The following is a 57,671-nucleotide window of genomic DNA, read 5'->3' as shown; positions in this document are numbered from 1 at the left end:
TGTGAGGGTGGTGTCGTCTTCCCGCTCAGCACAGTCCACTAGGTAGACGTTGTCGAACTCCAGGCCCTTACTGGCATGCATCGTCATCAAGCGCACAACGCCAGGACCGGGCTCCCGCTTCTTTTGGTCGAGCAGCGCGCGCAGCCGAGCGGACATCTTTCCCTCTAGACGATTGAGTGCAGCTGTCACGTACTCCAACCCTTCGCGCAGCCGCTTCACCTTTTTGCTGTCGTCCTTGTTCTCCAGCGTCTGCACCCAGATCGCATACTCTCCAGCCGATTCACCGATGAGCGCCACCAGCTGGCCCTGGGCCAGTCGCCTGCGCCATCGAGCGCACTGCGTAGCCACCTGCTTGAGCACCTTCAGAACATCCGGTGACGTAGTTTCCAGCGAGGGTAGGCTGCCCTGTGCGAAGCCGCCTGGGTCCTCCCTCAGTGCATACAACAGCTCATTGATCGTAGCGTTGGGAACCGACATGAAGCCGAGCGCTAGACTCAGCCCATCCAAAGCACCCTCGACCAAAAAGCGCATCAGCGCGAGATAGCTCGCGATATCGTCGCGGTCCCAAAGTGACGTGCCAGGCCTGTGATGCGGGATACCCTCAGAGGTCAGCGCTACTTCCACTTCGTTGAGCGACCTATTGCGCCTGGCGATCACCGCGCAGTCATAGGGTGCGACCAAGCGTTCCAGGATGTCTTTTGCAACCCACTCGCACTCTGCCTCCAGCGTCCCGAAGGACATCACGCCCGTACTTCCGCCTGTGCCCTTCACGGCAATCTGTTGCTTGTCCACCCGGTCCGGATTGTTGAAGGCGATCAACCGCGTCGCTGCCTCGACAATCTCTGCATGCGAGCGGAAGTTCTCGGAGAGTCGAACGATCTGCGCTCCGCATTCCTCCACGAACCTCTTCATACCTTTGTAGCCCGTTGCCGCCCGCCAGTCATAGATCGTCTGATCGTCGTCGCCAACCAAGGTGGTGCACACGCCCCGGCTACCATGGGATCGGGCCATCAACATCTGCAGCTCGTCACTGTCCTGGGCCTCATCCACCAGCAGGTCGGTGCACGGAAAGAGTTTGAATTGCCCGGTGGACACGCCGAGCGCGCATGTTCGCTTTACAGTTGCGAGGTCCACCATGGCACTCGCCTGTAGCCACTCGTAGTACAGCTGCACGAGAGCAAATGCGGGCTCCATCTCCCTTCGCATTCTTGCCACCAGTTCGTCGCGTTCCAGTGTGGCCTGGTAGGACTCGAACCAAGGCAGGATTTCGTCCGCGCTTCCCAGGCCATGCTCGAAGATCAGCTGTCGCAGCTTCGGACCCTGGGCCTTGGGGCTGAGCAGCTTGTGCTTCATCGCGCCCTGGTCCTTGAGGTGCCACAGTGCCAACGAGTCAAAGGTCCCCACGCGAACACGATTCTTCGGATAGTCCGCACCGGACGAGGTGAAGCGCTTGTGCAAGCGTTCACCGAGCACGCCTGCGGCTTCCACGGTGAACGTGCACATGATCAGCTGACGCGCGGGATCTTGGAGGATGCGCTCGGCCTTGGCGATCGAGGTCGACGTCTTACCCGAACCAGGGCCTGCGAAGATGATGAGGTTGTCGTCGCAGTCGATTGCGGCGACCTGGGAGGGTGTCAGCGACATAGAAAAAAGCCCGGCTGGGACCGGGCGCTGTGCTCAATGCAGATGGATGGCTTGTGGCTTAGGCACCGGCTGTGGCGGCGCTCTCCGGTACCGCTGCCAGTGACTCGGCCGCAGGCGCCGGAGCTGCAGCGCTCTTGCGTCCTTTGCCTGCGGCAACGCCTGTGGCGACCAGGCCATCAAGCACCGCCTGAGGTGCGCCGCCGAGTGCAAGAGTCTGGTCGGCGGCTTCCTCGGCGTCACTCGCAGCGCCTGCCTCGGCAACAGCACTTGCCTGCATCTCAAGCGCCTGCTGCAGCTCGGGGTCCGACCCTGTGCTATCAAGACGCTGCGCTTCCTTGCGCACGGCGATGCTCTCTGCCCGAACCATGGATCCGAAAGCCCGCACGGCCTTTCGGCAGGTCAGCTCGGCGTCTTTGCGCTGGTCTGCGGAGAGCACGCCGTTCAGCACCGCGCTGCCCGTGGTCTGGTACAGCTTGTCCAGCAACTGCAGGACTTCCAGGTACTGCAGGGCAGATGCGTGAATGATCGGCACGATCTTGTTCTGACAGTTCAGGTAGGCGCCGTCAGCCTTGTACCCGTTCTGGACCAGGAGCTGTTCCACCCGAGTCGTGTTGAGGGTCAGCAGCTTCTTGATGCCGGCGAGCTTCGTGGTGCACAGGTTCGCGAAATGATCGAGCACAGCTGGATTGAACGCTGGGCGACGTCGGTAGATGTACTCGGCAAACAAGCAGCGCGAGAGCACCTTGAAGTCATGCTTGTACTGCTGGCGAACCGCCGGGTTGAAGAACGATGCTGGCCGGAAGATCAGTGGGTCTTGAAAGCCCTGGGTGTAATCCCCACCGAATGTTTCGATGAAGGCCTGACGTTCCTCATCTTGGACTGTGTTGAGTTCTGAAGGATGTTGCGCTTTGTTTGCCACTGTTGGCTCCTACTGATGATCTGCGATCAATGTAGAAGCCGACCCTCGCGCGGAAGGGGGGCATTCGACCCGCCACGGGCAGTATCTCCCTAATTTTTTTAGCTGATCGGCAGGTTCTCCGCCCGTACCACTGTTCGCCCAAACAGCCGGGCCATGCCCTCGGTGTGCTGCCGCTGCACTATCGGCAATCCCATCGAGCTGGCCGCCCAGTTGTTGGACATGACGACCTTGGCGATGTAATGCCCTCGCGCCTCATCAAGCAGGTGCACGAACGGCAGGAACTCTTCGTAGCAAACGACCACCCGAAGGTCGATGTCCTTGTTCAGTCGCAGCGTGGCATCCCTTGTCCAGTCAGCAGAGAACGATCCAGCCCGCCAGGGCGCCCACATCGAGACAACCGCAGGCTGCCGCTGTGCCACCGATTGCATGGTCTGGTCGGCCCGAAACAGCGTGGCCACGTTGTAGCGCTCTCCCGCCTTGTTCTTGACCTCCATGCCGAGCACCAAGTGGATGCCGGCTTCACGTGCCGGGGCGAGGATCTCGCCGCGCAGGATCGGGGCGAAGGTATCGTCGTAGCGACCGAGAGTCGTCTCCGGGAAGACCAGAACAGACCCAGCGAAATCTGGATTGGCGGCAAGGCGGCGCACGATGGTCCCGACCTTTTCCAGGCGCGTCACCATTTCCTCATCGTTGGCCGGCGGCTTCCCGAACTTCGTGCCGATGGGGTGAAGCATGCCCACGCTGCGCATTGGAAGCTGAGGTACTGTGGCTCCCCAAAGCCACAGGGCCAGCGCACCGGCACCGATCATTGCCCATGCCACCTTCGGTTGCTTTGTGCGGATCACCGCGGCCGCGTAGCCCGTCAACATGGCCCCAAACACCAAACCGCCCCACCCCCACCCTTGGAGCACGAAGCCCCAAGCCACCAGCGGATGGCCAGGGGCGACCGCTGCGATTGGTGGCAGCAATGCGATCAGGAAGCCAAGGATGACCATCACCACAGTTCGGCCTTGCTCTTGGCTACGAGTCCAAAACAGCGTCCAGGGAACCGCGCATACGAGTCCGAGCAGCAGCCAGGACACAGTACCGGGCCAAACGCTGTCAAACCACGCCTCGGCATAGGCAGGCAACGCTCGCACGACCGCCAGGTGGTAGGCCACCCAGTAGAGATAGACGGCGAGCCTTGACCGAGCGAGGACTACCGCCACGGGCACCAGGATCGCCAATGCAGGCGCGCCCTTACCGCCCCATGCGAGCGTTCCCAGAAGTCCACCTACCAACGCCCATGCCAGCGGTGCGTATCGGCCGAGAGACGCCCACCTCTGTATCCAGGCGCTCGACACAGCTTCAGGCCGTTCCTCCGCATGCCCGACGGCAGAGCTGGAGGGCAGTTTCACTGGAGAGGTGGGGATCGTTTTCAAGGAGAGCTTTCAGGGCAAGGCTGCAAATGGCATAGGTGTCGGCATAGGTCACGGGCACTGAAAGTCCGAGCGCGCGTTGGGCCACGAGGATCTGAACGCCACCGGGCTGGCTTTTGACAAACAGCACCTTGTCGTGTTCAGAGCCGTGGGCTTTGACGTACCATTCGGGCACCCAGCCCATAACGGCCCCTAGGAACGCCGGCAATTCGGCAAGCCCCAGTTGCACGGCAACCTTGTCCTTCCAGCCATATGTCTTGTCCTCTCGGCGAAGCGCAGCCTCGATGGTCAAGGTCGCCTTTTCTCTGCCGGCGTCGTCGGGGCGCAAGCGGTCGAGTTCAAGGCACAGCGCTGCCTTTGCCCCATACACGTGGATGGTCTGGCGCTCCTTCGCTCGCTGTTCGGCGTCCTTCTTTGGTGCAGCCTTGGTCTTCATGATGGGAGCATTGGATTCGACGGGAGGATCCAAGGTGTCTGGCGAGGCAGGCGCGCCAAGCACTGGGACCAGGGGCGCAAGATCCTGGAACAACGCTGTATCCACCACGTCTCCCCGAGCAATCTTGGTGAGCGCAGAGACCCATTTGATGCTTGGGGAATCGTCGACCGCGCTTGCCACCTTGGCAAGGTGCCGCGAAACGGTGAGCTTCAGTTCTTCATTTGCCCGAGAGAGGAGGCTGCGGTATTGCTGCACCGACGCGGCGGGAATGCCGCGCTGCCGTAACACAATGCAGATGCGCTCCGCGTTGGCAGGTGTGGTCATTGCGTGGCAACGTTGGTTGTAATGGTGCTGTTCACCTGGGAGCCGACATAAGTCTCGAAGGACTGGCATTGGATTCGGCCATAGGTCTTGGCGGTAGGTCCGATTTTCACAATCCCATGGACAGTCAGCTGCAGATTGCCCCCCTGGACATCGTGCTCACCGGCCTGGCCAAAGAGAAAGGCATCGCCATGCACAGTGACTTCACCTCGAATGCTCGCGCCGTCCATCACCACGAGTGCGCCGTGGACTACAAGGGGCGACCCGTCGACGTGTCCCTGCACCAGCAGGCCGCCATTCCAGCTTAGATCACCACGCAACACCCCTCCAGCGGCAACTCGATTTGTGATGTTCGCACTCACGGTGTCGAGGGAAAGAAAATCATTCATCCTGTTTACTCCATGCGGATCACGTCACCGCCGGCCGTGATTCGACCGGCAGTGGGATCTATGGCCTGCAGTGTTTGGCCGTTTGGTAGCTTGTCACCCTTGAGGAAGCGACGTGGAAGTCGCGTGGAAGGGTCGGTGACCAGGACGCTCTGGCCGTCCGGTGCGATGTCTACGATCGTGACCTTCCCTGGCTTCTTCTGCGTCGTGGCTGGTAAAGCGGCCACCGCCGAGCGCTCAGAAACAGGCTCCGCAAAGCGCGCGCCAGTGCTGACCCCGCTGCCCACACCCTCTTGAACTACCGGCAGCGTGGCCAACTCCTCGCGCAGCGGAGCAGACCGCAACTGGGGCGCTGTAGCCTGAGCCTGCTGCACCTTGGGAATGGTCCTGGCGGGTGCCGATGCGGGCTGCGCCGCAGCCCCAGCAGCTGAGCGCTCTCCGACGTCGATAACTAGAGAAGCGGCAGGTTCAGTCGCTGGCTTGGAGTCTGCCTTGCCAACAGCGGCCGGCTCGGGCGACTTTGGCTTCGCCGGCGGCGGCGCCACCAACTCACCAACCGGCAGTGGCGCAGGCGGAAGTGGCGAGCGCAGTGAAGCAGGCACTGGCGCAGGCATCGTGCTGGGAGCGAGAGCTGCTGCGGCGGGTCGAGCTGGCGGCGCAACGGCAAGGCTCTGCGCGAAAGAAGGTAACGGACCCGTGGGGCCCTGCGAGGCTGCCACCGGTTGGCGCCCCGTACTTCCTTGCGCATCAGTGTGGCTCGCCGCCGTGGCTTGAGGTGCAGAGGCAGAATACTGCCGTTCGGTTGCTGACGCAGCGCTACGTGGCGCCTCAGCTTGAGCCACCACCTCAGCGGTGCCTTGGACAGAGTTGGCGATCGGGCCAGGGACAAAAGTGAGCACCTTCGATACACCGACTATCGACAGCGGCAGTAGCACTGCGCTGAGCACACTCGCCCCAACCACCCTCCGAAGGCCCCGCCCTTGGTCCCCGCGCGACAGACGGTCCGACTTCGCTGTCAGCGCCTGCAGCAGAGCACCTCGCAGAGTGCTCCGCGGCCGGCCAAATCGCAGCGCAATGGCCTGGCCGACGATGTCCCTGGTGATCGCGTCGTTGTCGATATTCATTGCTCTACTGAAGGCTTATGTGATTGGAGGCCATGGCAGTCTCCAAAGGGATAGAAAACATTGATCCGACACCGGCCTGGGCCTGTGTTGTCCTAATGGGAAGCACAGCAGGGCGTGGTGCACCTGCAGGAACCGAGAGGCACAATGCCGGCTCTGGACGCATATCCGCAGCGCTTGGCACGAACGTCGCCGCCCACGCGCGTTGCATGGCGCCGCCATAGCCGTCATTGCGATCGTCGGTGCTTTCACATACCTCGGCTCGCTCCGCGTCTGCGTCCAGATCAATGGTGGCGCAGCCGAAGCGACGGTAGCTCGACGCCCTGGTGCTCTTCTCCCAGATCCGCAGCTTGAGCGACAGGTGGCGCAGGCCACCAAATCTCGCCCTCAGCTCGGTCAGCTTGGCAGTCAAGGCGGCAAGAGTGTTCACGGCGTTGGACCTGAGTTCCAGCGGAACGCCTTGGACCAGCACCGGCATCCGCACACTGATCGAGCAGTTCAGGTTGTTGTCCAGCATCAACCGGCACAGCGATGGGCCCTTGCAGACGTGGGCATGACGTTGCCCGGTGCTTACGTTGACCGCGTTCGCAATCGCGCCGTCGCCGATGCACACAGGCATGTCCGGCACGCCCGGGCTCCAAGCCTCGTAGCGGGTGAACAGGTTGTGGTTGACCTGGTCGAACATCACCTTCACCGGGATCTCTCGCAACCGTGCGCCTGGCGGCGCCACCTTCTCGGCAACGGGGTGCTCAGCGTAGGCGGGCACCTCGCCATCGGTCATTTTCTGATGCGCATGGCCAGTGATAACGAAATGGCACTCACCGTCGTCCTCGGGTGTGACGATTTGCACTCGGCCTTCGGTGAATGGGCCAATCTTGTCAGCTGAAAGGTTCATGCATTAAATCTCCTTGAAACCATGAAAACACATTCCGGGCTTTCGTCAACCGTTGAATCCGGTGCTCGCCTTCATTGCCGAGCGCTCCGTGGACGCCGTCGCCGCAATAATCGACTCGACCCCGTCTGCGCCAAGCTGGCTGTACCTGAGGTGCTTCGTGAGCAGCAATCGCTGGTTGCTCTCATTGCACCGCACGGTCCACTCCAGAGTTACGTCATCAAAGCCGCTCGGGTGCACATCAAAATCCTCTGTCGTAAATCCTGCGTGTACCGCTGCGATCCATAGGAGCAATCCTTCCAAGACCCCGTCTGAGAATTTTGCCGGTGTCCCAGCCCAGTACGAATTCATGTCGACGGCACGGTCCGCAGATCGGAAAGCAATATCCCCGCGCAGCTTTTCTTTGAGAGCGTGTGCCCTAGCCCCTACGCCCGTTGGGAAGATTGGCAACTCATTCACGCGAGATACCGATCCCAACAGAAAGGCGAGCTCTGGAACGGCGCATCGATCTGGCTGTTCCCCTGCCTCTGTTTTGAACTGGGGGACGGCGAATGCAGACGGCCTCACCAGGACATCAAGTGCACCGCGTACCTCCCCTGCTGTCAGCCGCGCGATGACTTCGTAGGTTGGGGTGAAGTTGAAGTACCGGGCCTGGTTCATGAAACCGAACCAGTCGCTGATCCATTGGGCGACGAGTGTCGGGCCCTGGACCGGCGAGTTTGTTCCCTGGCGCGATGCGGGCTTGCCGCCCCTGCTGGTGATGATGGGGATCACCCACAGCGCCGAGTGTTCGCACGCGTCGACATTGCCCAAAGCGTGCGATGCGAACGGCGCCGTCTGCCTGATTTGGTGATAGACCTCTTCAGGCTGAGGACTTGTCCTTACCAGTTCCTCCAGCGTCACGTCGTCGGCGTGCGCTACGGCGCGCGACACGGCCAGGAGGTCCGAGAGTTCGGGCAGTTGGATTGCGTTGGTTGTTTCAATTCGTCGGCTGGGTGCAAAGGTCATTGCCCTAATCTAGCCCATGTCATCGCTCGGTCAACCCCGCAAAGGGACTGGACAGGGATGCAATGCAGGGTATTTTGAGTACATGCACAACGCCACCACCACTACCAAACGCCAGCTCTGCGAAAAGCGCACGCTGTCGAATGCCCAGTACCACGCGGACAAGGACGTGCTGTCATCCACGATGCTCAAGACGGCCTTGGTCAGCCCCGCTCACTACATCGCGAGCCTCACCGAGCTGAATACCTCCTCGCCCCAGAAACTGTTTGGAACCCTCATCCACGCCCTGGTGCTAGAGCCGGAGACCGTCAACCAGGTGGTGGCCCTATACCCCGGCCTGCTCGGCAAGGACACCGCTTCCAGGGAGTTCCGCAAGATCAATGAGAGCCGGCTGTGCCTGAGCCTGGCGGACTTCTTTGCAGCCAAGGCCATGGCGGACAAGGTGCGGGAAGCGCCATTCCGGGGTCGCCCCTTCTGGAAGTACATCGAGGAAGGGGAAGTGGAGGCCAGCTTCTATTTTGACGACCCGACCACGGGTATCGCCTGCCGCACACGCCTGGACCTACTGCACCCCGATTTCACGTTCGACCTTAAATCCACGCGGCATAGCACCCCAGCCCAGTTCCAGAAGGACGCGATTGCTTTGCATTACGACCTTTCGGTCTACATGTACACACTTTCCCGGGTGCTCTACGAGCAAACCCCCACTGCGAAGCCATTTGTCCTGGTGCCTGTGGATTCGGCGACCCCCCATGGCGTCCATTTCATGCCGTGCAGCAACGAGTTTCTCCGCAACGGTGAAAGGAAGTATGCAACCGCGCTTGCAACGATCAAAGCCTGCAGTGACGTCGACCACTGGCCATCCCTGGATGGAGAATATGAAATGGATATCCACCATTGGCAGACATTCACACCAGAGCTTGCAACCTGGCGCAAACCAGCTGCAGCGCTCAGCTAATATGGTTTAAGATGAAATACCGTAAAAACTTGGTTCTAACCGATGAGCAGCTATAAAACACTTCTGGAACAACGTGCGCGCCTTGATCAGCAAATTCAGGAAGCTAAAAAGAGGGAACAGTCGGACGCTATTTCGCAAGTACGTGCGCTGATTGCCGAGTTCGGGCTGACGTCCGAGGACGTTTTCCCGGTTCGTCGTAGAACCACCGCCGGTTCTTCGGTTGCGCCCAAATACAAGGACCCTGCGACAGGCGCGACCTGGACAGGCCGTGGCAAGCCGCCACTATGGATCAAGGATAAGGATCGGTCCCAGTTCGCAATGGCGGACTGAGGCCTGTAACCCCGTTGCGCTGCTGAATGCGGCGGACCGAAGGGCCCCTTGGGGCCCTTTTCCATTTTTGGGCCACCCATACCGTGAACGTTCGGGGTTAAACGGAGAAATGAAAACGCGCCATAGGGATGAACCTATGGCGCGTAGTGGGTGGGTACTGGGCTGATCAGTTTCGGGCGCTTCCTGGGCCTGTACGCTCGCCCATGGGCAAGATCCAGACCTTCGAGTCACCTGACTCCACCAGCATCACCACGTCGCCCGCAGCCAGGTTGGCTTGGGACTGCAATGGCTGCGTGACGGAGACCACCGTTTCGGGGCTGTCGACGGAAGCTTTGGTGGCCAGCTTGAGGTGCTGGACGCCGTTGCTCACGGATGCAACGCGAACGATGCCGACCTGAAGTGCGAGCTCGCCAGCTTGAACGGCAAATGCCGCGCAGCAGAGAGACAACGCAAAGGCAGAACGCTTGATGGACTTCATGAAAGACTCCTTTGGGTGTGAAGGCCGCCCGCTAGGGGCGAGCCATGGAAGAAATGCATGTCGATTCGCACTCGACTAGGCACCGCGGCCGGAGCCGGCGACGGCACAGTTCGCGCGGGCGACAACTCGCCTTTCCTGGCCCACAAGGGGACCGTAGAGGACGCGCGTGCATACGGTGACCTCGAACGAATGGCGATCAAAGCTGTGCGCGTCGCTCTTGCGAGCGCTGGCTTTTTGACTGCGCACATGGCGCTTGCTCGAAGTACGAGCCTTGCGCAGGGTGCGTTCGACCAGCGCCAGGTGTGACGCTGCTGCAGCCTCGGCACTGCAGCGGATCTCCTCGAGGCGCTCTTCGACCAGAGCGCGGTGGAGCTCGGCGCGCAGTGCTGCACGTTGCTGTTTGCGCTCAATGCGCTTGAAATGGCTGCGGGTCTTCGCCTTGACCAGCCCAGCGCGATCAAGGGTCTGGGTATGGACGAAATGCTTGACGAACTTCATGTTGGTGTGTCCTCTGAAGAGGCCACATCCCAGACGGGCATGTGGCCCGATGGGTGATGAAGGAGTGCAGAACTATTGAAGTTGCTGCTTTGGTGGGATCGTCATCAAGACGATGCTGCGGCGAGCCACAAGTGCGATCAGTGTAGGTAGAAAGGCGCTCACGTCAATTCCCTGTGGTGCTCGCCATCTGTGCGAGTGGCGATGGTCGGATGCCAAGCACGCGAGCTCAATGGACTGCATCGCCTGGGAAGGGAAATACCACTTCGAACAACGCAAGCGGAATCCTTCGGATCAACCGGACTCGTCGTTTCTCGCCCTTCGGGACTGCCAGCATCAGTCCTCGCTCCATGCACACCGCCCAAGCGTCCGGCGTCCCCGCTAATGCAGTCGAAGACCAATAGTAGGCCGCAACGAACAGATGAGGCACAACCGCCTGCAGAGCGCGAAGCTCCAGTGCGGACGGAACGTAGAAGTCGCTGTGGCCGTCGGCGGTCGCGCTGCGCGCCAGCCTCGGCAGCTGCAGCCCCGCATCTTCCATGACGGCCGTATTCGCGAGCCCATCGTCCCCAACCGCGTCGACAGGTTGCCAGAGGTCGCCATCGGACCACACCATGCCTTCCAACTCGCCGACCTCTCGGTCAGAAACCACCGTAACGTAGTCATCCGTACCGTCGCCGGCCGGGCCTTTGATCACAGCTCCAAAGAAGCCTCCCTCGCCTGGAAGCCGCGAGCCGAAGATGGGGAATTTGATGGTGCGCATTGGATTCATCGGTATGGTCGATACCGTTCCAAAGTACCCCGAGGCAATGAACTGTCAAGGGCATCTAGCTGCTCTGCAGCCAAAGAAAAAGCCCCCCGCTCTTCAGCGGGGGGCCACGGGGTGCGCACAGGGTTGCGCTGGTTCTTGCTCAGTAGAAGCGAATACGGCGGTCGCAGGCCGGCGCCTGAAGACGCGAGTCGGCAAATTCGCAATCGACAGCTTCGACAATCGCGCTTGGAGTAGATATCCCTTGCCCACCAAGCCACTCGGAGACGCCTGATCCATCTGGAAGGCCAGACTTCTTAAAGGAGGGCTGGTGTTCGCCATCGAGGTATACCCGAGCGAAGAAGTCAAAGCGATCGGCTTGAAAGCCGACTTCGACCGTAACGTCCCGGCTCCTGCTAGTTCTGCAGGTAAAAACGTGAAGGGTCATGTGAGACCTGTTGATTGGTTGATGATCCCGCTCAAACGCCATAGTGGCAGCGAACGAGGCGGCGACGCTCCAGGTAGGGGCGCCCTTGTGTGACGTTGACTGGCGTGCGGGCCACAAGGTTGCGAAGAGCTGCCGACCGGAAGACTGGCGAGTAGCGGTCAGGCCGCGCCAAGACAAACATCAGCTGCTCAGTACGACAGCCGTATAGCTGGCGCACGTAGCGCATGAACTGGCAATGGCGATTGCTAGGCACAGCTCACCTCCTCCTCAGAGGGCTCGAAGTCCGAGATGCACACTTCGTCGAGATAGGCCTTGTCGAGGACCGCAAACAGCGAGCTCGAATGGACAATCACTTCGCTGAGCGCGATAGCGCAAAGAGCGCTATGTCTCCAGGCCGGAATCGAAACGCCGTGTGCGCTCCCGAACCGAACTACAGCCCGGGTCCTTCCACCCGCGTAGTAGGGCTCAACCACGAAGGAGGCAAGCAGCTTCCCTCCGGCATCGAACACCTCCCCTGGGCGGACGTCGTACTCCATCTTGTCGACCTCCGCCAACGCCTCGGTCCTGGTGAGCAAGCGCACCCCTTTCGAGGAAAGCAGGTAGATCGCGCACCCGGCCGCGCTGTCGCGAAGGCCGCACTCGATGGCCGCCATCACATGCTCGTTCATCTTGCGATGCACCCCTAGCTGGCAAAGATCAGATCCATGGGGGCGGACGACCCAAAGGAAGCGCGACATGGGAGTCCAATCCCGCTGCAGTGCTTCTCGGTCCAGCTTGTAGAAGTCCGATTTGTACGCGAGCAGGTAGGGAAAGTTGGGCATCTCGACGATGGCAGCCATCATCGAGAAGATTTCTTGAAAGTTCATTCTCTAACTCCGAATGAGGGGCACCAGCATGGCGCCCCGTTGTGTTGAAGGGGACGCGAAAGCGCCGGTCAATATTCTTCTGGAAGAATGATCGTTGTCGAAGAACGATCGGCCTCGGTGATCACGTACACCTTCTTGCTATCTCCCACCTGGTAGCAGGAGAAGACACGATGACCATGCAGAACAGCTAGCCGATTGGCTTCCTGGTCGTGTTCATCGAGCTGGGCCCAATCACCAGATTGGTGACGCATCAAAAGCGCGAATGGGCTTTGTGCAAGCTTCGTGAACACTTCGTGCGCACCTGGTGTGATGCCGGCTGTGCCGAGAGGGAAGAGCGCTCGTGCGGCGCCAGCTGGGCCAGGTCGAGCGTGGTGCTGATGTGGATCCAATGGGACTCCTCATGAACTGGGAGTCCACCCGCGGGTAGAACACCCAGGGGTTGAATTGATGCGCGTGGAGCGCAGGGCCGTCAGGTAGACGGCGGTATCGACGGAGCGTCGAACTGGGCTGGATCCTAGCGCGATTGCTCGGCTTCTCCAAGCGCATGCGGTGCCGGTGGAGACCAAAAAAAAGGCCGCACCCTCATCGGGTGCGGCCAAATACTCTGTCGCGATTGCCCTCAGGCTTCGACAGCTTGCGTTTCCACTTCTTCCGTCGCCTCGGACAAGCCTGCAGTGCCCGCCTCGTCCTTGTCGAGGTCGAGCTCTGCACTGATGGCCACCTGCCGCGCTACCAGCTCCAGCAGCCGCTCTTGGCGATCGAATTCGCTGGACAGCTGGGCCTGCAGAGCAGTATTGCTCTCCTCCAGCGAGGTCACGGTCCGTTCGGCCAACTGCACGCTCTGCCCAACCTCCGCAATCATCGCCACGACGCTCCTTCCGTTGGCGACAACGTCGCTCACCAGGGGATCATCCAGCATCTTTTTGTCGCCGCTGTTGGGCAGCACAAGCTCAATGCTCTTGCTCGCCCGGTCGTATCGCCTCAAGTTCAACTCGAAGCCGCCGAGTGAGCCGATGCGCAGATCTCCCATCGACATTGACAGCTGCGAGGCCTTCAAGCACGCTGCGCCAATCCGCTCGACCAAGGTCACACGTTCCGACGCAGCGTCTGCGATGGAGCCCTTAGCCGGAACGAAGGCAATCCCTTCCGATTCGGCCCGGGCTGCCAGCTGCGCGTCTTGCCGCAGCTTTGGCATATTGCTCTTGAACCAATCGACCCTTGCCGCATTGTTTCGGACTTGGCTCTTGATGCGCCATTGGTCCTGGTTCCATATATCTCGGAGCACCGAGAGCCGCTGCACTTCTGCATCGATCGTTGCCTTCTCAAGTACCAGCGGGTTGCCGCTGGCGATGGCGGTTATCTCAGCACACGTGAGCGCGCTGACCGATACATCAGCTACCTCACGGAGCGTGGATTCTCCAGACATGATCTGCTCGATAAACCGGCTTTTAACGGTTAGCAGATTCCATCCGAAGGCGTCGAAACTACCCTCGGTTATGTAGCGGACCAACTCCACTTCAGCCCAGGTGTTTCCCACCCGAATGGCACGGCCATCTCGCTGCACAATGTCAGAGGGCCGCCATGGGACATCTATGTGATGGAGACCCACAAGCAAGTCCTGCACGTTTGTGCCAGTACCCAACTTGGACGTTGATCCCATGAGAACCCGGACGCTACCAGCGCGCACCTGTTTGAACAGAAGCTCCTTGGCCTTGTCTGTCTCATAGTCATGAACGAAGGCAATCTCATGCGCAGGCATGCCCGCGGCTATGAGATCTTCCCTCAGCTGGTTGTAGACGGAAAAGCCTACTTTTTTCGGCGTGCTCAGATCGCAGAACACAATCTGAGTTCCGCGCCTGTGCGCCGTCGCCTTGTGGATTCGCATCACCTCCCGCCGCACCATTGCGAGCTTGGAGTCATCACCCACTACGGCATCTGGGTAGATCAGCCTCATGTCGAGAGCGGCCATCCGCCCTTCGTGTGTGATCTTGAGCATGTTGTCCTCGTCCGGCTTCACGGATCGGGACCGCACCTTGTCCGCGCGCTTGACGAGGGACTCTGTGAACTCTTGCAGCAGCGGTGTTCGTGGACTCACCACCACCTTCGGCTTTCCGCCAGCCACCTTCGGTGTCGGCAGCTTCAGCATCTCCTCTGTCTGAATATCGGCGACCATGCGGAAGATGGACATCAACTCAGGGACGTTCAGGAATTTTGCGAAGCGTGAACTCAGGCGATAGCCTGATCCGTCCGGTGCCAGTTCCATACCGGTAACCGTCTCACCAAACGTGGCAGCCCAGGCATCGAACTCAGCTAGCCCGAGTTTCTCAAGCGTCTCCGGTTGGAGGTACTGTTGCATGGCGAAGAGCTCGCCGATCGAATTTGTGATGGTCGTGGCTGTGGCCATGCAGACGTTCTCCTGCCTCCGGCCCAACGTGCGTTCCAGCGCAAAAATCTTGACTGTCAGGTCGAGTGCTCTATTGGAGAAGTTCGTCGGCAGACCAGCGATGCGGGGCATCTTGCTGATCTTGACCGATGCCTTCCACATGTGGGCCTCGTCTATGTACATCGCGTCGATTCCGAGGTCATCGAAGTGCACCACTGAGTCCTTCTCCGGCGCGTCGATGGCCTTGGCCACTTTCGCCTCGATGGTCTTCAAGCGCTTCTCCATCTCCTTGATGGAGCGTTTGCTTTTGCTATCCGAAGCGAGCGTGAGTGCGAGTTGCGCCTTGCTGAGCATCTGATCGACAAATTCTTCCACAGTCTCCGGCCTGCAGGCAAGACGCTCAAAGGAACTCATCGTCATGATGACGGCATCCCAGTCTCCGCCCGCCACCCGGCTCGCAAACTGCCTCCGTCGGTCTCCCTTCAGATCGTCTTTGCTTGCTATCAGCACATTCGCCATCGGATAACAGCGCATGAACTCCGCAGCGTACTGCTCCAGCATGTTGTTCTGCACCACATGCAGAGGCTTCGCAGCCTTGCCCAGGCGCCGCATTTCCATGGACGCGGCGATCATGGTGAGGGTCTTACCAGCACCAACCATGTGGGCCAGCAGCGTATTGCCGCTGGTGATGATCCGCCATATGGCGTTGAGCTGATGAGGATATGGCTCGTACACATCGGACAGGCCTGGCAGCGTTAGATGGGAGCCATCCCACTTTCTCTGCACGATCTGATTGAACGTGTTGTTGTAGATTGAAGCGAGTTCAGTCGCCCTTTCGTCGTTCCTCCAGGCCCAGTTCCTGAAGTGCTCGCGGATCGCCTCGAACTTTTCACGCGCGGCCATGGTGGCTCTGCGGTCTGGTACTGACTTTCCGTTCACGGTGGTGGTCACCGTAGGAGGTTGCTGATTCAGCGCCGCCTCGACAAGAGTAGCGAAGCTTCGCTCTGGCGTGCCCCACTTCACTGCGCGTAGCGCCTGGCTCCCCAGGTAGTCCCGGCTGTGCCCGGCGTTCACGGACCACACGGCTCCCGTCGCTGTGTAGGTGACTTCGACGTCCTTCGCTTCCTTCAGCTCGAGCGTCTCGATGATGAAGTCTTTGATGACCTTCGTCGGTATCCATGGAGCTCCCAGACGTGCTTGGATCTCACCCGGCAGCAGTGGCTTCGGCAAGGACGCTTCCAGCGCCTTCATGTTGTTGATGAATGCTGAGCCGGCGGCCTCCGCCTCGATCAGCTTCTCACGGATGTTTCCGCACAGGTAGGCATCGGCTTCGACCCAACGTCCGTTGCTCGGGTCCTTGAATGCAAGACCTTGCTCTGCAAGCTGGCGCACTACGAAGTCCGTCGTCTTGCGCATCCGTTGCGCCATGTCTGTCAGCTCGATGCGGCCATGCTCAGCCAGGCTGAGCAGCATCGCATCCTTGACGTTGTCCGCGCGGGATGCCAGCTTTCGCTGATTGACCGTACGACGGCTGAAGATGTCTGCTTTCCTGGCTGTCTCAGTATCCGGGTCGTAGTGCTCCAGGCTGAGGACCAGCGGGCAATCGGGATCGTTCCGAAATGCGCGCACGTTCATCTTCTCAAACAGATAGCCGTGTCGTTGAACATAGCTGTCATACGCCGCATTCAGTGTTTGCTGAAGTGGCTTTAGACGATCATCGGTGGCGTTGTCCCTTTGGTAGTCAATGAGTGCACGCGCAGCGTCTCGCACCTGGATGAAGCCAAGCACTCGCTCGCGTACTTTTCCCGCATAGAGCGCGTCGACATCCAGCCAGGCCTCGCTGCCTTCACTGATGCACAGACGGCCACCATGCAACACGAATGCGCCGGGTTTGGCGTCGCATGTTGGAAGGACCTTGGTCACGGTAGCGGCCGCGCGCACAAGGTGCCCTCCTTCGCCACTTGCCTCGGTGTACACGTCACTCGGCAGCGTCGCCGCCAGATCGAGGAGATGTGCATGCAGCTGCTCGTCGGTGCCGTTGAACACAGGGTTCAAGTGCATCTTCTCGCCGCCGCCGTATTGCCCTGATTCCAGCTTCAGCTGGCCCAGGACCCGCGAGCGATTCTTGATGAACCAGGGGTTTAAATCGCGCCGCAGCTCGATGTTTGGATAGCCCGGCATCATCAGGCTTTGCCCGGGTATGAGCATCTCGACCGGTGCCTTTGTCGCAGCTGTAGCCCATTGGCTTGCAGCGTTGAATTTGGGCGTCGCGCGCTTGCGCAGCACGATGATGTCCGCCACCACTTCGGTACGCGCCTGGCGGCTGAAGGCCCCTCTCGGAAGCCTGATCGCTTCGATCAGTTCGGCATGGACATCCAGCCACTTGCGGACGGCCAGGTTGCCATCCATGGTGTGCGAGGAGGTGATGAAAACCACCAAACCACCCGGCCTGGCCAGGTCGATGGCCTTTCCAAACAGATAGTTATGAATCGTCCAATCGGCATAGTCCGACTTGGATGTATCCGGCACCTTTACGTTCATAAAAGGCACGTTCGAAATCACGAGCTCGGCCCGGCCCTTTGGAAGCCGTGCAGTCTCAATCCCGCAGATCTGGACACGCACACCGTGCGGCTCGTAGACTTGCCTGAGCACCGTCCCCGCAACAGAGTCAATCTCCACTGCAGCTATGTCGCTGCGCAACGCAATGTCGCGCGGCATGGCCGCCAGGATCAGGCCGGTACCTGCTGTGGGCTCCAGCACCCTGCCCCCTTTGAACCCGAGTTGCTTCACGATCGCCCAAAGCGCGCGTGAGATTCCGGGGTCCGTGTAGTGGGCGTTCGGTGTCGAAGCTCTCGCAGATGCCCATTCCTTTTCCGTCAGGATGGCTCGCAACTCATCGTGCAACTTGCCGAGGGACTTGCCTTCGTGGCCACCCGCGAAGACGCGCGCCAGACTACCCCACCCCGTGAAGCTGAGCATGAACTCAGCTTCTTGCGGCGTTGGTGGTCGTTGCTCGCGGTCCAGCTGCTTGGAAAGGCGCAGGATGTCGACGTTGCGCTGCAGCCGTTCGACTTCGCCAGATGGCGGCACGCCGGCGTCGGCGTTGAAGTGAGGCCATGTCTTGTTGGCCGCTATGTCCTGCTCCGGGGTATCGGACAGGGAGAGCGCCTCGATCGCAGATATTGCAACCGGGGCCTCAATGATTGTTGGTTGAATGATCTGGCTGGCCACCTTGCTGGCGGCCTGCGCGATCGGGTGTACCTGCACGCTCTTAGCCGGCCCGACACTGCCGAGCAGTTGATCGATGCCCGGGCTGGTGCTTGCAAGGTTGTCGGTTGGCTCGAAGCCAGGCAGGAAGAAGGTGTTGGTGTCCTTCACCGCCTTGCGCGTGTGAATACGCATCGGGTTTCTCCATTGAGCACAGAGAGACCCGTCCCCCTACAGGGATTGGTATCCCTGTGAAGGTTGATAGGCGCGCACATAGCGCGCAGTCAGACAGCGTTGCCGTCTAAATCTGGAGAAATGGTCCGAGAACCTTTCGCAAGCACCTTCGCAGCAAGGCGCTTGAGAAAGGCCCCATTTGGGGCCTCCAGTGCAGTAGCTGGTCGGCTTCTACACCGAGGACTGCGTGATCAGCCAGTCACCGGAGTGCCTGCTGCTTTCGTACACCGCGAAGCGGTAGAGCACCGGAACGCCGGCAGATGAATGACGGCCAACGACCCAGTGGCTGAAGTGGCCGCAGTGGTCCTGCGACATGTGTTGCCGGGCCGCGTAGAGAAGGTCCAGCAACCGGGCATGCTCAACAACGTTGAGCGGTGCGAGGTTGTCGACGTCGTCGCGGTGGCGCACCGCGAAGCTGAAGACGTCAACGTCGAGGTGGACTCGAAGGCCGTGAAGCACGTCCTTGCCTGGCTCCGTGACTTCGACCGAGGCCGAATGGTTGGTTTGGTTGAGGCTGTCGCGCACAAGGCGCATCAGCTCAGGGAAGTGTGAGGTTTCCGTGTGCTTTTCCATGGATGGATTGGGAATGGCGCCCGCCATGCGGCCAGGCGCAGTCGTAGGATCAGTTCCCTCGAAAGCCCTTGGGATCAGAGGCCGTCGGGGAAGAGGAGATTGCCAAGCGCTGCGGTCTTGCGTTCGGCGTTGCGCGGCTGCGAGGCAGGAGGTTTGGCTTGCGGCCTGGTCTTCGTGTTCACCTCGGCCTTCGTGGTCGCGCTGCGCCCTGAAGCCGGTCGCTTCGTGGATGCAGCCTTGGCCTTGCCTTGCTTCCTGGCACGCTCAAGGTCGATAGGCAGCGTGACCCGAATAGGGCTCTCGCTATACATGTCCATGCTCCTCCTCGAAGAATTTCGCCGACATGGTTGCCGGGACTGCTTCGGAGAAGCCGCGAACGGCGAAGGAATCTTCGTCGAGGGCAATCGTTTCGCCCGCGCATTCAAGCGGGGACGCGGTGAGCGCGCCGCCTGGCAGGTAGACCACATGAGGCGATCCGTTGAGAGAGACAATGATGTTCTCTCCTTTCGAATACGCCCGCTCGGCCGCATCGTTCAGGGCCTGGAAATTCATTTGACACCCGTGTCGAAATACGGGCACTCCGCCATGGGCAGGGTGCCCATGGGGGTTGGATTTGATCGCGTGGCCACGCAGGGTGCGGGCCCGGATCGCTTGGGGTTGACATAGGTCAACGCTGCAGAGTGCAGGTGCACTTTGATGGTGGGATTCTATCCACCGATAGAAGGCATGCAAGCGGGTGTGTCGCCGGCTTTGCGGCTTTGCTAGAACAGGTTCAAAGTGCCGCTGCTTTTGCTCCAGAGGGCGACTTCACATGGCTTTCCAGCGCGCTTGACGGTGGCGATGATACCGTCCATGCCGCGGCCTCCGCGTTCCTCGAAAATGATGAACTGGTGCGCTGCCGTGAGTAGTGCCTCAAGAGCGCCTGCTGACAGGCGCGCACCATCCACGCCCGTGTACTTGACTGGCATCCGGTGGGCCACCGCCCAGTCGTGCACAGCCCAGGACGCATGCCTGCCTTGCCAATGAAGCAGTTGCCACTGCCCGCCTGTTCGTTTGTGCAGGTTTTTGACCCTTTTGCTCACCTCTTCCGAGGGCACCGCGCTCGCGCCCAGGACCGCGACGTAGGCACCTGACATTTGGGCCATGTGCGCACCGGCTATGCTCTCGGCCACCACTTCCGAGAGGCCGAGGGCGCTGAGGTCCGACTTTAGCGTCGCAGTGCGTTCCATCCAGATGGGATGATCCGGATGTTGGTGTTGCAGCAAAGCCAGGCCCTGGAGGATGACCTTTGACCGGATGAGGGCCCAGTCGCTGCGCCAGTGGTCACGGTGGGCCTTGCTGAACTTCACCACCTCTTTCACGCTCGGCATCAGCATGGCTGCCTCTCGCAATTCGGGCAACCCGTCTCCAAACTTTGCACACTCTACGAAGTGGTGGAGTGAAGCGAAGTGAGGCCGGCAGTAGCCAAGCGCGCCAGGAGCTCTCGACGCCAGTCCCCAAAAGCTGAGATTCAACATTTCGTGCATGTCAGCATTGTTGCTGCGCGACTTGCGTGGCCAGGTCGGAGATGCGCCCGCTGCGGGACGCTTCTGTGCTCACCGGCACGTGGCCGCCTCCGCGCTCTGGGGAACTTGCCTGGATTGCGCTGGCGAGGCCAAAATAGAAAAAGCCCACACACCCCCGGGACTGGGGGTGGTGGGCTTTTTCTTTGTAACCCTTTCGGGTGACCTCCATCAGTGAAGGCGTTGCTTGGACTTATCGAGCACGCGGGCAATGACGCCCTTCGCGCTCGCGGACACACCGTCGGCAAGCACAACCGCTTCGAGAGCGGTGCGCTGGCCGGCGCGGACCAGGATCTTGGCGACGCTTTCCAGGTCCTCCAAGCTTTCATCGTTCACGCGACCAGGGTTGGCAGCGAGGTTGGTGCCAACTTGAAGAGGGAAGCGCGCAGCGTTATCAGCGAAAGTGGACATGTCATTTCTCCAGAATGAAAAAAGGACGGTCCACTGCCCGACGGGTGTGATCCCGTCCGGGTTGATGAAGGTCGTTAGACCAGGGTGAATCGGTCGAGTGACCGGGGGCTGAATCGTCAGCACGAACTGCTCAAGAGCAAGTGCCTCGTTTGTACCAGTCGTTTTCGAAATCCGCAAGCGGGTGAAGTGTTGGCCAAATCGCTTGGCGCGCAAGCCGAGCAAAACAGCCATCGAAGGAGAGTGATCCGCCTGGCTCAGCCTGGGCAGCCACGTACTCTTCTAGGCGCCTCGAACTGCGTGCCAGCGCCACCCGTCAATCTCGAAGCTGGTTGAGCACCGATTGCAGATCTCCCGCCAGCTCACGCCCAGTTTGATGCCGTGCTTTAGGATCCTTCGCCATCGCCTTTGCCAGTACGACGTGCAGCCCGTAAGGTGCGACGACGAACTCGCTGAGCGTGGGCGGCGCTTCATGCACGATCTTGTACACCAGGTCGCTCATCGAGTCGCCGTCAAACGGCACCCTGCCAACAAGCATTTCGAACAGCATGACACCCAGAGCGTAGAGATCTGCTCGGCCGTCGATTGGATGCCCCTGAATCTGCTCCGGCGCCATGTAGGCCGGCGTGCCCATCACCACCCCGGTCTTGGTCTTGCTGCTGTCCGTAATCCGGGCGATCCCGAAGTCCGTGATCTTCAGCAGGCCACTGGCTGAGTCGTACAGGACGTTCGCAGGCTTGATGTCACGATGGATGACCCCTTCCAGGTGCGCATGGTCCAGTGCCAGACTGAGTTCTACGGCGATTTGAATAGCCTGCCTCATCGGCAGACCGCCCTGCCTGTAGATCGCACTGTCGAGCGGCTGACCGCGCAGCAGTTCCATGGCGATGTAAGCCAGGTCCTGGTCCTCGCCCACGTCATGGATCGTCACAATGTTGGGATGATGCAGCCGGCCGGCCGTCCTCGCCTCGCGGAAGAACCGTTCCTTGGCATCTACCAACTCGTTTCCGTCGAACTCCATACCGAGCGCCATGGTCTTGATCGCCACGTCGCGGTTCAATCGTGGATCACGACCCAGGTATACGACACCCATGGCACCGCGGCCAAGTTCGCTGACGAGTTCATAGCGACCCAACGTCGGGTTCGTGAACCGCATCCCCTCTGCTGTGCTGACCATACTCCGCTGCGCAACGTTCCCGGCCACAAACAGGCTGTTCCCCAGCGCCGCGAGCCTCTTGGCCTCTGACCGCGAGTGCTCGTGTTCTGGGTCGACACCCAGGATGAATTCGTGAACTGCCTGGCCTTTGCTGAACTGCCGCTTTCGCTCGAAATCAAGCGCCAGTGATTGGAGGTTCGCGACGAGATCCTGGCCGTGATTGACACGGCGAAAGCGGTCAAACGCAGCATCAAGCTCACCTTTTCCCTGGTGAGAGAGAGCCATCATCCGGTTGGCTTCAGAGGCCTCGCTGTCGGAGCGCTGCTTCCCGGCCTCTGCGAGCACAAACCGCTTGCTCATGAGAGCGATGTGAACGAGCACCAGAGTGGCCACGGGAAGGCCCATGGGTACCCATATCCGAAGCGGTGAAGACATGCCACCGTAAACTCCCCCAATGATGAGCAGGACTCCCATGAAGGTGATGGTGATTGCGTGCTTGGCCGCAAGGCGGGGAAGCATTGCAACGACGTAAATGGCGCTGAGCACATAGGCCATTGCGGTCAGGGCCCAGGCCCAGCTGGGCTGGTACAGGGAGTGACCGAGCATGTAGCTGGAGATCTCCTGCGCCAAGTGATCCACCTGGTTGGGGAAAGCATCGTCCGCGGATGCGACCGCGCTTGCGGCAGCAGCCAGGCCGGATGCCGTTGCGCCGATCACGACGATGCGGCCGCGCATGGCGTCATCACCCACCTGGCCGGAGAGGATGTCGGCCACCGACACCGTGTCAAACGCAGGGCTTCCACGCTTGCTTGCGTACTTCATGGGCATTGCGATGGAATGCGCGTCGGTGGGGATGTGCATGTTGCCCACTGTGACGCCAGTCCCCTGTGAGGTGTCGATGGTGCGGATGTCTTGCCCGGCAGCGAATGCCACTGTTGCGAGAGCAAGCGAGGGCATTGCGGCACCCTGCTGGCTGATGAACAGCGGCGCTCGCCGGGTGCGGCCATCGCCGTCGCGCAAGCCCGCCAGGCTCCCAATGCCTGCGGTACTGTCCCTGAAGGGCTCGATAGGCAGCAGAACGCGCTGCGCCGCCACGCTGAAGCCAGGATGGGTGGACGTGAACCACTCCGGCGACGGCGTCCTGGATGGGGGCGCCGTTCCAGTTCCGCCGGTAGCCCACTGCGTGAGCGAAGCCAGCTGGACGTTGCCGGCCCTGCGGATGCTTCGAGCAAGCGCTGCGTCCACGTCGAGCTCAGCATTCGCCTTTCGAAGCAGCGAGCCCAGGATTTGCTTTTCAGCGAGGGGGGTCTGGGACTCGGCCAGCTCCACCTGACGACGGATCCACTTCAGTCCATGGCTTTCCTGGGGTTCCAGGAACAACCCCGTGTGGACAATGGTGCTGGCGCCGGCGGCCGATAGCGCGTCGATCAAGTTCGCGTGCACCTCCCTCGACCACGGATAGCGGCCGATTTTCTCGATGCTCCGGTTGTCGATCGCGGCGATCACGATCTGTTCTGTCGGCCGCTTCTGCATGCTCAGCAGTGCCTTGTCGTAGAACCAAGTCTCGAGTGAGCTGATCATGCCTGTGCCCAAGTGGACGAGCAGGAGTAGCAGCGCCAACACTGCGCCGACGAACCAGTCTTGGCGGAGCCGATGAGCAATCGAAGAATTCAAGGTAAGCACCGTTCTAGGGTCAAGGAAGGCGGGCTATCCGCGCCAGGCGCGTACGCGCCCGTCATCCCAATGGCAAAAGTTTTTCCCCGGATAAAAGCCCACGCCGCCTCCACCAAGCCAGAGGCCGAACTTCATCATCGACTCCAGCGAGACGCCAGGAATGCGACCGTCGTGCGCGCGCCCCTCGAGGTGCTTGGAGTTGCGTACAGCGCCCTCCGTCTTGTCGTTTGTCTCTTGAAAGCGAGCGCCGCTGGTGGTCTCTATCGGTCTTTGGATGCCGTGCCAGCTCAGCCAGGAGTTCGTGGCGTAGAGCATGTCCAACAGAACGATGCTCATGTACATCCCTTTCCCCGCTTGCCGATCCCGTAGCAACCAGCAGATCCTGCGATAGCCTTCCTCCACCAGCTGGCCATTCGCCCAATAGATGGTTCGCACTTCCTCACCGGTTGCTGGCCTGGTCAACCACACCCAGCGAGGTTGGTTCCAGAACTGGTTGCTCTGCTCTTGGTCTTGCGGCTGGGCGAATGCTTGGGGCGCGAAGGCGGCCGCCAGAAGGAAGGTGCGCCGAGTTGGCGCCCCACCCTCTCTGCACACCAGGCCGGACATTCAATTGCCAGTGGTGCCGGTCGCAGCGTGCGCGCGGTTCATCACGAGGACGTCGGCGGTCGGGGACTGGGGCGCTGCATGCTGCTGGGTGTGGTTCCCCTTGTAGGCCATGCTGCCGTTCACGCGGGCACCACGGTGCAGATCGATGTCGTTGGAGTACGAAATCTCGCCTTTGACGTAGGCTGTGCCTGCGATCTCCAGGGCCTTGCGTGCATGCAGCTTCCCTTCGAAGTCGCCCTCGATGTAGATGCAGTCGGCATCGATATCGCCCTTCGTGATCGACGAGCCGGCGCCGAGGTGTACTGCGCCACCTTTGGTGAAGTTGATGGCGCCCTCGAAGGTGCCCTCGATCTTCAGCCCTGCGTCGGGCTGGTCGGAAGTGAAGGTGCCAGCGAAGGCGACGCCTGCACCGATCACAGAGGTGATCTGGGCGAGGGTGTCGGAGGAAATGGTGCGTGCGTCGGTTGTAGTGCTGCTGGTGTTCATGGTTTCTCTTTCAGGGGTCGAACGATTTCGTTCAGGATGGGTGATTGGCAGGTTGAGGTGGAGAGGTTCAGCGGTGTACAAGGTCAACTTTGTTGTGCCCTCCCTTAACGATGTGCAGATCTGAGTACGTGATGGCACCACTGGTCGTTGCAGTGCGAGCAATGAAGACTGCAGTGGCGTCCACTACCGCATCGAGCTCACCGAAGACGTGAATGCGATCGACCTCCGCGGCCCCTTTGAGGGTTGCACCAGGGCAAACCACGAGAAGGCTTTGGTTGTCCTTGGGCTGGTGGACCTGCCCCTCGACATGGCCCGCAATGGTCAGGGTGCCGGCGGTTTGGCGGATGGTCCCGCTGAAGCGTGCGTCCTTGGCCAGCAACGTGTCGCCAGCTGCCCACAGGTCATGCTTTTCAACGGTAGGTACAGCACCCTGCACGGGGGGATGGAGCCACTGAGCTGCAGCTCGAACAGGCGCCAGGATGACTGCTGACTGTGGCTCTGTTTTGCCCTGAAGCCAGGTGAGCAGTGGTCGCATCAACTGCAGTCCCATCATCGGGCCCTCCTATCGATCTCAGGGAGGGCCGGCGGATGGGGATCGTTTCTCCGAGCCCAGATCCACAGCTTCGTGTTCCGTCGGGGCGCCTCCACGAGCAGGGTCTCCGTGCGTTTTAGCAGCTGGTGTGCGGGCATGCCCGTGCCGAAGATGTACATCTCGGTGAGCGTCTTTCCTGAATCCCGGAGTACGAACGTCGGAAGCTCATTGCTAGCCTGTGCGTAAGACAAGGGCCGGCTGAATTCTCGGCTTGTGTCTATTAGCTGGTCGGCTATGGAATCTTCGGCGTTGCAGTTGGACGGGATCAGACGGCTGGTCGTGCGCATCAGCACGCAGTCGGCGGCGACGATGGATCTGTCGCGCAACGCCTCAACCCTGACGAGCGCTACAACAGCCGCTCCTGGCTCCGGGTGTGTGGCTGCGGCCCAGCCGCGGCGAGACATACGTGTGAGGTTGTCCGACAGTGCCCGCCCCAACAGGATGGCAGGCCCGTGCTGCTTCAGGCGCAGCACGTGGCCAGCTGCGGTAGGCGCAATCTCTTTGACCAGGCCTAGGATGAAACCTGAAGCAACTGGCTCCCCTCCCCTCGGCTGTTCCCAGAGTGGCCGTGCGAACTTCGCCCAGAGCGCTTCGATCTCGCCCCTGCGTTCCTTCGAGAACATTGGCGGGACATAAAGTATGTCCGCAAGGGCGACACCGTCAATGTGCGTGGATCCTGCGCTGTGCAGCAGCACATGCCTTGCCATGGTCCAGTCGCGGTGCCAGCCAGGCACCCAGCTGTGCAGCCTGCTGGATTCCCACAGGTGGTGGATCAGCGACCAGATGTCATAACTGGCCGCCTCGGGGTGGTCGGAATTTTGATTGCGTGCCGAGTTGTAGGCCTTGGGCGGCCTTTCGGGGTGTTCGTCGGTCTTGGACACCGTACCAGGGCGACCGGTGTAATGGGCCTGCTCATTGAAGAATGGGCAGTCTGCGCGGTGCATATGAGCTTCACCCGGCCATACCGCCACGTGGAGCAGCGGACCACGTCGTTTGACTAGAAGGCGAAGGCCCGGTGGCTTGCAGTGGCACAGAGCATGGCCATGGACGACTCGAATCCGCTCGAGATCCGCCTGGTGTTGCTGGGGCGTATGTCGCAGCGAGCCGGCTTCAACGAGTTTGCCGTTGAGCAAGACCTTCGATGCCGTGGATTGGACTGTCTGCATGCTGCCCCTACAAAAGCTTCCACACCGCGGTTGCGAGTGCGAATGGGGCAATTTTGGGCGGCTGGTGCGCTCGGAGAGGGGGTATATCCGCCCGAATGGGGATGTATTGGGCGGTCTATCGTGCTCATCCGCTAATAGCTAAGCGGCACGATCTCTGGTGATTCACTGTTGGAATCTGGATTCGGTGGCGTTGTTGCAGTGTTCTCGTTCGCGCAAAAAGGCACCGAACTATTAGCTGAGCAGCGCGTTTTGGTTGGCAAGGGCCTTTGCCTTGAGTCGCTTCGTCACGTAGACGATGTCGCCCTTCTTGACGTCGAAATCTGTGAGAAAGCCGACTTCCTTCAATGTCTGCAGGGCGTTCTTCACGTTTCGGCGGAAAGTGCTAAGGCTGGCCCCGGAGCGGCTGAGCTCGTACAGTTTGCTGAGGGGAAGCGGGATGGGATCGCGATGGCTCGAATAGAAGGCATGGAGCCAAAGCGCGACTGTAGCCCTTGTGCCTATAGCCTTGCGTGTCTGCCACTCTAGGAGAGTCGTTGTGTCTTCCATGAACAGTGAGGAAACCGATGGCTCAAATCGGACCATCCACTTAGCGTTGCCAGTCTGTGGGTCCATCTCGTTCCAGCCGAATGCGCGAATCAGGGACCCGCTGTATGCGGCCGCGCCATTCGAGGTAGCAATCTGGATAGCCGTGACCTTTAGTCGCTGAATGCTCTGCTTGACCTTTTCGTAGGTTTCGGAGTGCATGCGCCAACCCATGTCTTTGATGAGCTCATAGCCGCTAAAAAAGATCTTGTCTGCGATCGGCTGGTTGCGAGCGAGGTTGATTAGTGCCATCCAAACCGTGAGGTCGTCCTGCTGCAGTTCTTTCCCCTCATATCGGACCTGGTAGTTCGAAAGACTGTCGATTCGGATGTTGTCGAGGTACTCTCGCGCGACTCCCGTCTTTACGCTAAAGATGCCACTCCTGATAAACGGATTTGGGACCCCTCTACTGTTGTCGTCCCAAAACGGCAGCACCTCCTGCAGTACCTTGCGGTCCAGTTCAGAGCGTTCCTCGTGGTCCTCCTGAGTCCTGGGAAGCTGGGCACGTTCTTTTCTTGCTGCGAGTGTTCTTGGGGCAAGTGTTCGTGGCAGTCGATTGCTAGCTTGCGGGATGGGAGTTCCGTCGAACAACTCTTCGGTGATCAGCCGCTTCGTTGTGTCCGTCAGTCCGAATTTTGGCACCTCGATCAGCTCATCCGCTATTTCGACTGAGGGCTGAGTTTCGGACGGTGATCGGGGTTTGGTGGCCATGCGTGATTGGTTGTTGGCCGTGATTACAGGCTGCGCACTCCGTGAAGTCAAGGTGCACTATTAGCGGAGCAGCACGATTTTTCGTCCCCATCCTTGGCGAGGGGGAGCCTGCTGCGTTTTTTCAGGCCGTTGCGCGCCTCTTCTTAAGACAAGACTTTTATAGACTTAAGAAAGGGGACTTAGGAGCGCTGAGAGCCTTTGCTGGCGCGGGCTACAGGCGGACTGCTGTGCTGGTGCGCTATTAGCGGAGTGCTCCTCCGCTATTAGCGGAAGGTGGGCGGCGCTATTAGCGGAGTGGCACACCGCTATGCCATTGCACAGGTTCTCCACAGACTTGTCCAGAGAGTTGTTCACAGAGGGCCAGGTACTAGCGGAACAGCACGATTTTTGCATTCAAGGAGCGAGTGTGGCGCCTGCCGACGCGGAGTGTGCTCTCGAAGAGCCAGTCTGTCTCCACGGGCTATTAGCGGAGCAGCACGATTTGCCAGGCGGGGGCCTCACTTCCGCGCCGGCTAGGGAGCCGTGATCGGCATACCGGCCCCCAAGACCAGGCCCCCACTGTTAGCGCAACAGCACGGTGTCCACCGTCTCTCGTCGCAGAAGGGCGATTGAAGTGTCTCAAGTGCTCGAACTACTAGCGGAGCAGCACGATTTACACCCATCGTTAGCCGTTTGGGGCAACTCAGGGAGTCTCGACTCCCCTACTACTAGCGGAACAGCACGTTTCCTGCCAATTTTCGTCGTGTGAAGGCGACTGTGGAGGTCCCCACCTAGGGCTACTACTAGCGGAACAGCACGCCTCCGCTGCCACAGTCATGATGCCTTCACCCCTAAGGGCGATGTGAACGTAAGTGCCTACTCTCCTTGGGATCGAAGCTAGGTAATAAACGTTTTTGCTCCTCTGTGCGGTCGTGCAGCTCCGCTAATAGTTCTAAGCCAACCACCAGGTCAACCCCTATTCGTTCCGTTACGGGCTGGTATTCCCCTTGGCACGGTCGACCTCCCCTGCTATGAGCTCCTGCAGCTTCGCCACGATGTGTTCGCGCGCCTTGGGGTCTGTGATGCTGGCTTCGAACGTCACCTTCCCTGAGTCCCAATCCTTGATCACCCCGATTTCCGCCCCGTCGTGCACGATCTTGTGTTGCCGGCTGACCTCGCGTGTGAGCGGGGCCGCAGCTTCGGAAAGCTTGGCCTTCAGACTTTCTAACTGCCGGGTCGACATGTCGCCAGCGGCCACCGCTCTAGCGTGCTTTTCCAGCATGGCGACTGGCACTTTCTCTGCCAGGAGCGTCAGCAGGTAGCCGGCGGTGAGAGAGAACTGCCTCGGGTGCTCCTTGAGCACTTCAAGGACGGTCGGCGGGAGTTTGAGGAGCGAAATCGTTTTGGAAATTGTCGTGCGCGGCTTTCCCGTCACCTGGGCGATGTCCTCGTGGGAGCCAACAATGTTCTTCTCGATCAACTCATTCCATGCAAAGGCGTCATCCATGGGCGTGGCGTCAGCTCGCTGGTCGTTCTCCGCATAGCTGAGCCGATACATGTCCAAGTCGGTTGGCGCCTCAAGTAGCTTGAGCTCGATGTCCGCCTTGCCGATCGCCAGCAGTCCTCGTTTGCGGTAGTGGCCCCCCAACAAGATGTAGTGACCTGGGCGCTCGGGGTGCCTTACGGCAGGGGCCGGCGTCATCTGACCATCCTTGGCCAGTGACGCCGCTCGTTCCTTCAATGTGTCGGGATCGTAGAACCGTCGCGCATTGAACGGGTTGTCATGGACGTGCGAGATTGGCGCGAAGATCGACGCCCCTGCCCTGCCTACTGAGTGTGCATGAGCGAGGTCTTCCTTCTGCGGCGAAGTGGACTCAAGGGACTTGCCAAGGGCAGCAGAGGTGCCAGAAGGCTGGGTCTGCAAAACGGCCGCAGCGTGCGCAAATCTGTCACCAGCGCGGTTTTCGGAGTCGGTCATAAATGCCGACATGTCACTGGTAAGGTCAAATTTCTTGGCCATTATTTTGCCTTTCCTTGTCGCTTGACCAGCTTCAGCACTTGATCGGTAAGCGCCTCCAATTCCCTTGTCGCGTCCTCAGCGCCTTTACCCAGACCATGGGTGGTGGTGCCAGCTAGCATTGAGCGGGAGAACGGCTTACGGTCGCTCAGATGGGAACTCAATGGTGGGAAATCCTTATCGCGCTTTAGCAACTCAAGAAATTGCTTGTCGTCGGCCAGGTGCATCCGCGCTGCGGTCGGGATCACCCGAACAGGGATGTCATGCCCCGCAGTCTCAATGGCCTTTCGTGCTAGCTTTTTTGCAGTGCTGAGTGCGGAAATATCCGGTGGAGACAGTTTCGTAGGGATAAGGATGAGGTCCGAAATAAGCAGCATTCCCCAGGTGGAGGGCTGGTCAACCGATGGCGCGCAGTCAGCGACGATGATTTCGTATTTGCCCGCCAGCTTGGCCATTTCGTTTGTAACGCCGCCCTTGTAGCCACTACCGCTCCACAAGGTTGCTTTGAAGTTTGCCCCGTCCTTCGCCGAGAGCCACTGCGATGCTGTCCCTTGAGCGTCCAAGTCGGCCACCAACACGTCGAATCCTCGTAGACCAAGTGCCCCGGCGAGCTGGCATGCCGTTGTTGTCTTACCGCTGCCGCCCTTTTCGTTGAAGACCGTGATGATGGTTGCTTGGCTCATTGATATCCCCGGGTGTGAAAGAAAGGGTGTTCCGCGCGGAACACTGCTATTTCTTATTGTCGTTCATGCCACTACCGTGTCAATAACTTTTTCTGGCCGTCTTGTCGGTTTATGTAGAGTAACCGAGCCGATTCTGTAGGTGCTAGAAGATTGGTGATCATTTTTAAGTCCTACGCTTAGAGTCGTGACACCTTCATTTCTCAACAAAGACCCGCTGCTAGAGATCTGAGTGTTCTGCGCGGAACAGTCAGCTGACGCGTTCTCGACCTTTGCTGCTGTGTCCACCCTGCAAGTAACGACTGAAGCACGCTGCTACAAGCGAGCTCAAGCAGCTGGCTTGCGGCTATGGACCTAAGCTTGGAACTGAGCGTCGAAAGTTCTGAGCGCAAACCGAACTGGTTGAGAGTGTTCCGCGCGGAACAGGGTGGTGACGTACTGCTTGATTCTGGGTGCTCGACTTCTTGAGAAGAGTCACGCTCATCTGGGCAGGCTGGAGTTCCGCGCGGAACAGCAACGTTCACCTCTATGTTCCTTTTGTGGGAACTTGAAGTCATCGTCTCCAACGAGGTCAGGGAGTCCTCAAGGCGGTGGAATTTTCCTACACGCCAACACTTGGTGCCTGTTCCGCGCGGAACAGCTTGGCGTTTGCTGGGCCAAAGCGGAACGGGCAACAGTTACTGCGTATTTGACGTGCAAGAACGGCCCGGGCTATGTGCCCTGGAACACTCGCGTAGCAAGAGGCTCCGAGCCGAATGCGGTCTAGTGTGTAGCCCGTTTCAGAAATCGCACAGGTTCAGGTTCAAGTTACGGTAAAGCTGTCACCTACGGGGGCGCGCTAGTGTCCACTGCGGACTGTTCCGCGCGGAATACTTTGCCGCATGGACCGGTCGTGGCAAGAGAAAGCAGGCTAGTAAACCAGCACGCTCGCTGCTTTGACCACCCTCTAAAAGGGAGCCGCCGGCGCCATGTTCCGCGCAGAACACTAAGGCAGCTGCCACCTCAACCCTTCCTGGCGAGTATGTGCAATCTGCTACGTGTTGTTCCCATAGCTTTCGTGCCCTAGGCGTTGCCTGTCATTACCGACTGAGGCCCTTTTCTTTGGATCGAAATCCACAGCTGTCCTGCGGCGCTTGGTGGTGCGTATTAAGCTGCGAAAGATATGACTACGAGGGAAACTGACTTCGACTGTTCCGCGCGGAACACTCGCTTTCATTTGTCGTTTGCGCTGTCAACGAGTTATTGCCCTCAACCAGGGCGGGTCCGCTCGGCCCAAGTGCAATTAAGATCCCACACAAAGAAATTTGGCTGCTGTTCCGCGCGGAACACAGTGCATGTCTACCGGGTCACGGTTTATAAAAAGGCATCGCAGTGAGCACTCGGGCATCTAATAGTGGCCGCCACCTGATCCTGAATGTCGTCCGCCCGCGATCTGTTCTGCGCGGAACATCTAATCAGGCATCTGAGGGGCAATCGAAACGCTGTCGGCCCTAAGATTGAGGGGTGGACAGGCAACAAAAGGGTCGTCGGGAGGCGACTCGTTAAAAGAGGTCGACGATGGTCTTTGCCGTACGGGATCTCGAAGGCGGTTCGTTGAGACGAAAAGAGAACGAGGATTTTGCACTCCCAGGAGCGCGTTGGAAGACGGTGAGTCGTAGTGTTCCGCGCGGAATACATGGGCTGGTTGCTCCATCACAAAGCAGAAATCGGCCGTCTACAGAACCGACGCGACTGCAGCTTTGTCGATAGACTAAAGAGTGTGCTCCAGGTCGCATGTTCCGCGCGGAACACCCATCAAGCCCACATCGCGCTCTTGAGAAGCTCTCGGGACAATTCATCAGTGACATGCCATGTGCCCGGTGGAGTTTCAAAGCACAACGTTCAGAGGGGCGATGATCTCCAGCGGCATAGCGACCGTTCAGGCGGACAGTAAACGGTGATCCTTCCACGGACGGACGGGAACTGAGATGGCTGAGGTGCGAAGTGTTCCGCGCGGAACACATGATGCTCCCGCAACCGCTAAGCGCAATGTGTGGCTTGCAGGCTGTTGAGGCTGCAGCTCTGACCACGCTATGAGCGCGGGACAGGAGACAACGTGTTCCGCGCGGAACACACTTTCGGCGTATCGATCTATCCGATAATGGAAAACCTTTGTTGGTCACCATTCACGAAGCGCTGCTGCCCTACCCATTCCGTTAACGCCCACGGGGTGGACGGTCCACGACGGAAGCTCCTCCAACTCGCCCCTGGGACGTTGAGAGGGATTCCATTTTGATCGACCGGATTTTTATCTGTGGCATTGCAGTTGGCTTAGCCGTTTGCCACTTGCGCTAGGGAGCCGCAGCCCTGGCCTGGAATGAGGCGAAGTCGGCGAGAGTGGCTGTACCAGAACCTCGTCGGTGGCCAGGCACCGCAGGTCATGCTTCTCCATCGTTGATGGACATACCTTGCTCGGCGTGCTACTACACGCGGTTCCTTCTCTCGCTGCGTCGGTGCCTATCCGCTGTCTTCGGCGTTACCTTGCACTAACCGCTGGGACAGAACGCGCCAGCGCTGCCGGGATGAACGTGACTACACATGCTGCAAAGCAACATGGCGACGGAGCGTCTGGAAGGGTGATGGCGAAATTGCCGATGGCCGGTGCGAAGATGGAGTACGTTATCCCTGCCGAGCCTTATCGTCGCATGGAGCATCAATGCAGCGATGGTGCTGGCCAGGTAGACGTGGCCGGCCTCGGGGTGTTCAAGCTCCACCCTCACGCACAACATCGAGCCGAATTGCGGCCGTACTGAAATACCGAAGTGTTCGACCCATCCTCATCGAAAATGTGCTGAACACGCTCACTTAAAGGACGGGAAACATGATGTCGGAAGAAGAGTTCTTGGCATTGGCGAAGGCCGAACAAGATAAATGGGTCAACCCGGTCGGTCGCCTAATACTTGCAGCCGCCAGCATCGAGAGGTCTGTGAACGAACTCCTCAACGTTCTCGAGCCCGAAGCCTCCGGGGTTTGGCGAAAAAAAGATTTTTTTACGCGCGCTGGGCGAATCTCTGATATCTCGAAAAAGGAGTTGTCGGACACACTTGCGGCGGCGCTGAAGGATCAAAAAAGGAAGTATTGGCCCGTCATGGAGAGCCGAAACGCTATCGCTCATAACCCGCTTTTCATGCATGCGTTTGGTCAAGGGCCAGACGCCGTTGTTAGCGCCACCATTCTTCATCAGCAAAAGGATATGGCGTACAACCTGGCTGACATTCGGAAGTTCGCGGATGAGGCAGACGCCGTTTCTGCAGACCTAATGCAGTTTGCTGCGAATTTCCCCATCGCACACCAGCGGGAAATTGACTTGGCACACAGTATTTTCACTGCGATGCACTTAAGGAGGCCGGAAGAGGGCGACTATCTCTCTGCCGAGGTCGATGCCGGTCAGGCCGGGATCGTTGACGCTGCCGCAGACCCCATGAAAGTCGCATTCGAAGCCAAGTACAACAGAGACTGGGAAGACCCGTCAGGCGATGAGATGAAGGCCATCTGGGCTGATGCTTGGGCTGCGGCCAAGGCGGATCAGACAGGCCAGCGCACGGGGACCTGAAGCCTGGCTCCATCCGCCGCCTGTAGGATCGAAGTTTTCGGTTAACTTTGATTCAGCTTCTGCTAAATGACGATACCGACCGCTCCCCAAACTCCCTCTGCACCGACGGAATCCGTGCGCGTACGGCGCCTTCGCAGGGACATCATCAAGATGGTCCCTCGTTTCCCAAACAATAGTGCGACGCTACGAGAATTGGAGCAGCTGTCACTCACATCGCTGCTCGTGGTGTACCTTAATTGGGCGAGAAGGATAATTCCGCCTCGCCAGCGCAACGTGGCCATTGAGCCTTCTTTGACGGCCGATCGGCGGTGGAAGAAGCTCAGACCGGATGTACAGCGGTTCCTCGAGAAGGTTCGCGCTGGCGAAGACCTAATGCCGCATCTTTCCCTTCGCGTTCAGTACAACGGGTATACCCCCCCGAGCATGGCTGTGGCGAAGGATGACCTATGGGAAGACAAGGACTTCCTGCTGAACGTGATGGGGTATCACCATTTTCACCTTGGACCGCAATCCCAGCACAACCACACGGATCGCACAGACGACCTACTGTTCGCACAAGTCACTCGGGATAGGTTGCACGCGATAGCACTATTCGACCACTCCGTCTTTGACAAAGGCACCCAAATGAGCGCGGAGCGCGAGCGGATGTGGAAGCTGTACCGCTACCGTACGTCTCTAGGACGTGCGCCCGGCATCTATATGGCAGCTGGCCCTGTGGCAACGTCAGGTCACTCTTTGGACGATGTGGTTATGGCACAGGACTATGTGCGAATCATTAGAGTCAATGACCCGAAGCTGGACGAACTCCAGGCCCGTTCAGCTGTTTTCCCGGACTTGCCTCACCAGGTCGTGAAGGCGCAGAAGCTCTCATGGGCTTTAAATGGTCAGGATCTTGGCCTGGTCGATCGCGTAACCCAAACCTTCTTCATACTTAGAAAAGGACCAGTCTGATCACATCAGGCTGGTGTCAGCAGGTCTTTTAGCTCTATCGGCGTTGATGTGGGCCATTTGCAGCATCGACGCTCACTCCGCACGTCATTGCAGTTTCGCCAGCAACTGCGCCCAGCAGCGTTCACAGGCCTGGCCCATGGCGGCCAGTTCGGCGCTGACATAACCGCAGGCCTGAGCACCGTGGCCTGCAGCTGGTGCTGAACCACTAGCTGCGCCGCCGGGGTTCACTGACCTTGCCAACCCAGGATGCCCAGGCACTGGGCGGCCAGCTCGTTGCCGGTACGGCCGCAGGCCTGCCCACCCGGGCCAGCACCTGGTGTTGGCAGCCTAGCAGCGCTGCCGGGGTCCACCGGCTTGGCCATGCCCAAGATGCCACCGGCCCTGGGCCGCCAGCTGCCCACCAGCGCGGTCGCAGGCTCTGGGCTCGCTGCCCCCCCCGTTCCCCCTTCAGAAAAACCGCGCACCGGCGCTCCTACAGGCCGCTATGGGCGGCCCTGGCCGGCACACCCTATCCGGAAAAACGAATCTTGAGTGACGCGCCCAAGAAATAGAGTGACTTTCCGCAGCTGCTGCCAGCCAATCTACAAAACGAGGGTTGAGTGGCGCGTTGACGAAACTACAGTGGCGTTCCGCAAACACGAACACTGATCCCAGCCATTGCAAATCAACAACTTAGGCGAGAAACGGCCACTTTTTTGGGGGCCATCTGCACCACCTACAATTAATTTTGAGTCTTTTGAGTTACCGCTTATGATCTTATCGCTTGCTAGTTGAGCGTATTTCCTTCTTCGACGGGAAATCGCCTCAGCCTGAAGGCGTGCGGAGGGTCAAAGCGAGGTAGAGGAGGGCGGTGTTCCGCGCGGAACATCAGATACCACTTACCAAACGCAGCCCTCGCAGCAGGTCCCCGTGCAAGCTCACCATTGGCTCTAGTCCTGGCACGCCGAGGAAATCGATCTCATGTCCCCTGAAAACTTCACCGATCTGCCAGGCGTGCGCCACCACCGCCCCGTGCTGCTCGATGACGAGGCTGCGCCTGGCGGAACGCTGGGCGCGCCCCGCGCGCGGCCCAAGCGGCGGCGGGGACGGCCGCTGGGCTCCAAGACGCGCACGGAGCATGGACACGTCACCGCCGACGAGTTCGCGTTTCTGCGGGCGCTGGCCCAGGGCCTGGACCTGACAGTGGCCGCGCGCCAGTACCTGCTGTGGCCCGGGCGCATGCCGGAGCGGGCCGCTCTCGAGCAGTTCAACCGCCAGCTGCTGCAGCGGGTGGCCGCGGGGGCGGTGACCCTGGGGGACAGCGACACGGCGCGCGCCATGGTGCAGGATCTGTTGGCACTGCTCGCGGTGGGCAAGAGTCAACTACCCAGCGTGCAGGAGATCGTCAACGCTGCGCCACCTCTGCTGTCCAGCCCAGATGCGCCCGCATCCCCTCCCTCATCGGCGCCGGCGGCCGCTACGGTGCCGACGCTGGAAGAGTTTGCGAGCCAGTTCGACGAGGATATGTACGGCGAGGCCGAGCTGACCGAGATGTACGAGGCCGAGTACCCCGGCGGCACGGCCACTGCCGGCGCGCCTTTGGGGCCGGAGCTGCAATTGCCTCTTGAACCGGCGCGAGGGGAGGGCGGGCACGTGGCCGCAGCTGCGCGGCAAGCCCCCACGTTGGCCACGGGAAGCGCTGCCGGCCGCATCGAGGTACTGCTCGGCGCCATTGACTGGCTGGGAGCGCGCCTGTCGGTCGTGCCTGAACTGGGGCATCCCATCGTGCAGTGGATCCGGCTCAATCCCGACCAGCAGCAGGCTTTGGCGTCGGCGGGCCTGATCACATTGGGCAACCTGGTGGACTGGATAGCGCTGCGCGGCGAGCGCTGGTTTAAAGGGGTACCGCGCTACGGTGTTGCCCGTGCCCGGGCGCTGGAGGCCTGGCTCCTCAAATGGCGCCTGCAACCTGCACAGGGTCTGCCAAAGATCGGGCTGCAGCTGGCCAAGGCCACGGCCCTTGCGGTGGCCAAGCCGGCCGAAGGGCTCGTTCCGTTGCAGCGCGGTCCGGCGCCGGTCACGCAGGCGACCTGGCCCAGCCATTTGCGGGGCGAGCAGGGCGTGTACAGGAGCCAGAGTCCCAATACCCTGCAGGCGCCCGATGACCTGGATGCCGTGCAGGCCTGGTTCAAGCTCATCCAGCGCAGGTCGCCGGCCACCCAGGCCGGTTACCGGCGCGCCATCGAGCGGCTGGTCATGTGGGCCGTGCACGAGAAGAACACTGCTCTGTCCTCGCTGAGCAGCATGGACCTGCTGGAGTTCCGGGACTTCCTGCAGGGTCCTCCGCAACGTTGGGTCAACCCTGAAACCGGTACACGTCGCAACGACGGCGGCGCCTGGCGACCGCTGCGCGGGCCCTTGAAGCAAGGGAGCCTGAACCTGACGTTTGCGGCGATCAGCTCGATGTACTCGGCCTGGCGCACGGCCAACTACCTGTCCGCCAATCCTGCCGAGGGCATACCCACCGGACCAGGCCGGGAAGAGGCCACCCTGGACACCAGCCGGTCTTTGTCGGAGCAGGACATGGAGCTCGTGGCCACCACGTTCCAGCAGCTGCCCGATGGCCCCGGAAAGCGGCGGCTGGCGGCCATACTGCAGTTGCTGGAGACCTCAGGCCTGCGCCGTGCGGAATTGGAAGGCGCGCGTTGGGGGGCGCTCTCGCGGGCCCGCGTGGATGGCCGGGACAGCGACCACTGGGTACTGGCGGTGGTCGGTAAGGGCAACAAGAAGCGTGAGGTACCCATCCATGTCGACGCCATGCGGGCGCTGGAGGCGCACCGCCAGGATCGGCGCGCGCTGCTCGCCAGTGGCGTGCTCAAGCGCTATGGGAACGTGCCCGATAGCGAACTCCCCCTGATCGGGGTGCTGGACGAGCGGCGCAGCAACAAGCGAGGAGAGGCGCCACCAGGTGCCGCTGCCGGCGGTGGAGCAGGGCGCCAAGACGGGCCGTCTGTGGAGGCACAAGCCGAGGCTGGTGTCTGCGGGGAGCTGTCGGCGCCGGCGATCTATGCGGAGCTCAAGCGGTTCTTTGCGCTGTGCGGCCAGGCCAGCCGGGATACCGACCAGCAGGCGCGCTTCTCGAAGGCCTCCACGCACTGGATGCGCCATACCTTTGCGCACCTGCTACTGCGGGTGACCGACAAGAACCTGGCGATCGTCCAGAAGGTGCTGGGCCATTCCTCCATGGCGACGACGGCCATCTACGTGAAGGCGGACCAAAAGGACACCATCGCTGCCGTGGGGGCGATCAGGTCCGCCCTGGGGTCAGGCTAATCCATAGGCCAGCTGCTGCAGGTGGCACCTGCCGGCGCCGTGTCAGAGTGGGGCAGGGGGGCGATTGGACAGAACGCACTGGGTTGCCGGGCCCGGGCGTGCGACACCCAAGCTATCTTTCATTGGCCTTCGCCAGGTGAAGTGCGACGGTTTGCGTGGGCACGGGCCCTGTCGAGCAGGGCGCTCCACTCCTGCTGCTGGATTTGGCGGCCCAGGATTTTTTCGAACTGCTGGCGCACTTCCTGGCAGCCGCGATCGACGTCGGGATCGTCGCCGAACTGGTAGGTGAGGCTCAAAATGCCCCAGAGCCGGTGCCAAGTACCTTCCAGCCCCTGCAGGTGAATCCCGAGCTGATAACCGACGTCTGTGGCCGCCGGCATCGGGTTCAGGATGGCGCTCATCTGCGGTGGGCGGTTTCGTTTCTGGGTCGCTTGGCGGGTGGCCTGCGCGCGCAGGTCTTCCAGCAGGGCTGGCTCCATCTGCGCGCCGCATGCTTTCTGCCAGTGAGCGATGGCGGCAGTGACCGCTGCTTCCTGGGCCGGGTTGGGGGTTGCAGATTCCAGCTGGGCCTCAAGCGCGTCCACTAGCTGCTGAATGGCTTTCTCCCGTGGTGCGAGCTCGGCGTTGAATGCCGAACGAATCCGCAGTGATTGGGGGCTATCAGGGTTGCTTGCCAGCTCTCTTGCGGCCGCTGCCCAGGGCGACTCACCTGAAGGCGCTTTAGCGGACGAAGGAGGGCGGGAGCGCGGAGGGGACATGAAGTCAGTGTACAAGCGGCCGGCTCGCAATGGGTGCAGCAGCCTGCCTAGCTTGACCCACCCTCTTTCATTCTTTTGTGAGGCGTCAGATGGCTTTGGACGACGCGGTTTCAGACGGCTTTCGGGATTGGAGTGGCGTCGCTACACTGTCTTGATCATGCCTCTCCGAACACCTCTACTGGTTCAGCATCCAATATTGGTGCCGGCGCTGCCTTTGCTTGAAAAAGCATTGCCCGTATCTGCGCAGGACTTCAGCAATGGGGAGGTAGGAAACTTCCTGATGGAGCTCGCGTCGCAACCCGAGTTTGCCGAAATGGACGAAGCGCGGCTCCAAGAATGCTTCGCCGTGGGCTTCGGCTACGGTTCGTGGCCTTCGGTGCTGAGCCGGGAAGGCGGTTGCATGGCCACCGAAGGCGATCTACCTAGGTCGGACTGGCGCCTGCTTGGTGTCATCGCCTGGCGGATGTATGCCGCCGGCTATGTTGGCTTGCTTTCTGCATTCATCGGCGTGTATGCGGCCTGGATCGGTACTTCAATGTCGCTGCGCACCTCACTCAGCCAACTCGGCAAATCTAAGAGGGAAGAACTGAAAATCTGGAGCACCAGGCGCAGTGTTGGGCTGGAGGAAGCGTGGCGCCAGTGGGACGAGATTACTGTTCTCGACAAGGGTCGGATCAGGATCAAGTGGGCTGCCGAGATTGCATTCGACGTGGCGTCGTCATGCTGGACAGCTGAATCAGGAGTCAGCTTCGACGAACTGCAGCAGGAGGTCATCGCTGGCGCTGTCATGGAGACCGAGTTGCTCGTGGATCGCAGCTGGTTTTTCCCTCACCCATGGCCTGTTGGGCTTCGCCCTACGCAGTTCATGGGCACCGATGGTGCTCTGGTGGGTTATGGCTGGAGATGGCCGGAAGTGGGCCTGGCTCATGCGCTCGTTTTCGGATCAACAAGCGACTTCAAGGCATCAGCGCTCGCACTTTGGAGCCGATCCAGTACGAACGATTTCGCCATGAAGGAACTCCCTAAGAATTTGGTGGAAGTCGACTTCCGCAATCCTTGGAGTCGGCAGGCCGGACTTGGCGTTCGCACAGAACGGGCGCATCCGGAGCGTGGTGCTGCAGAGGACGCGTCTATCTGGGATGGCTACCGACTCTTCTCGGAGGGTAGGCAAGATCTTTCGGTTGAACTGGTTGCAACTGATGGCCATCGCTTGGCGCTGGGCGTGAACTTGCAGGTCGACGGCGAACCTTGGACCCGGCCGTCCAACTGTGTCCGAGCTAGTGACTTCGAGGGCTTGGTTGGGCTGGCGTTGCCATCGTTCACGCAGGTCGAAGCGGAGGGCAATGACGTTCCATGGCTCCGATCGAAGGTTCCATTCGCTCTCGACATGGAAAGCTTCGAAACCGGATGCCGGCTGTGGGCGGCGATTGATCAGCTGAACGCCCTGGAATCAGCGTGGCTTGATGAATGTGAGCCCGATGCAGAGATCTCTTGGATACTGAAGCAATCTTGCGCAAGTGCCACCCCTGTTGTCGCAAGCGCCTCTCAGGGCTGGTTCTACGACGAATTTGTACGTGTGCGTGAGATGCCAGAGGCGGGCGAGGCAATGCAAGCCACCTACCCGGAGATGCGTTCACTTTCGAATTTGGTTCGGGGTGAATATGCCCTTGCCTTCTATGGCAAAAACGGGTTGCGTCACGGCAGAAAGCACCTGCGCCGAGACCTTCGGTTCATGGCCTACTGCGTTTTGCGAAACATGGGATTAGATCCAGATGTCGCTCCCTACGGTTCCACGCTGGGCGTGTTTCGTTTGGTGAGAATGGGTGGAGGCGAGTCAGCGGACCTTTGGAGCGATGGCGTCATGCGAGAGCAGCTGGCCGATGAGGCCAGGCGTTTGTGGTCTGCCTACAGGCAAGCCACATCATTCCTTGACGAGCTCGAAAGTTCCTCGCAATCGAGGCTTGAACTGGTCCAAGGGTCTGACGGCACCTGTGCGCAAAGCGTCGGCCGCCGGCTAGGATGAGAGAAGGTCTCGTAGAAGCGTCGTCTTTCTCAGGTCACTTCGCATCTACCGATTGGCGGAGCTGACGCAGCTCAGATTTTTCGAGCACTGACGCCAAGAATTTGCTGGAACGCAAACTCACATGTCGCTCGTAGTTCTTCGGGAGACACCTTCCGATCCTGGGGGATGCTTGCAGCGCCTCGAATCGCGTCGGTGAGAGTAGCGAACGATTCAGTGCATTCCTGGAGCACTGTTTTTCGTTCGCCGGCGTCGAGAGCCGGGGCCACGACCGTCTCCCAGCTCTCTTTGAATTGGGGGAGCATGTGGCCAAACAGTTGGATCGTGTCGAACACGTAGAGAAGGTCTTGGTGATGTTTGCGAGGAGCACGTTTCTTCTTGATGAGGAATTTTTGCACCATGAAGCAAAGTGGATTGGCCACCTGCAGATCCACAGGAGCATCCAGGGGTATGCCGTTCACTGGGCCCACCGTCATCACCCATGGGTCCACTAGAAGGATACCGAGGTGACGAATTTTTTGCGCTGAGATTTCGGCTGCCTTCATGGTGGTGTCTGGCTCCCCGCCGCGCTTGGTGCCACTGCCCACCATTGGAGTCAAAAACTCGGCGTAGAAGCCACTACCTTCGCTGCCAAGCTTGTAGTGGGCTGCGGGTGGCCTGGCCTCTCCTGAGAATTCCTCCTTGAACCCCTTGGCCAGCAAAGCCGCCTTGATGCTCCCAGCCAATGGCACATCATTTTCGAACGCCAGATCGGTGTCCCTAGTAAAGATCGGCTGAAAATCCAGCTTGTTTGCGTTCGGATGGAGGGTGTGCAAGCGGTGTGCCCAACCCCCCACGAAGATCAGATGAGCACGCCAGGGGTCCAACGCCTGGACCAGCTTTGCAAAGGATTCGAGGTCGTTCATTTGTCTGCCTTACCAATGAGGGGCTGCAGGACAGTTTGGAAAATGTGGTCCGCCTGCTCTTGTCCGCGTGAGGGGTGGCTTGAGACATCCAGCCAGGCTTGAATCACATCCGTGCAGCGAAAGCCGTCGCGGTGAACGGCGCCCTTGAACGTCGAGTCGGGCGCTATGGGCTGGCGCACTATGAAGTCTGGAGCGTCTGTTGGGGGTAAAAGAGTCACCCCTGCCCAAGCTGGGTTGTGTCTGTTGTTGGCAAAACCGGGCAGTTTTCGCACGTACACATACGGCGGCACGCCGCTGACATGTCCCATTCCCAGGGCATCCGCAGCCGCAAACAGACCCAGACAGGTGTCCACAGTCTCCGAGGTAAGGAGCTTCTTCAACTGCTGCTGAATGCCAATGCGGACGGTAAACCGCATTGGCAACTCGGGCAGTGTTCGCATGTTCGCAGCTCTCCAGCGCTCGAACAACTCAGCGCGGCGCACAATTCGAAATGACCTGTGCTCCTCATCAAGGAACCCTTCCTGACGTAGATGCTGCAGCAACCTCGATGCACTCATTTGCGAACAGTTTGCGGCATTGGCCAGTTCAGCCCCCGAGCTGTATTGTTGCCGCGGCGCTTCGAGCATTCCTTCGTTGATTTCCGGCGCCAAGAGAACCTTGAGCAGCCACTGATTGAGGTCCGAAAACAAGTTGAAAGGTTTTGTGGGCGCAGATCCTATCGCACCCGAGTGCCGCCTTAGGTTCTGAGAAGTTACCTGTTCGCCCGGGGCCACTCCCGTCGAAACCTGGCTCCCGTCCTCCCAGCGCAACAGGCCCAACCCTTCAGGCGTGACGACGGCTATTGCCGCGTCCGGCCGGTATTTATCCAAGAAGCGAGCGACGGTTCCAAACATTGAAGCGGGTGCATGTTCAACGTAAAGCACAGCCAGAGGCCTGCTGTTTGCGTTGTCTGCTGCGTACCGCTGCGCCTGAATGATGGCTTGTGAGAGGAGGGGGATCACGCGGTCAGAGCGACCCTCAGACAGAGTCTTGATCTCGGCCACGTATCGCCGGCCGCCTTTGATCACCTGACCATCAATATCGGCGTAACCAGGTGCCTGGGAGGGCTCGGTGAAATCAAGTCCCTCTTTCCTGAAGAAACTGGCCACCTTTGAGTGTGCGTGGAGCGCTCGCGTACTGTGAAGATGGCTTGGCATGTGCAACCTTTGCTAAACACGCCCATGTTAGCAAACATGGGCGTGTTAGTAAACATGGGCGTGTTTACTAACACGCGCATGTTTAACGGAGCTTGTGCTGTTGGGGTTGGCGTCTCCGCTTTCCATAGCCCGCTATGCACTGGTGTGCGATAGCGCAGCTCTGGAAAGCGTTGTGGAACCCACAGGCTCCACAATCGCTCTCGCTTGATCCCTGATGCCTACTGCGATGGTGCAGCGTCTTCAACCTCAACAGCCGTTTCGTAGCGCACTTCGATGAGCTTGAGGTGGTTCTTCTTCAAGAACAGAGAAGCCGTCGCCAGCATCGCTGCATGCATCTCGCCATCTACCGGCAGTCGATATGCCTCCAGTATGGTTTTGACCACCCTGGCGTAGGCCTTGTTGAAGTCGGCGCCGGTGACCATCACACAGGTGCGCAAATGCGCCGGGTGTTGCTTGGGCAGAATGGTGATGCTCATGACTGCCCCGCGCCGCGTCGAGGGCTTGCAGTAGAAGACACCAGCTAGCGTGCCGTCCTTGGCGAACAACTTTACCGGGCCATAGTAGGCAACAAGCCTGGCCTCCTCGCTCTCGTAGACGCGGGTTTCGGTGACCGTTGCCATCTCGCCCAGGGCGGGCACCCCGGCCCGCTGCCAAACGATGCTAGGGAGGCCGTTGACGGTTCCCCACTCGCGCGGGTACATCTTGCCTAATTTCATGTGAATTTTCTCCGTGGAGGACGAAGGGCGCCCTCCTGGTAAGGCAGGAGGTGCCCTTCGTAAGTGTTGAATTTGCGGCCTCCATGAGGCAGCTACGCGACTGCCACAACGGCAGTCATCTTTGCGTCGATCAGGCCGCCAAGAGATCGCCCTGCACCTGCAGCACCGGCTTGAAGTTGCCGGGGAGCCAGGTGGCGCACGCACTTGGCAACCTGGTCAGGCGCCACAGTTCTGACGCCTGCGACGGCAGGTCCACCTCGAGCGTGGACCCTGTGCGTTTTGCGGGAAGGTGATTCCCGATTTCTTCGCAGCACTGGCGCTGATACACGCTGTCCAGCTTTACCGAGAGGTCAACGATGACCTTGGTTCCAGGCGGCACCATGGGAGCCGACTGGATTGCTTCGCGAAACCGCCGAATGGAGCGGGCGTAGCTGCCGGGATGTGTCAGCTCTGTGGCCCAGAGGCTTTCCACGAACTGGCCCAAGAGCTGGTACTCCCAACCGCCGCTGCGCCAGCTGCCGTCATCCTGCTGGACCAGGCGGGTGTCGCCATCGACCTTGAGGAATGCCGGGATCCGCGAGGTAGCCGCAGGTCCTTGAAGGGAAGGGGAGTAGCCCAGATCCGGCCGCGGGCCGCCCGCGCGCATGGAAGTGATGATCCGCCAGGGCGAAAGTGGCCCGTCCCCGTAGATGCAGGAAACGAGCTTGCTTTCAGCGTGGAGTGTGCTCAGGAAGCACAGGCCGGCTTCAAGATCCTGTGCCAACTCACCGCGTCCGTTTGCGACGAGATGGGCGAGCACCTTGGGCGCGTCGTCGGCCGGGATGCTTTGATCCCATCCTTTGGCAATGCGCAGCTGGACCGGTTGGTCCTCTTGTTGGAGAGGGCAGGCCAGCTGCTTGAGCCAGTCCGCGATGTAGTGCTCCGGTGCGTCGCGGCCGCCGCGCACCTGCAGGGCTCCGCTGACGCAATTTGCAGCCATGCCGAATATCCGGCGAAGAACCGTTGCGATGGGGCCGATCGAAATGCACGACCAGCGAGGAGTGTGCGGGAACACGTTCTTCTCGTAGGTTTGCTCGTGGAGCACGTAGATGGTTTCTCCGCTATCGGTCGCGGTGAAGGCGAAGGCTTGCTTGCCCGTACTGACGGTTGCACCCATGGTGCTCTCCTTGAAGGTGTACCGAGAGCACCATCCCGACGGGATCTGGTGTCCCGGTGGGTTTGAATGAGTGGGCCTGGGGCCCAAAGTGACGTCGACTGCAGGCGATCAAGCCTGATGCTTCGATGTCGACCAGGTGGACCACAGTCCGCTGCCTGGTAGTGAAGCTCCCGCGAAGGCGAGGGCAGGGCGCTGGTTGTTTTTGCTCCTCAGCTCGGAGACTCCCTCGGTCGAAACCGTGAGAAATGACCGGCCATTCTATCGGCGCACTGGGGTTGGTCCAAGCCCGTGAGGTGTTGGCTCGAAATTCAGCCGGATCCTGGCTTGCCCTCGCTATCCTTGCGACGTATGTACATTGAACTGCATCGCACCTTCCGAGAACTTGAAGCACCTGGGCGGGGTGGCGATGGATACGTACTTCAGCCCGGTAGTGAGACCCTTTATTTGTCCGCGTTGCTTGAGTGCCGCCGGGTAGTCATGCTGGCGGAGGGAGGTTCGGGCAAGACTTGGGAGCTGCAGGAGGTAGCACGCCGGCTGCGCGGCGAGGGCAGGGCGGCATTCTTTCTCAGACTTGAGCATGTGGCCGACGGCTTCGAGACTGCCCTCGACGTCGGACACATCGACGATTTCGAAGCATGGCTGGCAACCCAGGAGCCCGGCTGGTTGTTGCTCGACTCTGTCGACGAGTCGCGGCTGCGCTCACCGCAGGATTTCGAGAGGGCGGTGCGCAAGGTCAGTGCGAAGGCCGCCAAGGCGTTGGACCGCACGCACATTGTGGTGACGGGTCGGCCGTCGGCGTGGCGTCCAAGGTCGGATCTTGACCTGTGCAATCGACTGTTCGCTCACTCCAAAAATCACGGCGTGCAGCCCGGCCAGGCCACGGAGTCAACTGATGAATTCAAGGTGGTCAGGCTGGAGCCACTAACCTCCTCGCAAGTGGAGGTCTATGCTGCCGCAGCGGGAATCGGGGAGATCACTCCGTTCCTGGAGGCCATCCAACGGGCTGACGCATGGTCTTTCACCCAGCGCCCTCAAGACCTGGAAGAGCTGGTGGGTTTCTGGAAGGAGAAGGGGCGGATTGGCTCGCGGTTGGAACTCATGTCCTCAAGCGTTCAGCGTCGCTTGCAGGACAGCCAGGACCGCGAGGTAGCGCGCCCTCTTGCCCAAGCCCGCGCGCAAGAGGGGGTGGAGACGCTCGCGGCCGCCCTTGTGCTCACGCGCAAGCAAAACATCCAGGTTCCCGATGGGCATCGGTCCGGGTCAGGGCTAAACGCTCGCGACGTGCTGGGATGGGATGCCGGAGAAATCGCTGGGTTGCTGCAGCTTTCGCTGTTTGACCCGGACGTCTATGGCACCGTCCGCTTCCATCACCGATCTGTCCTGGAGTATCTCGCTGCGCACTGGTTCCGCAGGCTGCTTCAGCAAGAGGTCTCCCGCCGCCGGGTCGAAGATCTCTTCTTTCGCGTTCAATACGGGCTTCAGGTAGTTGCGCCCTCGCTGCGTCCCCTGTTGCCTTGGCTGGCCATATCCGACCGGCGCATCCTTGCGCGCGTGCACCAGATTGCTCCTGAGATCTTGTTCGAAGGCGGGGATCCGGTGCAGCTCCCGACCGCTGTGCGAAGCGCCGTCTTGACTGATGTATGCAATCAGCTGGCTGCCGGTCTATCCAACCACACGCCAGCCACCTTCAGCGCCATCCAGCGTTTTGCGTCCTCGGATGTTTCCGAGACAGTGCGAAGGCTGGCCAGGGAGTACAAGGGTCGGGAGGAAGTCGCCGGCTTTCTCATGGGCATGGTGTGGCAGGGGCGAATTGATGCCGCTCTTCCCGAGGCGCTTGAGATCGCTCTGTCAGCCGAAGCTCCTTCGGGTGCTCGCCGCGCGGCCTTTCGGGCGGTGGATGCGGTCGGAACCGTGAGTGACATGGCACTGGTTCGCAGCGAATTCGCCTCGGAGGGTAGTGGCTTGGACCGTCGTTGTATGGCCGAATTGGTGAGCCTCGTGGCAAAGCCTGACGCCGCGACTCTTCAATGGCTGATGGACTGCATTCCTCGCCTGGCAGATACCGACAAGCAGCGCACCACGGGCTTGGCGGGCGCAACGACACAGTTCTTTGAGCGAATTGACTTGGCTTTGATCCCAAGTGCGCTCGATCGGCTATACGAGCTGGTGCTCGAACCTCCGTTGTTCGATCGGAGCGACTACAGCCTCTCGATCCGCCACCGGTGGCTGCGCCGGCCCGTAGGAGCTTTGCTGAAGCGGCTTATCCAAGAACGTCACGAGACTGCGCTCAGGCCGAGTGCAGTAGGGGCCCTGCACGTGCTTGTACTGGACACCCACTACGACCAGGAGGTTACAGGCGTAAGAGAGATGAATCTGCCGCAGCTGGTGACGGCCTGGCCGGACCTTAAATGGGCGTGGTTCTGGCACCTTGTGGCACGCCTGCGGTCAGAACGCAAGGTTGTGGACACCTGGCTGGCCCGGGCGCTGATGCACCCGGTAGGATGGGACGCGCACGACTTTGATCGGGGCATTGGCGCCATTCTCGAAAGTGAGATCGTTGAGGACCAGAGAATGGCACTGGAGCTCACTTACTCGCTGTTTGTGCAAGCTGGGCGGCCTCAAGCTCTGCAAGAGCGGTTGGAGAAAGTCGCCTATGACAACCAGGTGCTCGCGACGCGCCTGCAGCAGCTTGAGGCACCTCCCGAACCAGACGCAGCGCTTCAAGAGCTGGAACGGCAGAATTCCGAGTGGACACAGCGCCAAATGGAGAGGGCGGAACTGGCCCGGCAGCAGCGCCGCGAAAATGCAGCATGGCTCAACAGCCAACTGGAATCGTTGCGCAACGCGGGTGGAGTCGATCCTTCCCACGTTAGTCAGGAGCAGGAGTTCCTGCTCGAGGTGATGCGCGAGACGGAACAGGGCAATCACTCGCGCTGGACGCGAGCCGACTGGCGCTGCCTGGAGGCCGAGTTCGGCGCGGCCGTGGCCCTTGCGTTCCGGGATGGCATGGTAGCGTTTTGGCGCAAGCATGTGCCACAGCTGCTATCTGAAGGTGCAGAGGTGAACAGAATGCCGAGTGCTGACCTGTTCGGCTTGGCAGGTCTGACTGTCTACGCGACAGAGGCCGAGGCGTGTATGGAGTCGCTCTCTGCAGCAGAGGCACAGGTGGCTTTCCGATACGCCTTGAAGGAGTTGAATGGGTTCCCAGATTGGTTTCCCACGCTGTTTGCTGCCCACCCGCAAGCCCTTACAGGCATGTTGGTTGCTGAGATCGAGTTTGAACTTCAGATGATGGGTACGGAGGCTGCCAACCAATATGTGATTGCTCGCGTTCGCCACTGCAGAGAGTGGCTTGCGCCCTACTTGGCGCAGGACATTTTTGACTTGCTGTCCAGGCAATCGCCAGGACGCATCGAGCTGCTGGAAGATCTGCTGGCAACCCTCCAGGTGTCGGATCTTCCCGATGAAGCCATCGCGGCATTGGCCCAGCATCAAATGGGCGCTGGCAATCCCTTGCACCGCGCTCTGTGGGCAGCAGCGTGGACCAGTGCAGACCCAACCCCCGCTATTGACGCCGTTGAGCGTCACCTAACGCTGATGGGCGACGCACCACAGCGGACCGAATTCGCGATGCAGTATGTGTCCCACCTGCTGGGAAACCGGCGGTCCTTGTCACGCATGCGCGGCGCGTACCGGTCGCCGAAGGTGCTGAAGCGGCTGTACCTGATAGTCCATGAGCATGTGCGGGCTGACGACGATATCGACCGCTCTGGAAAGGGGGTTTACTCACCCGCCATTCGCGATGACGCCCAGGAAGCCAGGGAGGACCTCGTGCGGCTGCTCAAAGAAATTCCTGGGCGCGAGGCCTTCTTGGCGCTGGACGGCCTTGCTCAAGAGCATCCGCGTGCTGAGTACCGCATGTGGATGGCGCGAGAGACGATTGCTAAAGCTCAAGCCGACAGCGAACGTGACGCATGGAACGAAGCGCAGGTGCGCGAGTTTGCTGAGAAGTACGACCGTGCACCGGCCAGCCACCGCGAGCTGTTCGACCTGGCGGTGAGCCGTCTGATCGACCTGAAAAGCGAGACGGAGGACGGTGACCACAGCCTCGCGTTGGTGGTCATCCTCACGGAGCGGGAGACGCAACTGCGCATCTGGATCGCAGGGTGGTGCAGCCAGCACGCCCATGGCCGCTTCGATATTCCGCAGGAGCACGAACTGCCCGACGGTAAACGTCCCGACCTGCGGTGGACTTGTTCGACGTTCACGGGCGCTGTCCCGACTGAATTGAAGATTGCCGACAACTGGACGGGCCCGCAGTTGTTTGAGCGGCTTGAAGGGCAACTCGCTGGTGACTATTTGCGGGACAAGGCGGCCAGCCTCGGAATCTACCTGTTGGTGTGGCGAGGAGTGAAGCAGAGATGGGCACTGCCTGACGGTAGCTTCGTGGATTTCCCGACGCTGATCGCAGCGCTGCAGACGCATTGGAAGTCCGTGGCCGACACGCATCCGGGCGTTGAAGAAATTCAAGTGATTGGCATCGACCTGTCGAAGCGTGGGGAGCGGGTTGGGAAGTCTGCGACCACGTTGGTGACAACAACGTAGACCAACGCGGAAACGGCGCGACCTCTTAGCGTAGCCAGATAGCTGGGCTTCGATCGTGCTTGGTGCGCGGAAGCACCAGGCTGGCTCGTTTGTTAAAATTTATCTGGTTTGATACATCAATAGATACGATCTATCTTATGTTAAATAGTTAGCTAATTAACTAAATATCATATCTGGTTCGTTCTCAGATTTCAAGTGACCGTCGGTGGCAACTTCGCAAGCCTCTTAGGTTCCAGCGTCCCAGGCGAGCCTGCTGACTGCTGAGCGATCGCCGAATAGCTGAGTGCCACTGCCTTCGGCTACATGTGGCTGAAATGCGAGGCCCAACAATGCGCCGAGACCACCCGCCCCCAATGAACTCCGCTTTCCGACGCTACGGGAATAGCCCATTCAGGTCTACCGGAGTGCGTCAAGCAAAGCTATGCTCTGCGTTACAAGATCTCACATCCAATCCACATCCAGCGGCCATGACCCAGCACAGCAATTCGATTCGACCGGTCGACCATGAGAACGGCAGCGTTTTCACCTTCTCGCGGATGTTCGGTACACATGGCCCACACCTCATCGACGGCAAACGTCTTGACCAGCTCACCGGCGTGGATCTCCTTCTTGATTCGAGCACTTCAGTGGTGTCCCAGACCAGCTACGCTACGACAACATCGAATGCGACTGGTGTCCTCGGCCGAGCGGTTGTAGGCGGATTAGTGGCTGGCGGCGTCGGTGCGTTAGTCGGCGGCACTACAGGAGCAAAAACGACAACGTCTGCAGGATCTTCTGTCGAATCTATAAACACGCAGCTCACTGTCAAGCTAACGTTCGAGGCGGGACAAACCATACACGCCGTGGTAACTGACTTGGCTGCTTACCACTGGCTACTCAGCTTTCCAGGCAAGCCCCCCTCCACAAGCGAGGAGCTGGAAATCGCCAAGGCCCAATCTGTCGTCACAGGCGCCGCCAATGTGCTGGATGAAAGGGCTGAGCGCTACCTCCCCAACGCCACGTTCCAAGGGTCGAGCGCGATGTTGCCCATTGGGGTTACTGGTTTGGTACTCGTGGCGATATACATGCTTGCATTTCCGTCAGGGATATTTTGGTTCGTAGCATTTTTGATAATTGCATTCATTTCCTGTGTTCTGGTGAGTGCGATGATTGAGAGCGGAGATGAAAAGAGGCGTGCAGCTTTCAACGCCGATAGAGCAAGGCATAAAGAGCATATTATTGCAGAGCTCACCAGAGGGCGTTCTCCAGGCGCTCCAGGTTACGCCGAGTTCACACCCGACCGTCCTTAATGAGAGCAAATTAGGGATGATGTTTCCCTTTCTACGAGTTGTGCAATCTGACAATTGCACCTCTCGAAAAGTATCCATAAGCAAGTTGCTAAGCCCCATTTAATGAAGTTTTCCATCAGATTTGAAGCCCCTCACAAGCGGATAGTTAGCGCACCAATGCTTGTTCTTCCACTGCTCGCGTTAACAGCGTGTCAAACGCCGCTCGAGCGGGATGAGCGCCAGAAGGCGGCTGTATGTAAGCGCCAAGTCGAGTGGGCAATGCAGAAGATTGCCGCCCACGGCCACGACAAGCCGTCTCTGTTCGTCGACTCTTATGAGGCTGCTGTACACGCGTCACGTGTTCCGCTTCACCAACGCTATGTGTCAGTAGTTAGCGATCTCGCCGCCGCTCTGGCGGAGCCACCCACACGACTTCCAGAGGCACGCGGCCATATCGCCAACAAAGAGCTGTGCAACTCAGCAGGTGATGTTGCAATTGACAACCCTACTCACCCTGACATTCGTTTGTGGGAAAGTAAGAGGAGCGCTGAACGTGCGACTGCCGTGCAGGCTTTGCGAACGACTGCTCTTGAAAAATGGGATTCGACCATTCGGGACGACGCTCAGCAGCGGCTGAGCGAACTTATGCAGGCCTCTACGTCAATTAAAACTACCAATAGCAATGGAGTGAAGGTCGATCAATTTATTCTGAAAAGAGGTGGCGTCATTTCCTGCACGACCACCGTCCCGGATAATTCAGCCCCTGTATTCAAATGCGATGGAAAGCTTTGAGATAAACGCCGCTGTAGTTTCGTTTGAAAATTGGAAAATGGTTTACTTGATTAAAAACTAAAGATGCTGAAATTTTCCTCATTGATTCTACTGGCCCCATTGAGCTTCGTGTTGTCGTCCTGTTCAGATAGTGCAACCATTGAGGCCCCTGCCGCAGCCGCGGCAAACAAGTCATTCGTGGACAAACATATTGCGTTGAAGGATCTCGCGATTGGCATGAACATCTCAAAGATAAAGAATGCCAAAAAGATTTCAGGGCAAACCTACATGTTCGACATGGAATACTATGGGGGAAAGCGAAATTTCATGGCGTCTGTCAACGACAAGGGCGAGGTGTTTAACTTTAAGACCACCGTCGATGGCTCCTTTAACGCCCTGCAATCTGCGCTGGAAGAAAAGCTCACGGCTGACAATGCCAAACCAGTTGCCTTCGACTGCAAGTCGAACACGTTCAAGCCGGACAGTAGCGCCGATATCAGTATCAAAACCTGTAAGGTGGCTGGTCCTTCGGAGTCTTTAAAGATCGAGGAAATGCGCATGCAGCCCACCGCCAAAGTTGCTGGCCTGAATCAGCTGCCGACGGTCGTACTTTCGGTTGAACTAGAAGGCACCCAGCTCGCGGCCGATGTGAACGCGGCACAAGAAAAAGCGAAGGGTGATGCAAGGCGTTCGCAAGACACCGCAAGGAAACAAGACCTTTAGGGCGATTTCGCACACCCGAAGGTCAACGAGGGCTGTTTTGCCGACGCGTTACTAGCTTTGCTGCTGTTTCCGCCGATACCTTGTCAGCTTTCCAACCGGGAAGTCTGTTGCTAGCTTTCCAACCTTTTGTTCGACACCTCGCCAAGATTACTGCGGCTTGTTCGACAGCTCGCTACCTTTATTCCCGGTTTTGCGACTGGGCCCCAATTGGCCTGCAGCCCCTCTTGTCCAGCTCTTACTTGTTCGGGCACGGCGGACCTAGCAGGAGGGTGCAGTAGAGGTTCCGTGATAGCACTACCTAGACGCTAACCACCATGATCCATCAGAACCGAAACCCCGTGAGGCACGAGGCAGACAACCACTCCATGCGCTTGGCGGTGCTGATCGATGCGGACAACGCGCAGGCTGCCGTCATCGATGGCCTGCTCACCGAGGTGGCAGGCCTTGGTGAAGCAGTCGTGAAGAGGATCTACGGCGACTTCACCTCCCCGCACAGCGCAGCCTGGAAGAAAGTGCTGCAGCGCCATGCGATCAAACCGGTGCAGCAGTTCGCGTACACCACGGGCAAAAACGCCACCGACAGCACGCTGATCATCGACGCCATGGATCTGCTGTACACGCGAAGTTTCGATGGATTCTGCTTGGTCACAAGCGACAGCGATTTCACCGGCCTGGCCATGCGCATCAGGGAAGAAGGCCTTCAGGTGATCGGCTTCGGTGAGAGCAAGACACCGGAGGCATTTCGGAACGCCTGCCACCGCTTCGTGCTGACAGAGATCCTGCGGCCCGGCAATGACCTGGTACCGCCGGCTGCGGCCGCGGAGAGCGAGGCCCCTGCGGTGGCCGCCAGCAAAGCCATCGTGGTTGACCAGGTCGTGCCCAAACCCGAGGTGCCCAAGCAATTCCTCCTGACTGCCCTTGAGCAGACCAGCGACGACGCTGGGTGGGCTCACCTGGGCGCTTTCGGCGGATATCTATCGAAACTGCAGCCGGATTTTGACTCGCGCCTTTACGGCTTCAAGAAGCTTTCCGACTTGGTCCGGTCCATGAGTGACGTTCTCGAGCTGGAGGATCGCCCACCGTCGGGCCCCGGGCTCAAGCAGCTCTACGTCAGAGCCAAACGCGGGTAATGGCTTCCTGGCCACGCATACTGGACGCCCCTGTTCGGGGTACCTGCGGCCGGCGGCGGTGTAGGTGATCGTGCTGCTCCGCTAGTACCTTTGATGGCGTTGTCAGTGGCAGCAGCCGGCGACGGGACAAGCTGGAGCTGTCAAAAAACAATGCCCGGGACTGCGAGAGTCCCGGGCATTTCTGATCTGGCTTGTCAGCCAAAGAGCGCCAGCTGATCGGCTGGCTCGAAGCGGAGAGCGGTGGTCACCTTCGCCGAGGCGTGGGCCGTTTCGTTCGGGCGCTTGAGCACCATAAGCATGGTCGGCACATCCGTGCCTGCCGCAGAGAACTCCCCTGCAGGCCGTTCCTCGACGTGGACAGCATGCTCCTCGACGAACTGTGCAAACACCCTGCTAGGTCCGTCCTTGGCCTTGACCCAGTGCGTTGACGTGATGCCTGCGAACAGGCCGCCAGGCTCCAAGAACTGGAAAGCATGCCGCATGTGGACCGCGTCTCGCCCTCCTGAGAACGGAGGGTTCGCTGCGATCCTGCTGTACAGCTTGCCGGGCTTGACCTCCAGGAAGTCCGCCGGTCCTTCGATGCTGAAACCCAGGCGCTGCAGGTGCGACACGTTCTCTGGCATGAGCTCGTAGCAGGTGATCGCATCCTTGCCCAAGACTTCGGCTGCGGCCATGGCCAGAGCACCCTGCCCTGCGTGCGGCTCAAGCATGGTCATGCCAGGCTTGAGGTCCAGCAGCTGGATCAGGCGTGATGAGAGCTCCGGTGGCGTCCAGAAGAACTCGTAGCACTTGCGTGTGAGCACCGTGCCTGTCTCTGCAATGGCGGCAAGCTTGTCCTTCGGCGAATGGTCGAAGACGTGCGCTTGCCTGCCGGTATGCCAACGTCCACCGAGCTCGATGAGCAAGGCATTGACCTTGGCGTAGAGCCGGCTGTCGAGTTGCCCAGCGAGTCGGACCTCCGTGCCATCGATGCTCGCATCCGCGAGAGCATCGCGAACAGCGGGGTCGACCTTGGCCGGCCGCACCGCGTACTTGGAAGCGCGCACCTTGGGCACACCACGCTTTTCTGCGGTGGTCGCAGCCGGGCCCATAGGCGGCTTGCTGCCCACCGACCAACTGCGCCCAAGCGCCCTCACCTCTGCTGGGTGCTCGACGCCTTCCACCTCGATGGTGAAAGCCGAACCGCGGGGGTCCGGATGCAGAATGACCTTGGTCAGCCCGCGCCCGCTGCTGACCAGTTTGCTTAGGCGCTGCTCAAGCGCGACCATGAGGACTGCGCCATTGGCCGAGCCATTGAAGCAGGCCAGGCGGGCGCGATCCCACTCTTGCGCGAGTGCGAGCACCTCTGATGTGAGTGCAGTCGCCTCTCCCGGCCGTGCGCGGTTGAAGCGTGACCAGGTGCACCAGATTCCGTCGAGGCAGGAAGTCCGATGGTCGAACTCCTCTTCGGTCAGGGTGAGCTGATCTGCTTCCTGGCCCAGGGCCTGCAGCACCAGGGCAATGTCGGGCGGCAGGTCCGCCAAGACCGAGACGGTCATGCTTTCCGCGCCAGTGCGAACGCTTCGGAGCACTGCTTGGCCATCGACCAGCAGCGTTCGGGATTCGACGCCAGGATCAGCTTCCACGTGCCAGCCAACGTCATCGTTTTCGTAGCCGTAGCTGCCAGGAACCAAAGACTCGACCGCAAGAATCGCGGAAATGCCGTGGGTCGCTTGAGAAATGAGGTCCAACTGAGGACGCATGCAGGTTCTCCAAAAAATGGAGGGACCTGGCCCATGGGACAGGTCCCAATGGGTGGTGGTTTGCCGCGCGCCTGGAGACAGGGGCAGCTCGGGAACGTGAAAGGACCAGCTTGCGGCGGGCCAGTCAGAACGACGTGGGGATGGGATATCCGACGGGGTCAGATCTGCCCAAAGGGCAGCAGTGTTGACTGCGACTTGGTGGCCCAGGTGCGGTCGGGGTGCGCAAACATGCGCTACTTCACGGGGTACGTGACGCTGACCAGCATTCTACGATCGAGGCAGGGGACTGTGCTAGCGCTTAAGGTGTGCATGCAGCGCATGCTCGGCTGGAGTAAGTAGTTCTCGGGCACTATCTAAGGCCCATCGCAAATCATGTTGCGCTCAGCCCAATAGAGGCTTCCAAATGCCACAAGCGCAGTCAGCAATACAGAGGCCGGCGCCTCCAAAGCAAGTTCCGACCAGCGTTGCCAAGATGCAAGAGCGATGCCCGCGCAGCCAAGAAGCGCTGGTACTCTGAAAAGCTTCATGAGCGCTACAAGCAAGTCGGCCCGAAGAGGGTGTCTCGTGCCAATCTGGCGGTACACGGTCCGCGCTGCCCAATAAGCCAACAGATTCGAGGTAATCCAATAGCCCATGAAGACTATGCACACTTGGACCCAGAATCCGAACGGGCCCAGCTGATACGGCGAGACGAGTGCGGCCGCTGCGATGAAGCCTGTGACCGCATAGCCGGTGTGAAGCATCGCTCGCAGAGCGGCCAGACGGAGAAGTGTGCGGTCCATGGGCCGATACTTGGTGGGCATAGATGTCACTTTGGTCGGCGCGGCTGTTGGCACCTTCGGTCAGGCTGCGGCCAGCTGATAGCCGACGTTGTTGATTGCGTGGTCGTTCAATCCTCTCATCTGGATCAGGCCTGGGAGCGAGTTGGCCAGCGCGGAGCAGGCCCTCGACACGCTGACTGCATGTTCGAGGGCGGCCACGTGGCTCACGCCCTTCCCCAACGCAAGGGTTGCGCGTGCGATGGTCAGTGGGCCGTGCTTTCCAGCACTGAGGCTGCCCAGTAACAGGCCAGCCTGGGAGCGCGAAAGCGGCGCGAATTCACCGACCTCCCTGAACGCTACTTGCCGAGGCAAGTTCTCCGAGATGTCGCCGAAGATCGCGAGCGATGTCACGATGCCGCCGGCATCGTTCAGCACCACCAGCGTGGCGCCGTCGCTCTGGTGAATGCACACGAGAACACGTTCCATGGCTCCGGCAGGGCCCACGGGGAGGCTCACGAGCGCTGCCCTGCCCTCAAGTTCGTAGTCGGTGCTCAGCATGCCTTGCGCCCCTTGGTCAACACCACGCGCTGCGCGCCGTACAGGCCTGCGATGACGAGGACCGATGCGATCAGCACCACTGCGGGCATGTCCACCACCGGATCCGACCACGTGCGCCGGGTAGCCACTGCAAACAGGATGCAGCCGATCAGCGTGGGCACGCGCAGCAGCGCCATGTAGGCGAACAGCAGGTTTGCGCGTTGCCGCGCGAGCCCCCCTTCCTGCCCTGCGCCGGTCTTGGCCGTCAAAAGGGTCCAGAGCAGCCCAGTTCCCGCGAAACCATTCACGACCACCGCGGTCTGCGTCTTGAACGCATACAAATCGGCGCCTGCGAGAGATGCGGATGCGGTGGCAGCGGCTACGATCGCGACCGCGTAGGCGGTGTGGATGGACTCGCGCTTTGCAGCGGTGAGAAAGGTCGGCGAATGCCAGATGCGATTGTGGAATGGGCTTCGTACGGAGGGCATGGATTGTCTTGAGGCAGATGACGTTTCCACCATATCGCGCCAGGCCTCCCCGTTGGCCCCCTAAACGACCCGACCGGGGGAGCATCTCCCCTTTTTCGCGACTTGACGCCTTCTCGTTCGGGCGTAGGCTTGTACGAAAGATCACCAGGAATTGACACCATGACCGAAGAAATCAGCACCTCTCCCGACGGCACCGTGACCCTCACACCAAAAGGCCTGCGGATTCTCAAGCTCACCTGGGCCACTGCGCTTTTCGGAGCCGGCGCAACGGAGGAGACCCAGTACCCAAGTCTCGATGCGGCAAAGACCGCTGTGGATCTGATGTTGGCAGGTGTCCTTGAAGCGGACGGTACGGTGGCGGCCGCAGCTGACGCGACGATGGACATGAGGCTTCGTCACTAGGCTGCAGAGCAATCTGAGTTGGAAAGAGGCTCCCGGAACCTGGAACGACTACAAGCCTTCCGCGCTCCTCGAACCGCTACGCAAGTTGATGGGCGCCCAGGTCGATGCACAGCATCTCGATTCGGCGGTCAAGGCTGGCTGTTCGGTTTTCCTCACA

The 57,671-nt window shown here is 59.9% G+C and carries 47 protein-coding genes (1 of these 47 running past the window's edge); 12 read left to right on the top strand and 35 right to left on the bottom strand.

Annotated features, from left to right (window positions below; translation table 11 throughout):
• From ACSQ9E_RS33000 to ACSQ9E_RS32970, 7 genes are all read right to left on the bottom strand, one after another.
• Positions 1-1,644, bottom strand: partial view of an ATP-dependent helicase gene (locus tag ACSQ9E_RS33000; RefSeq protein WP_436220336.1) — the 5' portion only. It extends 126 nt beyond the left edge of the window; 1,644 of the gene's 1,770 nt are visible here — the first part of the coding sequence; it begins with the start codon at positions 1,642-1,644; its stop codon lies beyond the left edge, outside the window.
• A gap of 58 nt (positions 1,645-1,702) precedes the next feature.
• On the bottom strand, positions 1,703-2,563 hold the full coding sequence (locus ACSQ9E_RS32995) for a hypothetical protein (RefSeq protein WP_436220335.1): 861 nt from the start codon (positions 2,561-2,563) through the stop codon (positions 1,703-1,705).
• A 98-nt stretch (positions 2,564-2,661) separates the two neighbouring features.
• Entirely contained in the window at positions 2,662-3,789 is a 1,128-nt protein-coding gene (locus ACSQ9E_RS32990; RefSeq protein ID WP_436220334.1) for a hypothetical protein, read from the bottom strand.
• Positions 3,790-3,910: 121 nt separating this feature from the next.
• Complete coding sequence (locus ACSQ9E_RS32985; RefSeq protein WP_436220333.1) at positions 3,911-4,741, bottom strand: hypothetical protein; 831 nt, start codon at positions 4,739-4,741, stop codon at positions 3,911-3,913.
• A complete protein-coding gene (locus ACSQ9E_RS32980) occupies positions 4,738-5,127 on the bottom strand; it encodes a bactofilin family protein (protein WP_436220332.1) in 390 nt (129 codons plus the stop codon). Before ACSQ9E_RS32980 ends, ACSQ9E_RS32985 begins: the two co-directional genes overlap by 4 nt.
• A 1,125-nt stretch (positions 5,128-6,252) precedes the next feature.
• Positions 6,253-7,140: a recombination directionality factor gene (locus tag ACSQ9E_RS32975; protein WP_436220331.1), complete on the bottom strand. Its 888-nt coding sequence runs from the start codon at positions 7,138-7,140 to the stop codon at positions 6,253-6,255.
• A 45-nt stretch (positions 7,141-7,185) separates the two neighbouring features.
• Complete coding sequence (locus ACSQ9E_RS32970; RefSeq protein WP_436220330.1) at positions 7,186-8,145, bottom strand: hypothetical protein; 960 nt, start codon at positions 8,143-8,145, stop codon at positions 7,186-7,188.
• 82 nt (positions 8,146-8,227) lie between these two features.
• On the opposite strand from ACSQ9E_RS32970, the gene ACSQ9E_RS32965 reads away from it, so the two are divergent.
• Positions 8,228-9,100: a PD-(D/E)XK nuclease-like domain-containing protein gene (locus ACSQ9E_RS32965; protein ID WP_436220329.1), complete on the top strand. Its 873-nt coding sequence runs from the start codon at positions 8,228-8,230 to the stop codon at positions 9,098-9,100.
• A 42-nt stretch (positions 9,101-9,142) separates the two neighbouring features.
• Complete coding sequence (locus tag ACSQ9E_RS32960; protein ID WP_436220328.1) at positions 9,143-9,430, top strand: H-NS histone family protein; 288 nt, start codon at positions 9,143-9,145, stop codon at positions 9,428-9,430.
• Between the two features lie 166 nt (positions 9,431-9,596).
• Here ACSQ9E_RS32960 and ACSQ9E_RS32955 read toward each other — a convergent pair whose 3' ends face one another.
• From ACSQ9E_RS32955 to ACSQ9E_RS32865, 19 genes are all read right to left on the bottom strand, one after another.
• Entirely contained in the window at positions 9,597-9,908 is a 312-nt protein-coding gene (locus ACSQ9E_RS32955; RefSeq protein ID WP_436220327.1) for a hypothetical protein, read from the bottom strand.
• A gap of 75 nt (positions 9,909-9,983) precedes the next feature.
• Positions 9,984-10,406: a hypothetical protein gene (locus tag ACSQ9E_RS32950; RefSeq protein ID WP_436220326.1), complete on the bottom strand. Its 423-nt coding sequence runs from the start codon at positions 10,404-10,406 to the stop codon at positions 9,984-9,986.
• 226 nt (positions 10,407-10,632) lie between these two features.
• Positions 10,633-11,166, bottom strand: coding sequence for a hypothetical protein (locus ACSQ9E_RS32945; RefSeq protein WP_436220325.1), 534 nt, complete (start codon positions 11,164-11,166; stop codon positions 10,633-10,635).
• A 678-nt stretch (positions 11,167-11,844) separates the two neighbouring features.
• Positions 11,845-12,465 (bottom strand): hypothetical protein, encoded by a 621-nt coding sequence (locus ACSQ9E_RS32940; RefSeq protein ID WP_436220324.1) that lies wholly within the window; start codon positions 12,463-12,465, stop codon positions 11,845-11,847.
• A gap of 68 nt (positions 12,466-12,533) precedes the next feature.
• Positions 12,534-12,755 carry a plasmid related protein gene (locus ACSQ9E_RS32935; RefSeq protein WP_436220323.1) on the bottom strand — a complete coding sequence of 74 codons (222 nt, stop codon included), beginning with the start codon at positions 12,753-12,755 and terminating at the stop codon, positions 12,534-12,536.
• Positions 12,756-13,084: 329 nt separating this feature from the next.
• Positions 13,085-18,250, bottom strand: coding sequence for a DEAD/DEAH box helicase family protein (locus tag ACSQ9E_RS32930; protein ID WP_436220322.1), 5,166 nt, complete (start codon positions 18,248-18,250; stop codon positions 13,085-13,087).
• A 210-nt stretch (positions 18,251-18,460) separates the two neighbouring features.
• Positions 18,461-18,862 (bottom strand): hypothetical protein, encoded by a 402-nt coding sequence (locus ACSQ9E_RS32925; RefSeq protein ID WP_436220321.1) that lies wholly within the window; start codon positions 18,860-18,862, stop codon positions 18,461-18,463.
• Between the two features lie 74 nt (positions 18,863-18,936).
• On the bottom strand, positions 18,937-19,179 hold the full coding sequence (locus ACSQ9E_RS32920) for a hypothetical protein (protein WP_436220320.1): 243 nt from the start codon (positions 19,177-19,179) through the stop codon (positions 18,937-18,939).
• The gene (locus tag ACSQ9E_RS32915) at positions 19,166-19,414 is read right to left on the bottom strand and encodes a hypothetical protein (protein ID WP_436220319.1); all 249 of its coding nucleotides are present in this window, start codon (positions 19,412-19,414) and stop codon (positions 19,166-19,168) included. Before ACSQ9E_RS32915 ends, ACSQ9E_RS32920 begins: the two co-directional genes overlap by 14 nt.
• A gap of 209 nt (positions 19,415-19,623) precedes the next feature.
• The gene (locus ACSQ9E_RS32910; protein ID WP_436220318.1) at positions 19,624-20,238 is read right to left on the bottom strand and encodes a hypothetical protein; all 615 of its coding nucleotides are present in this window, start codon (positions 20,236-20,238) and stop codon (positions 19,624-19,626) included.
• Between the two features lie 357 nt (positions 20,239-20,595).
• The gene (locus ACSQ9E_RS32905) at positions 20,596-21,066 is read right to left on the bottom strand and encodes a hypothetical protein (RefSeq protein ID WP_436220317.1); all 471 of its coding nucleotides are present in this window, start codon (positions 21,064-21,066) and stop codon (positions 20,596-20,598) included.
• Between the two features lie 82 nt (positions 21,067-21,148).
• Positions 21,149-23,611, bottom strand: coding sequence for a CHASE2 domain-containing serine/threonine-protein kinase (locus ACSQ9E_RS32900; RefSeq protein WP_436220489.1), 2,463 nt, complete (start codon positions 23,609-23,611; stop codon positions 21,149-21,151).
• Between the two features lie 84 nt (positions 23,612-23,695).
• Complete coding sequence (locus ACSQ9E_RS32895) at positions 23,696-24,268, bottom strand: YcbK family protein (protein WP_436220316.1); 573 nt, start codon at positions 24,266-24,268, stop codon at positions 23,696-23,698.
• Positions 24,269-24,754, bottom strand: a complete 486-nt coding sequence (locus ACSQ9E_RS32890) for a bactofilin family protein (protein WP_436220315.1) — start codon at positions 24,752-24,754, stop codon at positions 24,269-24,271. It abuts the gene before it with no gap.
• A gap of 67 nt (positions 24,755-24,821) precedes the next feature.
• Positions 24,822-25,307 carry a bactofilin family protein gene (locus ACSQ9E_RS32885; protein WP_436220314.1) on the bottom strand — a complete coding sequence of 162 codons (486 nt, stop codon included), beginning with the start codon at positions 25,305-25,307 and terminating at the stop codon, positions 24,822-24,824.
• A complete protein-coding gene (locus tag ACSQ9E_RS32880; RefSeq protein WP_436220313.1) occupies positions 25,304-26,512 on the bottom strand; it encodes a DUF1173 family protein in 1,209 nt (402 codons plus the stop codon). Before ACSQ9E_RS32880 ends, ACSQ9E_RS32885 begins: the two co-directional genes overlap by 4 nt.
• Positions 26,513-26,743: 231 nt before the next feature.
• Positions 26,744-27,805 (bottom strand): plasmid replication initiator TrfA, encoded by a 1,062-nt coding sequence (trfA, locus tag ACSQ9E_RS32875; RefSeq protein WP_436220312.1) that lies wholly within the window; start codon positions 27,803-27,805, stop codon positions 26,744-26,746.
• 967 nt (positions 27,806-28,772) lie between these two features.
• A complete protein-coding gene (locus tag ACSQ9E_RS32870; protein ID WP_436220311.1) occupies positions 28,773-29,804 on the bottom strand; it encodes a ParB/RepB/Spo0J family partition protein in 1,032 nt (343 codons plus the stop codon).
• Positions 29,804-30,484, bottom strand: a complete 681-nt coding sequence (locus ACSQ9E_RS32865) for an AAA family ATPase (protein ID WP_436220310.1) — start codon at positions 30,482-30,484, stop codon at positions 29,804-29,806. The genes ACSQ9E_RS32870 and ACSQ9E_RS32865 overlap by 1 nt, the downstream gene beginning before the upstream one ends.
• A 2,857-nt stretch (positions 30,485-33,341) precedes the next feature.
• On the opposite strand from ACSQ9E_RS32865, the gene ACSQ9E_RS32860 reads away from it, so the two are divergent.
• The 3 genes from ACSQ9E_RS32860 (at position 33,342) to ACSQ9E_RS32850 (ending at position 38,336) form a co-directional block, all read left to right on the top strand.
• The gene (locus ACSQ9E_RS32860) at positions 33,342-34,073 is read left to right on the top strand and encodes a hypothetical protein (protein ID WP_436220309.1); all 732 of its coding nucleotides are present in this window, start codon (positions 33,342-33,344) and stop codon (positions 34,071-34,073) included.
• A gap of 66 nt (positions 34,074-34,139) precedes the next feature.
• Positions 34,140-35,024: a hypothetical protein gene (locus ACSQ9E_RS32855; RefSeq protein ID WP_436220308.1), complete on the top strand. Its 885-nt coding sequence runs from the start codon at positions 34,140-34,142 to the stop codon at positions 35,022-35,024.
• Between the two features lie 960 nt (positions 35,025-35,984).
• Positions 35,985-38,336, top strand: coding sequence for a tyrosine-type recombinase/integrase (locus tag ACSQ9E_RS32850; RefSeq protein ID WP_436220307.1), 2,352 nt, complete (start codon positions 35,985-35,987; stop codon positions 38,334-38,336).
• 119 nt (positions 38,337-38,455) lie between these two features.
• Here the strand turns inward: ACSQ9E_RS32850 and ACSQ9E_RS32845 are convergent, their stop codons facing one another.
• On the bottom strand, positions 38,456-39,094 hold the full coding sequence (locus tag ACSQ9E_RS32845; RefSeq protein WP_436220306.1) for a hypothetical protein: 639 nt from the start codon (positions 39,092-39,094) through the stop codon (positions 38,456-38,458).
• Positions 39,095-39,293: 199 nt separating this feature from the next.
• Between ACSQ9E_RS32845 and ACSQ9E_RS32840 the strand changes: the two genes are divergently transcribed.
• Positions 39,294-41,117 (top strand): hypothetical protein, encoded by a 1,824-nt coding sequence (locus ACSQ9E_RS32840; protein WP_436220305.1) that lies wholly within the window; start codon positions 39,294-39,296, stop codon positions 41,115-41,117.
• Between the two features lie 71 nt (positions 41,118-41,188).
• Here the strand turns inward: ACSQ9E_RS32840 and ACSQ9E_RS32835 are convergent, their stop codons facing one another.
• The 4 genes from ACSQ9E_RS32835 to ACSQ9E_RS32820 form a co-directional block, all read right to left on the bottom strand.
• The gene (locus ACSQ9E_RS32835) at positions 41,189-42,019 is read right to left on the bottom strand and encodes a GSU2403 family nucleotidyltransferase fold protein (protein WP_436220304.1); all 831 of its coding nucleotides are present in this window, start codon (positions 42,017-42,019) and stop codon (positions 41,189-41,191) included.
• Positions 42,016-43,167 carry a hypothetical protein gene (locus ACSQ9E_RS32830; RefSeq protein ID WP_436220303.1) on the bottom strand — a complete coding sequence of 384 codons (1,152 nt, stop codon included), beginning with the start codon at positions 43,165-43,167 and terminating at the stop codon, positions 42,016-42,018. Before ACSQ9E_RS32830 ends, ACSQ9E_RS32835 begins: the two co-directional genes overlap by 4 nt.
• A gap of 266 nt (positions 43,168-43,433) precedes the next feature.
• Entirely contained in the window at positions 43,434-43,931 is a 498-nt protein-coding gene (locus tag ACSQ9E_RS32825) for a hypothetical protein (RefSeq protein ID WP_436220302.1), read from the bottom strand.
• Between the two features lie 130 nt (positions 43,932-44,061).
• Complete coding sequence (locus tag ACSQ9E_RS32820; protein WP_436220301.1) at positions 44,062-45,087, bottom strand: hypothetical protein; 1,026 nt, start codon at positions 45,085-45,087, stop codon at positions 44,062-44,064.
• A 348-nt stretch (positions 45,088-45,435) separates the two neighbouring features.
• Between ACSQ9E_RS32820 and ACSQ9E_RS32815 the strand changes: the two genes are divergently transcribed.
• The 5 genes from ACSQ9E_RS32815 (at position 45,436) to ACSQ9E_RS32795 (ending at position 53,584) form a co-directional block, all read left to right on the top strand.
• Complete coding sequence (locus ACSQ9E_RS32815; protein WP_436220300.1) at positions 45,436-49,692, top strand: NACHT domain-containing protein; 4,257 nt, start codon at positions 45,436-45,438, stop codon at positions 49,690-49,692.
• Positions 49,693-50,159: 467 nt separating this feature from the next.
• Positions 50,160-50,981, top strand: a complete 822-nt coding sequence (locus ACSQ9E_RS32810) for a hypothetical protein (protein ID WP_436220299.1) — start codon at positions 50,160-50,162, stop codon at positions 50,979-50,981.
• A 102-nt stretch (positions 50,982-51,083) separates the two neighbouring features.
• Positions 51,084-51,752, top strand: a complete 669-nt coding sequence (locus ACSQ9E_RS32805) for a hypothetical protein (RefSeq protein ID WP_436220298.1) — start codon at positions 51,084-51,086, stop codon at positions 51,750-51,752.
• A 63-nt stretch (positions 51,753-51,815) separates the two neighbouring features.
• The gene (locus ACSQ9E_RS32800; RefSeq protein WP_436220297.1) at positions 51,816-52,454 is read left to right on the top strand and encodes a hypothetical protein; all 639 of its coding nucleotides are present in this window, start codon (positions 51,816-51,818) and stop codon (positions 52,452-52,454) included.
• Between the two features lie 314 nt (positions 52,455-52,768).
• Positions 52,769-53,584 carry an NYN domain-containing protein gene (locus ACSQ9E_RS32795; RefSeq protein ID WP_436220296.1) on the top strand — a complete coding sequence of 272 codons (816 nt, stop codon included), beginning with the start codon at positions 52,769-52,771 and terminating at the stop codon, positions 53,582-53,584.
• Positions 53,585-53,778: 194 nt separating this feature from the next.
• Here ACSQ9E_RS32795 and ACSQ9E_RS32790 read toward each other — a convergent pair whose 3' ends face one another.
• The 4 genes from ACSQ9E_RS32790 to ACSQ9E_RS32775 form a co-directional block, all read right to left on the bottom strand.
• Entirely contained in the window at positions 53,779-55,326 is a 1,548-nt protein-coding gene (locus ACSQ9E_RS32790) for a hypothetical protein (protein WP_436220295.1), read from the bottom strand.
• A 353-nt stretch (positions 55,327-55,679) separates the two neighbouring features.
• The gene (locus ACSQ9E_RS32785) at positions 55,680-56,108 is read right to left on the bottom strand and encodes a hypothetical protein (RefSeq protein ID WP_436220294.1); all 429 of its coding nucleotides are present in this window, start codon (positions 56,106-56,108) and stop codon (positions 55,680-55,682) included.
• 60 nt (positions 56,109-56,168) lie between these two features.
• The gene (locus ACSQ9E_RS32780) at positions 56,169-56,645 is read right to left on the bottom strand and encodes a hypothetical protein (RefSeq protein WP_436180336.1); all 477 of its coding nucleotides are present in this window, start codon (positions 56,643-56,645) and stop codon (positions 56,169-56,171) included.
• Entirely contained in the window at positions 56,639-57,112 is a 474-nt protein-coding gene (locus ACSQ9E_RS32775) for a hypothetical protein (RefSeq protein WP_436220293.1), read from the bottom strand. Before ACSQ9E_RS32775 ends, ACSQ9E_RS32780 begins: the two co-directional genes overlap by 7 nt.
• 159 nt (positions 57,113-57,271) lie before the next feature.
• Here ACSQ9E_RS32775 and ACSQ9E_RS32770 point away from each other — a divergent pair, with 159 nt between their 5' ends.
• Positions 57,272-57,514, top strand: coding sequence for a hypothetical protein (locus ACSQ9E_RS32770; protein WP_436220292.1), 243 nt, complete (start codon positions 57,272-57,274; stop codon positions 57,512-57,514).
• Positions 57,515-57,671: the final 157 nt, after the last annotated feature.

Origin of the sequence: Acidovorax sp. LjRoot118 (genome assembly GCF_964253575.1) — a bacterium.
Lineage (GTDB): Bacteria > Pseudomonadota > Gammaproteobacteria > Burkholderiales > Burkholderiaceae_C > Acidovorax.
The sequence above is the reverse complement of the archived record's forward strand: the minus strand, read 5'-3'. Positions and strand labels throughout refer to the sequence as shown.

Bases quoted from the DNA above. Each gene is read 5' to 3' on its own strand.
- ACSQ9E_RS32985 (WP_436220333.1), bottom strand. From the start codon at position 4,741: ATGACCACACCTGCCAACGCGGAGCGCATCTGCATTGTGTTACGGCAG.
- ACSQ9E_RS32980 (WP_436220332.1), bottom strand. From the start codon at position 5,127: ATGAATGATTTTCTTTCCCTCGACACCGTGAGTGCGAACATCACAAAT.
- ACSQ9E_RS32975 (WP_436220331.1), bottom strand. From the start codon at position 7,140: ATGAACCTTTCAGCTGACAAGATTGGCCCATTCACCGAAGGCCGAGTG.
- ACSQ9E_RS32970 (WP_436220330.1), bottom strand. From the start codon at position 8,145: ATGACCTTTGCACCCAGCCGACGAATTGAAACAACCAACGCAATCCAA.
- ACSQ9E_RS32965 (WP_436220329.1), top strand. From the start codon at position 8,228: ATGCACAACGCCACCACCACTACCAAACGCCAGCTCTGCGAAAAGCGC.
- ACSQ9E_RS32960 (WP_436220328.1), top strand. From the start codon at position 9,143: ATGAGCAGCTATAAAACACTTCTGGAACAACGTGCGCGCCTTGATCAG.
- ACSQ9E_RS32955 (WP_436220327.1), bottom strand. From the start codon at position 9,908: ATGAAGTCCATCAAGCGTTCTGCCTTTGCGTTGTCTCTCTGCTGCGCG.
- ACSQ9E_RS32950 (WP_436220326.1), bottom strand. From the start codon at position 10,406: ATGAAGTTCGTCAAGCATTTCGTCCATACCCAGACCCTTGATCGCGCT.
- ACSQ9E_RS32945 (WP_436220325.1), bottom strand. From the start codon at position 11,166: ATGCGCACCATCAAATTCCCCATCTTCGGCTCGCGGCTTCCAGGCGAG.
- ACSQ9E_RS32940 (WP_436220324.1), bottom strand. From the start codon at position 12,465: ATGAACTTTCAAGAAATCTTCTCGATGATGGCTGCCATCGTCGAGATG.
- ACSQ9E_RS32930 (WP_436220322.1), bottom strand. From the start codon at position 18,250: ATGCGTATTCACACGCGCAAGGCGGTGAAGGACACCAACACCTTCTTC.
- ACSQ9E_RS32925 (WP_436220321.1), bottom strand. From the start codon at position 18,862: ATGGAAAAGCACACGGAAACCTCACACTTCCCTGAGCTGATGCGCCTT.
- ACSQ9E_RS32920 (WP_436220320.1), bottom strand. From the start codon at position 19,179: ATGGACATGTATAGCGAGAGCCCTATTCGGGTCACGCTGCCTATCGAC.
- ACSQ9E_RS32915 (WP_436220319.1), bottom strand. From the start codon at position 19,414: ATGAATTTCCAGGCCCTGAACGATGCGGCCGAGCGGGCGTATTCGAAA.
- ACSQ9E_RS32910 (WP_436220318.1), bottom strand. From the start codon at position 20,238: ATGCTGATGCCGAGCGTGAAAGAGGTGGTGAAGTTCAGCAAGGCCCAC.
- ACSQ9E_RS32905 (WP_436220317.1), bottom strand. From the start codon at position 21,066: ATGGCTGTTTTGCTCGGCTTGCGCGCCAAGCGATTTGGCCAACACTTC.
- ACSQ9E_RS32895 (WP_436220316.1), bottom strand. From the start codon at position 24,268: ATGTCCGGCCTGGTGTGCAGAGAGGGTGGGGCGCCAACTCGGCGCACC.
- ACSQ9E_RS32890 (WP_436220315.1), bottom strand. From the start codon at position 24,754: ATGAACACCAGCAGCACTACAACCGACGCACGCACCATTTCCTCCGAC.
- ACSQ9E_RS32885 (WP_436220314.1), bottom strand. From the start codon at position 25,307: ATGATGGGACTGCAGTTGATGCGACCACTGCTCACCTGGCTTCAGGGC.
- ACSQ9E_RS32880 (WP_436220313.1), bottom strand. From the start codon at position 26,512: ATGCAGACAGTCCAATCCACGGCATCGAAGGTCTTGCTCAACGGCAAA.
- trfA (WP_436220312.1), bottom strand. From the start codon at position 27,805: ATGGCCACCAAACCCCGATCACCGTCCGAAACTCAGCCCTCAGTCGAA.
- ACSQ9E_RS32870 (WP_436220311.1), bottom strand. From the start codon at position 29,804: ATGGCCAAGAAATTTGACCTTACCAGTGACATGTCGGCATTTATGACC.
- ACSQ9E_RS32865 (WP_436220310.1), bottom strand. From the start codon at position 30,484: ATGAGCCAAGCAACCATCATCACGGTCTTCAACGAAAAGGGCGGCAGC.
- ACSQ9E_RS32860 (WP_436220309.1), top strand. From the start codon at position 33,342: ATGATGTCGGAAGAAGAGTTCTTGGCATTGGCGAAGGCCGAACAAGAT.
- ACSQ9E_RS32855 (WP_436220308.1), top strand. From the start codon at position 34,140: ATGACGATACCGACCGCTCCCCAAACTCCCTCTGCACCGACGGAATCC.
- ACSQ9E_RS32850 (WP_436220307.1), top strand. From the start codon at position 35,985: ATGTCCCCTGAAAACTTCACCGATCTGCCAGGCGTGCGCCACCACCGC.
- ACSQ9E_RS32845 (WP_436220306.1), bottom strand. From the start codon at position 39,094: ATGTCCCCTCCGCGCTCCCGCCCTCCTTCGTCCGCTAAAGCGCCTTCA.
- ACSQ9E_RS32835 (WP_436220304.1), bottom strand. From the start codon at position 42,019: ATGAACGACCTCGAATCCTTTGCAAAGCTGGTCCAGGCGTTGGACCCC.
- ACSQ9E_RS32825 (WP_436220302.1), bottom strand. From the start codon at position 43,931: ATGAAATTAGGCAAGATGTACCCGCGCGAGTGGGGAACCGTCAACGGC.
- ACSQ9E_RS32820 (WP_436220301.1), bottom strand. From the start codon at position 45,087: ATGGGTGCAACCGTCAGTACGGGCAAGCAAGCCTTCGCCTTCACCGCG.
- ACSQ9E_RS32815 (WP_436220300.1), top strand. From the start codon at position 45,436: ATGTACATTGAACTGCATCGCACCTTCCGAGAACTTGAAGCACCTGGG.
- ACSQ9E_RS32810 (WP_436220299.1), top strand. From the start codon at position 50,160: ATGACCCAGCACAGCAATTCGATTCGACCGGTCGACCATGAGAACGGC.
- ACSQ9E_RS32805 (WP_436220298.1), top strand. From the start codon at position 51,084: ATGAAGTTTTCCATCAGATTTGAAGCCCCTCACAAGCGGATAGTTAGC.
- ACSQ9E_RS32800 (WP_436220297.1), top strand. From the start codon at position 51,816: ATGCTGAAATTTTCCTCATTGATTCTACTGGCCCCATTGAGCTTCGTG.
- ACSQ9E_RS32795 (WP_436220296.1), top strand. From the start codon at position 52,769: ATGATCCATCAGAACCGAAACCCCGTGAGGCACGAGGCAGACAACCAC.
- ACSQ9E_RS32790 (WP_436220295.1), bottom strand. From the start codon at position 55,326: ATGCGTCCTCAGTTGGACCTCATTTCTCAAGCGACCCACGGCATTTCC.
- ACSQ9E_RS32785 (WP_436220294.1), bottom strand. From the start codon at position 56,108: ATGGACCGCACACTTCTCCGTCTGGCCGCTCTGCGAGCGATGCTTCAC.
- ACSQ9E_RS32780 (WP_436180336.1), bottom strand. From the start codon at position 56,645: ATGCTGAGCACCGACTACGAACTTGAGGGCAGGGCAGCGCTCGTGAGC.
- ACSQ9E_RS32775 (WP_436220293.1), bottom strand. From the start codon at position 57,112: ATGCCCTCCGTACGAAGCCCATTCCACAATCGCATCTGGCATTCGCCG.
- ACSQ9E_RS32770 (WP_436220292.1), top strand. From the start codon at position 57,272: ATGACCGAAGAAATCAGCACCTCTCCCGACGGCACCGTGACCCTCACA.